The sequence below is a fragment of the Tardiphaga sp. OK246 genome (assembly GCF_900188215.1).
Classification (GTDB): domain Bacteria; phylum Pseudomonadota; class Alphaproteobacteria; order Rhizobiales; family Xanthobacteraceae; genus Tardiphaga; species Tardiphaga robiniae.
In genome coordinates this window covers 168,572-226,242 of record NZ_FZOX01000006.1, presented here as the reverse complement: position 1 = coordinate 226,242, position 57,671 = coordinate 168,572, and the positions used below count along the sequence as shown (strand labels likewise).

The following is a 57,671-nucleotide window of genomic DNA, read 5'->3' as shown; positions in this document are numbered from 1 at the left end:
TTTCAGCCAAGTTTATTCCGGAAGGCCGGCTTTTCGCAGGCCTTCCGATGCAAGTGCGAAGTCCTGCGGTCGCCGCACCAGCAGCCAGTCGTCAATATTGCTGAGCCGTAATGTAGGATCGAGCCGGCGCACATGGCCCATCGCCTCACGCGCCTCTTGCATTCGCCCACCCAGGGCATGCGCAGCGGCCTGGAATGCGGCGACCCGAAGAATGTTCGGCACCTCGCGCGACGCCTCCCGCAAGCAATCGAGCGCGGTATCAAAGCGTCGCGAATAGAGATGCGACATCGCGATTCCCGTATGCATCTGGAATGTCTCGGGATCGAGCGGACTGAGCCGCATGGCGCGTGAAAAATAGGCGATGGCCTCGTCGTGTTCGCCGAGCGAGACGCGTTGATAGCCGCCGAGGTACCAGATCGTCGAGAGATTGGGATTGAGCACCAGCGCACGATCGACATAGGCGACGCAGGCATGCAGGTCGCCGCCGAAATGCGGCCAGGCATGGCCGCCACGTGTCAGCGCTACCGCATCGTTCTTGCCAAGCGTCACAGCGCGCTCGGCAAGCCGCGCCGCCTCACGCCCGTCAGCCACACGATCGGAAAGCCAGCGGTTCATCTTGCGCCAGTAGAAGCATCCCGCAGCCATCCCATAGGCCGCAGCGAAGTCTGGATCGAGCTCGATGGCTTTGTAGAAATTCGCCAATGCCGCATCGATTCCATCGCGCGTCGACACATGAAAATTCGCCAGTCCGCGCAGGTAGTAATCATAGGCGTCGAGGCTTTCAGTCGGCTTCCGTTTGGCGCGTTCGATCTCGGCAAATTCAAGCTGCGGCGCGATGGCGCCCACGACGCTTTCCGTGACCTGGTCCTGCAGATCGAAGATGTCATCAACAACACTCTCGAAGCGCTCGCCCCACAGATGCATGCCCGTGGTGGTATCCACGAGCTGTCCGGTGATGCGCACGCGGTTCGCCACACGGCGCACGCTGCCTTCCAGTACATAGCGCACGCCAAGTTCGCGCCCGACCTCGCGGACGTCCACGGCACGGCCTTTAAACGTGAAACTGGAATTGCGGGCGATGACGAACAGCCAGCGAAGCCGCGAAAGCGCGAGAATGATGTCCTCGACCATGCCATCGACGAAATAGTCCTGCTGCGGATCGCCGCTCAGATTGAGGAACGGCAGCACTGCGATCGAAGGCCGATCGGGCAACGTCAGCGCGGCGTCCGGGTTCACCGTCGATGTGGCGTGATCGGCAACCGCCGCGTCAGACCGCGCCGGCATTGCCGTCTCGGTCACATCGCCGACGAAACGAAATCCCTTGCGCGCCACCGTCTTCAGCAGCCGCTGTTCATCGCCGCTATCGCCCAGCGCCTTGCGTACCGCATTGATGTGACTGGCCAGCGTCGATTCGGACACGATCCGTCCCACCCACACGGCATCGAGAAGGGCATCCTTGCTGACGACGTGGTCGCGGTTCTTCACCAGATGCAGCAGCAGGTCGAAAGCCTGCGGCGTGATCGCCACTTTGTCGCTGCCATGCGACAGCTCTCTGCGGTCGGGATCGAGGACATAGCCTGCGAACAGATACGGCACTCGGCGCTCCATGACTGCCTGCGTTTTCGGCCGGCGGCAATGAACCGTCAAGACCTTCAGGAGGCAACAGAACCGACCCCACAACTGGCCTGTCGCGCGCCATCGGCGGTGACGTGCCAGCCGGCCCTTTCTGAACGAACATCCAAGCGAAACTCAAGAGAAAACGAAGATTGCGGCAAAGTCTTCCTGTGCGCCGCGGCGCATGGTCCGCCCACACGATCGTCACCGTGTGAAAGGGAGAAAATATCATGAAAATCGTCGTCATCGGAGGTAGCGGCCTCATCGGTACGCAGGTCGTGAGCGGCTTGAGGAAGCTGGGCCACAAGGTCCTCGCCGCCTCGCCGTCGACGGGCGTCAACACGCTGACGCGGGAAGGACTGGCCGAGGCCATGTCCGGGACAAACGTCGTCATCGACGTGGCGAATTCACCATCATTCGAGGACGGGCCAGTGATGGAATTCTTCCAGACATCCACCCGCAACCTGCTCGCGGCGGAAAAGGCCGCAGACGTCCAGCATCATCTGGCCCTGTCTGTGGTCGGGACCGAGCGCCTTCAAGCCAGCGGCTATTTCCGTGCCAAGCTGGCCCAGGAGGATCTCATCAAGGCGTCTGGAATGCCCTACACGATCCTGCGGGCGACGCAGTTCTTCGAATTCATCCCCGCCATCGTGCAAGGCGGCGTGGACGGCGACGTGATTCGCCTGGCGCCGGCCCTGATCCAGCCCATCGCATCTGCGGACGTGGCAGCCGCCATGGTGGACCTGGCCCTGGGCACCCCGGTGAACGGCGTCGTCGAGGTGGCCGGGCCCGAACCGCTCCCGCTCGACGCACTCGGGCGCAAATATCTGACGGCAAAGCGGGATCCACGCCAGGTCATCGCCGACATCCACGCGGGTTATTTCGGCACGCCGATCAATGACCGCTCCCTGACGCCCGATGCCGGCGCGCGCATCGGAGCGATAAATCTCGACGACTGGCTCAAGGGCTGATCGACGCAACCTGCTCTCCACCAACCAAGGACCGACCATGACCGACGACGTTCCGCGCTCGACACCCTCCCGCCGCGATCTGCTCGCAGCTGCCGCCATCACCGCGATCACTGCCGGCTTGCCCTCGATCGCCGAGGGCAAGGCCGACGACAAGCCAACCAAACCTCACGCTCACAAAGGACATCGCACCATGAGCACTATCACCACAAAGGACGGCACCGAAATCTATTACAAGGACTGGGGCAAGGGCCCGGTCGTTACCTTCTCCCACGGCTGGCCGCTCAATGCGGACGCGTGGGACGGCCAGATGCTGTTTCTGGCCCAGCATGGCTATCGTGTCGTCGCCCATGACCGCCGCGGTCATGGCCGCTCCAGCCAGGCCTCAAACAACAATGACATGAACGGTTATGCCGACGATCTCGCCGCAGTCATCGAGACGCTCGATCTGAAGGACGCGACGCTGGTCGGCCATTCCACGGGTGGCGGCGAAGTCGCACGCTACATCGGCCGCCACGGCACCAAGCGTGTGAAGAAGGCGGTGCTGATCGCGGCGGTGCCACCGATCATGCTGAAGACACCAGCCAATCCGGAAGGATTGCCGATCGAGGTGTTCGACGGCATCCGCGCCGGCGTGGCCGGAGATCGGTCGCAATATTACAAGGATTTGGCGATCGCCTTCTACGGCGCCAACCGGCCCGGCGCGAAAGTCTCGCAGGGCACGCTGGATCAGTTCTGGCTGTGGAGCATGCAGGCCGGCGCGAAGAATGCCTATGAGAGCGTGAAGGCATTCTCGGAGACGGATTTCACGGAAGACCTGAAGAAGTTCGACATCCCCACCCTCGTCCTGCATGGCGAGGACGATCAGATCGTGCCCGTGAAGGATTCCGCAGTGAAATCAGCCAAGCTGATCAAGGGTGCCAAGGATGTCTATTATCCCGGCGCACCGCACGGCATCACGGCGACCCATGCAGATCAGGTCAATGCCGAGCTGCTGAAATTCCTGAAGAGCTAGCACAGGCAACCTTCACGGTCCGACAGAGCGAGGCGACGAACATGCAACAGATCAATGACAGGCAACTGGCGGGAGTGACCGTCCCCGATACGGCCATCATCGCCAGCGCGATCGACCACGCCCGGAACAGTTGCGAACCATACCTGTTCAACCATGTCGTCAGGTCATGGTTGTTTGCGGTGCGGCTCGCTCAACTGCAGAACATCGAGCACGACGGCGAGGTTCTCGCCGTCGCAGCACTACTGCATGACATCACGCTCAATGAACGCTTCGCCGGACCGCGTCGCTTCGAAGTAGAAGGCGCCGACCTCGCGCGTCTCTTTGCACGGGAGCATGGCTTCGACCGAAGCCGTGCACAGTTGATCTGGGATAGCGTTGCGCTCAATTCCACGCCGTCGATTGGGCTGTTCAAGGAAGCCGAAGTCGCGCTCTGCACCGCCGGCATCTGCTTCGATGTCGTCGGCTTGCAGTATGAGCTTATTCCACCGAGCGACGTTGCGGCAATTGTCGCGGAATTTCCACGTTTGGGAATGAAGCAGAAAATGACTCGCTGCTTCTGCCATATCGCCCGGACCCAACCCGGCACCACTTACGACAACTTCATTCGCGATTTCGGCGAACGTTTCGTGGCGGGCTACAAGGCAAGCTCCGTCGTCGAACTGGTGATCAACGCGCCGTTCGACGAAGAACAGCCATAGATGCGCGACGGGGCCGCCGCTTACTTCATGCCGTCGCGGACCATATAGCCGGCGCCGCGAATCGTGTGCAGCAGCGGACGCTCGAAGCCCTTGTCGATCTTCGAGCGCAGGCGCGAGATATGGACGTCGATCACGTTGGTCTGCGGATCGAAATGATAATCCCAGACGTTTTCCAGCAGCATGGTGCGGGTGACCACCTGCCCGGCATGTTTCATGAGATATTCGAGCAGCCGGAATTCGCGAGGCTGCAGGACCAGCTCCTGGCCGCCGCGCGTCACGCCATGGGACAGCCGGTCGAGTTCGAGATCACCGACGCGATAGGTCGTTTCTTCGGCGGGACCACCCTGGCGGCGCGACAGCACTTCGACGCGCGCGAGCAGCTCCGCGAATGAATAAGGCTTCGGCAGATAGTCGTCACCGCCGGCGCGCAGGCCCTTGATGCGATCGTCGACCTGGCCCAGCGCCGAGAGGATCAGCGCCGGCGTCCGGTTACCCTTGTCGCGCAGGCCGCCGATAACGGAGAGTCCATCGCGCTTCGGCAACATGCGATCGACCACCAGCACGTCGTAATCGCCGGAATCGGCGAGCGCGAAACCTTCCTCGCCATCACTGGCGTGATCGGCGACATGGCCGACCTCACGGAAAGCCTTGACCAGATAGTCGGCGGATTCGCGGTCGTCTTCGATGATGAGCAGACGCATCTGGGGATCGGATTCGCTGTGGATCTTGTGAGTCTCGGTCACCATGGCGCGCACCGGGCTTTCATGCAAGGCGGCGGAATGCCCGCCGGTTATCCTTCGGGGCAGAAAGAAGAATAGGCGGTGAAGCTGGGGGAACTTCACCGCCCATTGGCCTTTCAACGGAGGGGGGCGTTTTCCATCGAAAGGAAGCAGCGGGAGCGAGTTTGTGGCTCGCCCCCTGGAAAGAGCCGTCAGCGGGGGCGACTATGCCGGCGACACTCTCCGTTCATGTGCGGTGATCAGCTCTTCGCGAGGGGAACGGCGACGAACTTCGAGGAGCCGTTCGAGCGAACCCTGATCAGCACGCTGTTCTTGTTGTCGTTGTGCGCGGCGACAATCGCCTCGCGCACATCGCCGGGATTGGTCACACTCTTGCCGGCGACTTCGAGAATGACGTCGCCTTCCTTGAAGCCACGCTCGGCAGCGGCGCTCTTCGGATCGACGCCGGTCACGACCACGCCGTCCTTGCCGGCACCGGCGACACTGCTCGCGGGCGAGACCGTGAGGCCGAGCCGCGGCACGTCGCTGCCGCGCGATGACGATCCCTTGTCACCGCTATCGACATCGGCCTTCGCCTCTATCGTGTTCGGCAACTGGCCGAGGGTCATGGACAGAACCTTGTCCTCGCCCTTGTGCAGCACGTTGATCTTCACCGTGTTGCCCGGCGCGAAGCCGCCAATGGTGCGGGCGAGTTCGCGTGCATCTTTGACCGGCGTGCCATTCACCGCGGTGATGACGTCACCCGACTTGATGCCAGCCTTGGCTGCCGGACCATCGGCCTGGGGCTCGGCGACCAGCGCACCTTCCGCCTTCTTCAGGCCGAGACTGTCGGCGATATCCTGGGTCACCGGCTGAATCTGCACGCCGATCCAGCCACGCGAGACCGAACCCTTGTCCTTGAGCTGCGCCACCACCGTCTTCACGGTCGAGGCCGGGATCGAGAACGCGATACCGACGCTGCCGCCCGAGGGCGAATAGATCGCGGTGTTGACGCCCATCACTTCGCCCGACGTATCGAAAGCCGGACCACCCGAATTGCCCTTGTTCACGGGCGCATCGATCTGGATGAAATCGTCATACGGACCGCTGCCGATGTCACGGCCCGAGGCCGAGACGATACCGGCGGTCACGGTGCCGCCGAGTCCGAACGGGTTGCCGACTGCCAGCACCCAGTCGCCGATCCGCGGCTTGCCGTCAGCAAGCTTGGCGAACGGGAAATCGGTGCGGCCCTCGACCTTGATCAGCGCCAGATCGGTACGCGGATCGGTGCCGATCACCTTGGCCGAATAGGTCTTGCCGTCGTCGGTCGAGACCTCGACCTTGTCGGCGCCATCGACCACGTGATTGTTGGTTACGGCGAAACCGTCAGCCGAGATGAAGAAGCCCGAGCCCTGACCGCTCACGACGCCACGGCCGCCGCCGCGCGGACCACCGCGCATGCCCGGGGGCACGCCGTCCTGGCCGAAGCGCTTGAAGAAGCGCTCCATCGGGGAGCCCGGCTGGAACGGCGAGTCGCCGTTGTTGTCGTCATCCTTCGATGCGACCTTCTCCTTCATGTTGACCTTGACCGAGATCACCGACGGCTTCACGCGCTCAACGATATCGGCGAAGCCGACCGGCTGCGCGGCCTGCGACTTGACCTGCTTGTCAACCTGCGCATGCGCAGTGGTGGTGAAGATGTCGACCGGACCGTTGGAGGGCGACAGGCCATAAGCGGCAACACCAAGGCCCGCAACAACCGACGCCATCAGCGCGAATTTACGCGCAGAGAACAGCGAACGGCGGGACGCCTTGTAGGACGGCAATTCGGAAAAATCGTTGGGGCGGTCGGACATCGAGAAAATCTCCAGAGCAACGGCGCGGGGGCAAGGCGCCTTGTGTGATCTGAAGATGGAGGTTTCCACCTTACCGCGGGCTGGCAGGGGAATTAAGGTTTGGTAATCTGGCGGATACAGGTGTGGCGGGGTGACGCAGGGAAAACCGCGCCTGAATCACCCCGATATCGGCAGATGCAGCGGCGGTATCAACCGCCGGTCTTTTGACCCGTCTCCGGGAACAGACCGGCCAGGATTTCGCCGGCCATGTTGAAGGCTGCAACGCCGCGGAACAGCGCCGCGATTCCGGCGCTTGCGTGCAGTTCCTCAAGCGTGGCCCCGGCCTTGATCGCAGCCTTTGCGTGATTGGCAGCAGCTTCAGACGTCTGGACCAGCAGGATTGCGAACGACATCAATTGCACGGTCTTCTGGTCCAGTGCCGTCGGCGTCAGCGCCGCAATCCGCCAGTCCTCCAGCGCCGTGACCAAAGCGGGATCGACGCGCATGCCGAGTTCGAGCCGCTTGGCGATCTTCGGCGGCGTGAAGCCAATCATGGTCTCGTAGCGGGACTTCAGCTCGTCGAGTTCAGTAATTTTCTTCGTCATATGATTCCCGTTTTCAAATCGATTACCGCCGAGGTCCTACTCGACCTTGGCACCCGCTGTCTTCACCACCTGGCCCCATTTTTCCGACTCGGTGCGCAGAAACGCAGCGAACGCGTCGCCTGACAGTGTGCCGGGCTCGGCGCCGACATCGGCGAGGCGTTTCACCATGTCGGGGTCCTTCAGCACCTTGGTCACCCCGTCGATCAGCACCTTCGTCACATCCGGCGGCATCTTGGCCGGCGCGACGAGGCCAAACCATGACGACGCCTCGAAATTTGCGACACCCGCCTCCGCCATCGTCGGCAGCTCCGGGAACAGAGGCGAGCGCGCTGCGCCGGCCACGGCAATCGCGCGGATCGTGCCGCCCTGAACCTGCGGACGAATGGCGGGCATGTTGTCGAACATCATCGGGATCTGACCGGCGATCAGGTCATTCATCGCCGGCGCCGCGCCGCGATACGGCACATGGACGATATCGATGCCGGCGCGCGCCTTCAGCAGCTCGCCGGCCAGATGATTGGTTGATCCCAGGCCGGACGAGCCGAAATTGAGTTTGCCCGGCGATGCCTTGGCGAGCGCGATCAGCTCCGCCACCGTCGTCGCCTTCACGCCCGGATTGACCGCCAACACGATCGGAACCGACGCGATCAACGCCACCGGCGTGAAATCCTGCGCGGGATTGAAGGGGAGTTGCGCGTAGAGCGACTGATTGACCGCGAGCGGTCCGGGCGCCGTCAGCAGCAACGTATAGCCATCAGCGGGCGAGCGCGCGACTGCATCCGCGCCAATGTTGCCGCCGCCGCCGGCACGGTTGTCGATCACCACCGGCTGTCCCCAGAGCTCCTGCAGCTTGGTGCCAAGCAAGCGGGCAACGACGTCGTTCGATCCGCCGGCGGGAAACGGCACCACGATCTTGATGCCGCGTTCGGGAAACCCTGCATGGGCAACCTGGCCGACCAGCGAAACCATGACCAGAGCCACCAGTGCAGAAACCACGTGCCGCATGCGAACCTCCAAATAATCGATTTTTCTTGCTTCGTCGATTTTATGTTGGCACTACTTAAGGCTGTCGTCAAATCGGCTGATTGCCACCGTTTATTTTCAGCGAACAAAGATCGCTTATTTGAAGGGAGTTGCCACGATGAGTGCGCATACGCATGGCGCCCCACCGAAGCCCTGCCCCGGCCCCGATCGCCATCCAAAGCGGCCGGCATTCGTGATGCCGCGTGGTGCCTGCGATACCCATGTCCACGTCTTCGGCCCGCAGGCCGAATTTCCGTTCAGCGAACAGCGCAGCTACACGCCCGAAGACTGCACCTATGACGACCTGATGCAGCTCCACGAAACGCTCGGGATCGACCGCGCCGTCATCGTGCATGGCGGCGCTCATGGCACCGACAATAGTGCGACCCTCGCGGCCCTCGACCTCAATCCGCGACGACTGCGCGGGGTTGCCGTGATCCCGTCGGGCCTGCCGCAACAGGCGCTCGAAGACATGCACCTCCGCGGCATGCGGGGCTGCCGCATGTCCACCGTCGTCAGCGGCGGCGCATCCTTTGCGCATCTGGCGGGCCTCGCGGACGAGACCTTCGATTTCGGCTGGCACCTCGTGCTGCATTTCAACAGAGCGAGCGAACTGGTCGATGTCGCGCCGCAACTGATGCAGGTCAGCAGTCCGTTCGTGCTGGATCACCTCGCCCGGATCAGCGCTGCAGAAGGCGTCGACTCCGAACCGTTCCAAACCTTGCTGCGATTGCTCGACACCGACCGCTGCTGGGTCAAGCTCGCCAGCCTGTATCGCCTCTCTGCAGAGCCCTATCCGCATCGCGACATGCTGCCGATGATCGCGCGCGTGGTCGAAGCGCGTCCCGACCGCATCCTCTGGGGCAGCAACTGGCCGCATCCGATCTGCCCGGTCGCGATGCCGAACGATGGCGACCTCGTCGATCTCATCCCGCACTGGCTGCCGGATCCCAAAGCGCAGCAATTGGCACTGGTGGATAATCCGGCTTCGCTTTACGGTTTCGAGAGCATCGGACAGGCATCATGAGCACCGCACACACCACTACGGCCGGCGCGATCCCGACCACATTGTCCACCACGCTCGTCGCCCGCTTGCGGGACTCCATCATGCGCGGCGACCTACTGCCGGGCAGCAAACTCAATCTTGATCGCCTGCGCACCGCCTTCGGCGTCAGCCTCAGCCCGCTCCGCGAAGCGCTATGCCGTCTGGAGAATGACGGACTCGTCGCGCTGATCGACCAGCGCGGCTATCGCGTCACGCCGGTTTCTGCGAGCAATCTTGCCGAGATCATCCGGCTGCGCGTCGAACTCGAAGGCCTCGCCGTCAAGGAAGCCATCGAACACGGCGATGTCGCCTGGGAAGGACGCGTGCTCGGCTCGCTGCATCAGCTCAGCCGCTGCAAGCGCGGCTCACGCTCGGCGGCTGAACAGGAAGCCTGGGAGATTGCGCATCGCGCCTTCCATGCCGAACTGATCTCGGCATGCCAGATGCCGCTGCTGCGGCAGTTCTGTGCGACGCTGCACGACCAGAGCGATCGCTATCGCCGCATCTTCCTGAAGAAGCATCAGCCGGATCGCGATGTGCCTGCAGAACACACGGCCATGGCCCATGCGATGATCGAGCGGCGCACGCGCGATGCAACACGGATCCTGCGGGAGCATATCGAACGCACGGGTCGGAATATCCAGGCCGTGCTGGCGGCCGAATAGACGCCGGCCGCGACAACAGCTGCACTAGTGGATTGACGCTTCCCCCGTTTGATAGCGACGAGGACGAGTTTGGGATTGGCCGTCCAGACAAAGGGCTTTGGATCGGCGTTGGTTTCGATAACGAAGCGAGTCCTGAGCCTCAGCGGCCATATGTAAAAATACGGCAACTCGCGTATTTTGTATTAAGATCATCAGGCAAATGAATGCATGGATTCCAATCTTTGATTGGATCTGACTTATATCCTAGCGCCGTTGTAGCGGGGCGATACATGAGCGGACTGGTGAGGACGATCATTGCCGACGATCATGCCTTCATCCGGCAAGGTCTGAAACAGCTTCTATCGACTGTGGACAGGCTTACGGTCAGTGGAGAAGCGGCGGACGGTGAAGCCGTTCACCGGCTGCTGAACGAAAGCTCCGTCGATCTTCTCATACTCGATCTCGGCATGCCGGGTGTGAACGGGTTTCAATTCATAGCTAACCTGAGAACCGAATGGCCGGAGCTGCGAGTTCTTGTCGTCACCGCCAATGTTGAGCCACGTTCCGTTCGCGCAGCTTTTTCCGCGGGCGCGAATGGCTATTTGACCAAGAGCGGCGATCCATCCGAGCTCATCGCTGCAGTCGATGCCATCAGAAAAGGCAACGCCTATGTGGCGGAGGAGGTTCGTTTTGCGGTGGACCAGCATGACGGCCCGAACGACTCCCCGGAGCCCACGGCTGCGATCATATCTCCGGTCACGCTTACACGGCGCGAGCGGCAAATCCTGGGGATGATCCCTCACGGTGCCACCAGCCGCGACATCGCCAGCCGGCTCGGCATTAGTCCGCTGACCGCCCGGAAACATCGCGAGAATCTGATGCGGAAGCTTGATCTGCACAGCGGTGCTGAATTGACAGCCTACGCAATTCGTCTCGGCCTTCCAGCGGGCTAGCGCAACGGCAACTCGCGAACGAAGCCGCCGCACCGACCGGCGCGCGAAGAGGTTTCGATGCAAGAAGAGAAGATACGCGAGGCGCTCGTCGAGCTTTTATATCGCAATTCCTACGGAGTGGTGGTCGCCAACATCCTGATCTCCCTGGCGGCAGCGTACGTACTGAGGAGCGTCGTATCGGCGAGCTGGTTGATCGGATGGCTCGGCGCGTTATATCTGCTCACTGCCATACGCGTTCTGGCGGCGCGCCGGTTCTTCAACCGAGATAGAGAGCCGACGTCCGCGTTGCGATGGGCCTGGCTTGCGGCGGCGTTTTCCTGCGTGTCAGGCCTGCTGTGGGGAATGCTCGGCTGGGTTGGGTTCCTTCCTGAGGCGCCCATTCCTTTTTCATTCACGGTCATCGTTTTGACCGGTCTGATCTGCGGCACCGTTCCGTCGCTCTCGGCCTTTCCGCCTGCTCTCGTCGGCTCGATCATCGCAACGGTGCTGCCGATCACGGTACGCTCTATTACCAATGGAGGTGATATCTCCGGCGCATATCTCTCCCTGCTTGCGGGGCTTGTGGCCATCAATCTCTATTACTGCCGCACAACGTACCACATGCTGCGTGAGACCATCAGGTTGCGTCTGGAAAATGTCGAACTGGTGAGCCACCTGCAGGAAGAACGCGACCGCGCGCAAGCGGCCGATCATGCGAAAACGCGTTTCCTTGCGGCCGCCAGTCATGACCTGCGCCAGCCGATCCATGCCTTGAGTCTACTGATCGCCACGCTCGCGGCGCTGGGTCACCGCGGCGCTGTCGCATCGGGCGATGCTCGCGATCTGGCCGGCAAGGCAAAATCCATTGTCGGCAATCTCAGCGCCCTCCTGAATGGACTGCTCGACATCTCCCGGCTCGATGCCGGCGTCGTCACTGTTGCGAAGGAGACGGTGAATTTGTCGCAACTTTTCAATCAACTCGGCAGCGAATTCGCGCCCGTGGCGAAGGATCGCCGCCTTGATTGGCGTGTTGTTGAAAGCCGTCTGCTGGTGGACAGCGATCCCATGATGCTGAAACGGGTTTTGGACAATTTGCTGTCGAACGCTTTTCGATACACGAGATCCGGCGGCGTTCTGCTCGGCTGCCGTAGGCGCGACGCTTCGGTGGAAATCCAGATATGGGATACCGGCCCCGGCATCCCCGCAGATCAGCAAGCAATGGTCTTCGAGGAATTCGTGCAATTGCAGAACCCGGCGAGGGATCGCGCGCTCGGCCTCGGCCTTGGCCTCGCCATCGTTCGCCGCACCGCCGTACTGCTGCAACATCCGCTAAAGCTGGTCTCCGTCACCGGACGCGGCTCGATGTTTTCCCTTACGGTTCCGATAGCCAGTGCGGTGGAAACGCCCTTGCCCGACAACAAGGCATCACCAGCCGGCATCGCCGTCGGCATCATGGTCGTGGAAGACGAGAGGGATGTTCTCGATATCATGGTGCAGTTGCTCACACTGCAGGGGCATCGCGTCTATGCCGGCCGATCTGCCGCCGAGGTGCAACAGATTCATGCAGAGGCGATCGAGGCCGGCAAGGCACCGGTCGATCTGATCATTGCCGACTACCGCCTCGGAGATGGGGCTACGGGCCTGGACGTAATCGAGGCTCTTTGCGCGCATATCGGCCGCTCGGTCCCTGCCGTTATCGTGACCGGCGATACCTCGCCGTCGCGGATCAAGGAAGCCATCGCCAGCGGTCATCGTATTCTGCACAAGCCGATCACCGGCGAGGAATTGCACGAAGCGATCGTTGCAGCCTGTGTTGACGGCAAGGAATCGATCGATAGCGGTCGCTAAAAATATGTAGCTGCCCCGGATTGGCGATCACCGGGTCACGGTCGAGATAGCGTCTCGGCGCTGATCTCCCACGGCGGCGCCACCTGGCGGCGCAGGGCCTTTCGACATTAGCCTCCTCGCCGACGACGAAATACGACATCTGCCGTATCGCTCGCGCATGAACCCAGCGATATCGTTCACCCCAACTGGACGCGCTTGAACAGCCGATCTTGAATTCGGCAGTTGGAAGCAGGAGCGCGCTTTCAAAGTGACAGTCGAATTTTCCGAACGCGTGCAAGAAGGAAATTGGATATGGCAGTTACCAAGAGCTCCCACGTCCGTCGACCAACGCCTCCTCCGTCTCCTCTCAAAGCGTGGGCAATCGCTGTCCTGGCTGGCTTCGGCATTTTGCACGTTGTCGGAGGATACATGCTGAACCACGTGTCGAGTATCCAACCTATCGAAACGGCAACAACGGCGATCCACGGCGACTAGATGGATTTGTTATTGTCACTTGAGTGAGTTCGGACGCCCCACGCTGTCCCGCTATTGAAGACGATCACCGTTCCAAAGGAAGCGATGCCATGTCAGATATAGCGGCTTATTTGACGCTAAGCGGGGCGGTTTTTGCGGGCGCGTTCGTTTCCGGCCTTTCCGGGTTTGCGTTCTCGGCGGTCGCCGGTGCTGTCCTGCTACACGTTTTTCCGCCTATGGAAGCTGTGCCATTGATGATGGCTTGCAGCATCACTGTACAAGCGGCCACTCTGTTTGCGCTACGCAAGAACATGCAATGGAAAACCAGCCTCGTTTTCATCGCGGGTGGACTGCTAGGCATTCCGATCGCGATCTATCTCCTGCAGAATGTGGGTACTGAAACCTTCAGACTGGGTTTTGGAGCTCTCGTATCCCTTTACGCGACATATGCCTTGTTCCGGCCAACGCCTGCCTGCTCGCGTCAGATGGAGAGCCAGAGCAGAAACGCGCTGGTGGGGTTTGGTGGGGGACTGGTCGGCGGATTGACGGCGATGCCCGGCGCACTTCCTGCGATCTGGTGCGACATCCATGGTCTCCCGAAAAATCAGCAGCGCGGTCTGGTTCAACCCTACATCGGGGTGATGCAGCTTTTCGCCCTTGCTCTCATGCTTTCGCACCACAGCCTTTCGTTAAAGGTCTTGATCAACTTTGGCATGTCTCTACCCGCCTTGGCTGCTGGAACGGCTTTAGGCATCGTCCTGTTCGGACGGGTCAACGAAGCAGCCTTCAAACGAATTATCCTGGGCTTGTTGCTGTTTTCGGGACTTTGCCTTGTGATCTAGATGCGAGCTCTCAATAGTCGGCTGCTGGCCGGGGGCGGCGAACTAAACCGGCTTGTCCTGCACCGTTTCCTTGGCAATTAGCCGCTCGATCCGCGCTTCTTCCTCGGCGGTGAGCTGCATCACGGCATCATCATCGCCTGCAGCCCTGCCCCGTCGCCGGTTGTGCCACCACAAGGCGAAGCCGCCGCCGATCAGCACCAGCGGCGTCAGCAGCCACAGCAGCAGCGTATGCAGGTTGAGGCGCGGCTTCAGCAACACGAATTCGCCATAGCGCGCCACCAGGAAATCCAGCACCTGCTTGTCGCTCTCGCCGGTGGCAATGCGCTCGCGCACCAGCAAACGCAGATCGCGCGCCAGCGGTGCGTCGGAATCGTCAATGGACTGGTTCTGGCAGACCATGCAGCGCAGCTCCTTCGACAGGTTGCGCGCGCGGCCTTCCTGGGCCGGGTCCTTCATGATCTCGTCGGGCTGCACCGCATGCGCGAGCGGCGCAGCGAGCAGGAACATGACGGCGATGAGGCCTGCGACAATGCGTGTCACGCCATCACTCCGCCGGCTGTAGTGCGCGCGCCGCCTTGGCCGGCTTCGGCGCGCCGACGCGTAGCCGCCGGTCGGACAGTGACAGCAGCCCGCCAAAGGCCATCAGCACCGGCCCCCACCAGATCATCAGCACCAGCGGCTTGTGATACATCCGCACGGCGACAGCGCCGCCCGCGGCTTCCTCCCCGAGCGAGATATAGAGCTGGCTGGCGCCGCGCGACAGCAGCGCGGCTTCCGTGGTGGAGGACTGCCGCGCCGCGAAGTTGCGCTTCGATGGCATCATCTCGCCGATCTCATCGCCGCCGCGCGTCACCCTGAAGCGTGCGATGCTCTCACGGAAATTCGGCCCCTGCCGCTGCGTCACGTCCTTGAGCGTGAGCTCATAGCCGGCAAGCTTCGCCACATCATTCGGCTGCATGGTGCCGATATATTCGGTATTCCAGGTGCTCTCGCAAACGATACCGATCAGCGCGACGCCGATGCCAGCATGAGCAAAGGCCGTGCCCCAGGCCGCGCGCGGCAATCCGCGCGCACGGCGGAACGCGGCGCCGAACGGCAAACGAAACAGCATGGTGCGTTCGGCGATATCGACGATCGATCCGGCAATGACGAACACGCCGAGCCCGATCGCCAGCGGCGCCAGCGCCGCGCCGCCGGTCGTCCATGCCCAGACCAATGCCACCGCCAGCAGCGCGGCAATGCCGGCCGCCATCAGCCGCTGCGTGACGCCTCGGAGATCGCCGCGTTTCCACGCCAGCAGCGGCCCGAACGGCATCGCCAGCAGCAACGGCACGAACAGCGGGCCGAATGTGAGGTTGAAGAACGGCGCGCCGACAGAGATTTTCTCGCCGGTCAGCATTTCCAGCGCCAGCGGATACAACGTGCCGATGAACACCGTGGCGCAGGCCGTGGTGAGGAACAGGTTGTTCAGCACCAGCGCGCCTTCGCGCGAGATGGGCGCGAACAATCCGCCCTGCTTCAGCGACGACGCACGCCACATATACAGCGTCAGGCTGCCGCCAATGAACACGCACAGGATCAGCAGGATGAACACGCCGCGCGTCGGGTCGGTCGCAAAGGCATGAACCGAGGTGAGGACGCCGGAGCGCACCAGGAATGTGCCGAGCAGCGACAGCGAGAAGGTAAGGATCGCCAGCAAGATGGTCCAGACCTTCAGCGCGTTGCGTTTCTCCATCACCACCGCGGAGTGCAGCAACGCGGTGCCGGACAGCCATGGCATCAGCGAGGCGTTCTCGACGGGATCCCAGAACCACCAGCCACCCCAGCCGAGTTCGTAATAAGCCCAGTACGAGCCCATCGCGATGCCGAGCGTCAGAAATATCCACGCCACCAGCGTCCATGGCCGCACCCAGCGCGCCCAAGCGGCATCGATGCGGCCTTCGATCAATGCAGCGACGGCGAAGGAGAATGCGATGGAGAAGCCGACATAGCCGAGATAGAGCATCGGCGGATGCACCGCGAGGCCGATATCCTGCAGCACCGGATTGAGATCGCGGCCCTCGAGCGGCGGCTGTGCCAGCCGCAGGAACGGATTCGAGGTCATCAGGATGAACAGATAGAACGCCGCGGCGATCCAGCCCTGCACCGCCAGCACATGCGCGCGCAGCGACAGCGGCAGATTATTGCCGAAGGCGGCGACGAGCCCGCCGAACAGTGCGAGGATCGACACCCACAGCAGCATCGAGCCTTCGTGGTTTCCCCATACGCCGGTGATCTTGTAGAGCAGCGGCTTGGCCGAATGCGAATTCTCGAACACATTGGCGACGGAGAAATCCGACGTGACATAGAGCGTCGTCAGCGCCAGGAACGAGAGTCCGGCGAACAGCAATTGCGCCAGCGCGGTCGAGCGCGCAACATTCATCAAGGCGGGATCGCGCAGCCGCGCACCGATGATCGGCACCGTCGACTGGATCAGCGCCAGCGCGAGCGCCAGCACCAGTGCATAGTGTCCCGCTTCGGCAATCACTGCAAAACACTCTGTTTTGCAGGGGTCACCACAGGCTTGGCAGCGCCCTGCGACATCACCGGCTTGCCGCCCTCGCCTTCCTGCCAGCGCCCCTGTTTCTTGAGCGCGTCAGCGACTTCCTTCGGCATGTAGTTCTCGTCATGCTTCGCCAGCACCGTATCGGCCTTGAACACGCCCGACGCATCCATCGCGCCTTCGGCGACAACGCCCTGCCCCTCGCGGAACAGATCCGGCAGGATGCCCTTGTAGTTCACCGGCAAGGTTGCGCCACCATCGGAGACCTTGAAGCTCACGGCGAGATTATCGCCGCGCACCAGCGAGCCCTGCTCGACCATGCCGCCGAGACGAAAGCGCTTGCCAACGGGGATCTGCTTTTCGGCAACCATCTGCGGCGTCGAGAAGAACACGATGGAGTCGCGCAGCGCGTTCAGCACCAGCCCGGCCGCGATGGCGAGCACCACCAGCGCTCCACCGATCATCGTCAATCGTCGCTGCTTGCGCGTCATTGGAAGTCACCCATCCAGCCCGGAGTCCTTCAGGCCATCGTTCAGCTTGCGCAGCCGCTCGGCATCCGTGCCGACCGCCTCCCGTGCATCCGCCAGCGCGCTCTTTGCCTTGTCGCGCTCACCGAGCACCATATAGGCACGCACCAGCCGCAACCATCCCTCGACATCGCTGCCATCCTGCTTCAGCCGCGTGGCAAGCCGGTCGACCATGCCATGGATCATCGCATTGCGGTCGCCGGCATTCATGCCCTGTACCGACGCGATCGTGTCTTCCGACAGCGCCGGCAGGTTCGGACCTGATTTCGGAGCGCTGCCGCCGACGCGCGCCAGGGCCGCCGTGACCACCGGACGCCACGGCGCATCCGCAGGTCCCTTTGTCAGCATGTCGCGCCAGATCACCGCCGCGTCGCTGCCACGCCCGTCCTGCTCGGCCGCGAGGCCCAGGAAGTAGCGTGCCTTCACCTCACCGGCGTCGAGCGCGACAGCGCGTTCGAATTCGGTCTTGGCATCCGCGGTGATGACACCATTGGCGGCCATCGCCATGGCCTCGCCGAGATCGGCGCGGCGCGCGGCCGTATCGCCGGCATAGGTGATCGCATTGCGGAACGCGCGCACCGCATCGTCGGTGCGGCCGATCTTCGCCAGCACAGGCGCCAGCACGGTCCAGCCACGGCCGTCGGTCGGGTTTTTCTCGAGATGCTGCTCGACCTGTGCGACGAGATTGTCCAGCGGCTGGGTGGGACTCGGCGACTGGTTGCGCGCGGCGAGCGGAAAGTCCGGCATGGCAGGCGAACCGAGCGGCAGATAGAAGCCGACGGCCAGCAGCGGCAGGCCGATCAGCGCCACCAGCGCCACCGCGCGGCGAAAGCCAGGACTGCTGCCCACGGACGCCGCGCCCTCGGCATCGACGGCTGCCAGCAGACGGCGGCTGATCTCGACACGCGCCGCCTCCGCCTCCGTCGGTCCGATCAGACCGGCGGCGGTATCGCGGGTGATTTCAGCGAGCTGATCCCGGTAGACAGTGGCCTCGGTACCCCCGGCATCGGAGCGGGTCCGGCCAAGCGGCCACAACACGGCGAAAGTCGCCGCGGCGGTCATCAAGGCGAACACAAACCATAAGGCCATCAATGGGTTCCGGCGTAGTCTTGAGTCGATCTAAACGACGTCTTTGCCGGGTTACACCATGGCCATCGACGCCGCGCAATTGACTTTTATGCCATCGCGACGTCCAGCCGCTTGTTCTGGATCAAGAATTGCGGCGGCTCCGAGCCCGCTTTCCGAGTAATGCCCCCTCCGCGACGTGGATGCCCTCCGGGAAGACCCATCGACGCGATTGACGAAACCGCTATCGGGCCTGCCGCGCGCCGACAAAGGCCGCGGTTATTTCATCCGGCGCAATGATGAAGTGCGCAGAGCGTGCATTCTCGCGCGCCGGATCATGAAGCAACTTGCATTCGCTGAACGGGAATGGACCCGACCACGAATTCAGGATCACAATCATGAAGCTCTATCACCATCCACTGTCCGGCCACTCTCATCGCGCGCATCTGTTCGCTTCGCTCCTTGGCCTGCCCCACGAACTCATCGAGGTCGACCTGAAGTCGGGCGCGCACAAGACGCCGGATTTCCTTGCGCTCAATCCGTTCGGTCAGGTGCCGGTCCTCGATGACAGTGGCAGCATTGTCTCCGACTCGAACGCCATCCTCGTTTATCTCGCCAAGACGTCCGGCCGAGCCGAGTGGCTGCCCGATGACGCGAAGGGAAGCGCGGCCATCCAGCGCTGGCTGTCTGTCGCTGCCGGCCAACTGGCCTATGGTCCTGCCGCTGCACGGCTGATCACCGTTTTCGGCAGGAACTTCAATCCAGAGGAAGTCATCGAGCGCGCGCACGCCTTGTTGGCACTCGTCGAAGCGCATCTCGCCGATCGCGACTGGCTTGTCGGCAATGGTCCGACCATCGCGGATGTGGCGCTCTACAGCTACATCGCAAGCGCGCCGGAAGGAAATGTCGATCTGTCCGGCTATCCCAAGGTGACCGCCTTCTTGCGCCGCATCGAAGCGCTGCCCGGCTTCGTGCCTTTCGCCAAGACCCCCGTCGGCCTCGCCGCTGCGGCTTAACTGCGTGTGTCGGGCGTATCCAGGCATACGCCCGACACCGCCAACGAGAGCGGACCGATGACCGATACTATGTCGCTATCAAAACTGGACATCTGGCACGCCGGCGAGAAGGCGATTCAGGAAAAGGTCGGCGTTTCGACTCACATGGACGAGCTCGGCAGGCGTATCGTGCGCGACTACATGCCGACGCAACACCGGGATTTCTACGCCCAGATCCCCTTTATCGCGCTCGGCAGCGTCGACGGCGCAGGTGACGCATGGGCCACATTTGTCACCGGCAAGCCCGGCTTCATCTCATCGCCAACAGCGCAATCGCTCGATATCGATGTCGTCAGGGAGCCAAGCGATCCCGCCAGCGAAGGGATGCACGAGGGCGATGCGATCGGCCTGCTCGGCATCGAACTTCATACGCGCCGGCGAAATCGGGTCAACGGCATCATCGGACCGTCGGACAATTACGCCATTCATTTTGACGTCGACCAAAGTTTCGGCAATTGCCCGCGCTACATCCAGCTCCGCGATTACGAGTTCGTGCGCGATCCACGCGAACTGTTTACGGGAAATATCGAAGAGAAAGCCGAGATCGACGCAACGGCACGCCGTGTGATCGAAGCCGCCGACATGTTCTTTGTCGCGTCCTATGTCGAGCGAGAATCCCGTCGACAGGTCGACGTCTCAAGCCGCGGTGGCAATCCCGGTTTCGTTCGCGTTGCCGACGACGGCACGCTCACAATCCCGGATTTCGCAGGCAATCTCTTTTTCGCCACGCTGGGCAACATCCTCATCAACGGCAAAGCCGGACTCTTGTTCGTCGATTTCGAGACCGGCGACGTGCTGCAAATGACCGGCGACGCCCGGGTCATCCTGGACTCCCCGGAGATCGCCGCTTTTCAGGGCGCCGAGCGCCTCTGGCAATTCAACGCGCGGCGTGTCGTTCTTCGGCGCGGTGCCCTGCCCCTGCGCTGGGCGTTCCGGCCGGACGGATGGGCTCCGAGCACGCTCATGACAGGCAGTTGGGAGCAGGCAGCCGGTCGTCTGCGGGCTGCAGAACTTGCGACCAAATGGCGGCCATTCAAGGTCATCAACATCGTCGATGAGAGCGCAACGGTCAGGTCGTTCCATCTGGAGCCGACCGACGGCGCCGGTCTCCTGCCTCATCGCGCCGGGCAGTATCTCCCGATCAGACTATCCATTGACGGAGCGGAGAAGACCGCCATCCGAACCTATACGCTGTCGGTCGCGCCTTCGGATCACGTCTACCGCATCAGCGTCAAACGCGACGGACTCGTATCGCAGCGGCTACACGACGGCATCAATATTGGCGACGTGATCGAAGCAAGGGCGCCCGCCGGTGAATTCACGATCGATGCCGCTGAGGCGCGACCAGCGGTGCTGCTGGCGGGCGGCATCGGCATCACGCCGATGCTCGCGATGCTGCGGCATGTGATTTACGAAGGGCTGCGGACGCTCAAGATTCGAGCGACCGTGCTTTTTCAGGCAGCCCGTTCGAAGAACGAGCGCCCCTTCGGCAACGAATTGGATGAACTTGCGGCCTCCGCTGGAGACGCAGTCCGGGTCATCCGAGTTCTCGGCGACATCACGGATGCCGAAGAAGGCCCCGACTACGACGCTGCGGGGCGTATCGACATGGCCCTGCTGTCACGGTTCATGTCGGTTGGCGACTACGATTACTATCTCTGCGGCCCTTCCGGATTCATGCAGTCGATCTATGACGGTCTTCGTGCACTGAACATCGCCGACAACCGTATCCACGCCGAAGCATTCGGCCCCGCGTCACTGGTACGAACCGTCGACAGCCCAGCGACAGCGCCGGCGCGCCAGCCATCGTCGTCGACATCGGTGCATGTCGTGTTCACAGAGTCATTGAAGGAAGCGCGCTGGACACCAGAGTCGGGATCGTTGCTCGACCTCGCGGAATCGCGCGGCCTGAGCCCCGATTTCGGTTGTCGGGAAGGACATTGCGGCACCTGCCGAACGAAGCTTCTGGCGGGAGTGGTGACCTACGTCAAAGAGCCAGCCGCTGCGGTGGCCGACGATGAAGTCCTGATCTGCTGTGCCGTTCCGGCCGCACAGAACGGCAACGAAGCAAATCGCATTCAATTGGCGCTCTGATCTCGGGATCAGGCGATGCGGATGTCACATCGCCGACGAGCCATTTCGCATCGCCTGGCCTAGCCGGCCCGCTTCGGCTTGCGCTCGACCACGACCATGGCCTGTTCGGCGGCGCGGCTCATCAGCGAAGCATATTCCTGGCCGAATAACACCTGGCAGAAGCGGATAGCGGCCTTGGCCTGCATCTGCCGGTAGCTACGGACGCGGGTATCGCCGGCGCGCAGCGACTGCACCAGCGACTCCGTGGACTTCTCGACATATTGCTGCAGGTCGGAATAGGTCCGCAGCGTCACCTCGTTGATGGCGAGTTCGCTGGCATAGGTCCGGCACACCGCGACGAAATTGATCAGCGCCACGGTCTCCTCGACCTCGGCGAAATCGATCGTCGCCGTCGCGGCAATATCCTTGTCAGGGCGCTGGCGCAGCAGACGCCGCACCCTGCCCGGCACGCTCTCGATCTCCGACTGCAGCGTCGAGGAAATCTCCACCCGGATCGAAGCCATCTGACGACCCCAAGTGGAATCGTTGCGCATGTCGAGTTCGGTGCGCAGGCCGCGCACGCCGTCATGGGCGACCTTGAGATGTTCGGGGGCGCTGTCGAACTTGCCGCGCCTGATATCGGAGCGCAGTTCGGCCGCGACGCGATTGAGATCGGACAGCGCCATGGTCACGGCGACACCATAGGGCGTGGCGGCCACGCGGATTTCATCGTCGGAGGCTGCGATCTTTACCGCCAGACGAATGATCTGCCATGGCGCCGCCAGCCGCTGCATCACCAGCGACAGCGCAAATGGGAGCACTTGCGGCGTGGTCAGTGTCGGCACGTTCAGCGCGCTATTCACCGAGGCGATCTGGCTATCGCCGAAGCTGCGCAGCACGCTCGGCAGCTTGCCCGCAAAGCCGTCGAGTTGCTCGCGCGCCTTCAGCACCGCGCCGATGGACGGCAGGTCCTCGACCGCATGGGTCGGCCCGATGCGGGCCGCGCCGCGATTGCCCGATGTGGCAGTGGTAATGGCGGCTGCTGCCGCCTGCTGGAATTTCTTGACCGCACGTTCGATGTCCGATGCGCCCGGCTCAGGCGACGCAGAGACGGCCGCCTCGAACTCGCGCACGGCGTCCGCGGCGTCGCGCTCCAGCCACTGCCAGATCGGCAGCAGCGAGGCGCGCCGGATCTGTCCGGGCCGGACATTGCCCACACCTTCGACAAGGAACGGCTCGAGCGATTTGAAGACGAGACGGGTGGGATCCTCGACGCGCGGGCGCACTGCATTCTCGTGGCCGCGAACCACGCCGCGCAGCAGGTCGAGCACGAAATTGGCGACCACGACGTCTTCGCCGCGCTCGATCGCGCGCTCATATTCGCGCATCAGCAGCATCTGCGACTGCTCGGGCAGTTGCGCCAAATACTCCCGCAAGCGATCGATCGAGGTTTTGTTCATGCAGCCTAGGAATCCGTGCTTTCCGGTCGATCTACAACCGAAAATCGCCACCGATTTTTGTAGCAGGCGCCCCGTTAAGAAGGCGTTGAGGAACCGGGATCAGGCCGCCGCCCAGGTGCCTTCGGGGCTGCGGCAGGCGGTACCGCGGGCGGTCTTGAGGTCACCATTCACAGTGACCGTGTGGGAAAAGCCGCGGCATTCCCGGCCCTTCTGGTTATAGGCCGGTCCGGCGACAATATTGCCATAGCGTCCCGACGTGGCGTTGCGCCAGGGCACCGGAGCGCCGGGTGCACCGCGGTCGAGGGCGGCGATCTGGGCCTCGTAGGCCAGCCGGCGGTCCTCGTCGTTGAGCTGGGCGCCGAGTTTGGCGCCGATCAGCCCGCCAAAGGCGGCATTGGTCACCGCGACTGCTGCGTTTTCCTCGGACAGGCCAACGGCCGACTTGGTGCTGCTATAGGCCCGGGCGATCGTATCGGTGCCGAGGCCCAGCCCGCCGTCCGACGTCGTCACGTCGCACCCACCCAGCGCCAGCGCGACGGCGGCAACACAGAAGGCGTTGAACTTGACCATGGACCGCAGACCCCGAACGCAAACCGGAACACAGGAAACGTCAAAGACGTTACGAACGGGATAATTCGGGCGACAACGGGGCGCAAGGCGGGCGGGTTTCGGACCTGCTCGATCTCTTCAGAAACGGGGTGGGCTTGCATAGGCTGAGGAGGCCTGTCGCAAATCCATCGATAAAACTGGGCTGCCGGCCCACAGAGCCGAAGACCATATACGGCGCTCCAGCAAACGGGCGAGCGCATTCAAAGCGACGCTCAGCGACGCTTATCCGTAGCTGAATTCCGGCCAATCCGGCTGCTGCCAGCTCCATCCCATGAGCTATCGCGGCCTTTCCTATAGCTCATACGATGGGTCAAAAATGAGTTAGAGAAAGCGCGACTCCGACTCATCCGGGAAGCAGGACAGAAAAGAAGAAGCGAGCCAGGTTAAGGGAAGAACAGACTATCGATGTGTTGTGCGAGCACGAGGCGGGGGCGAAAGCCGCTGATCTCGCGCGCAGGCACGGCGTCTCCAAGGCGACACTGTACAATTGGAAAGGCAAATTCGGCGGAATGGATATCTCGGAGGCCAAACGGCTGCTGGAACCACTGCGCTGATCAAACAGGTCCAGTCACATAACAGGGGTAGCTCTTCTGCTTCTCTTTGACGGAAGCGATATCAAGCTCGATTACCCCGAACGGGTTTTCCGGAGACGTCATGTCGATTAATTCTCCAGTAGGCGCGCACGCGAAACCTTTGCCTCCAAATATCGGCCCACTTGATCCTTGCCCAACGCGGTTCGAGCTTACGACATAACAGCCTGAAACAATCGAGGCCATCGCGCCTGCTGTGCGAAAAACATCCACGGTTCTACCCGTGGCTCTCGGTACAACGATCAACTCGGCGCCTTGTTTACGGTAATGGCGAGCATGTTCGTTGAACATCACTTCCGTGCATAGCAGCACTCCTACGCATACACCGCAAACTACGACCGGCTCGAATTCGCGCGATTGGGTCGTGTACCAATTCGACTCATACCAGCCCAATTCCGCTGGAAAATATTGCTTTGTGTGGAGATGTCTTACTTCTCCACCTTCAAGACAGAAAGCTTCATTTGCAAGCCGCGCCCCCTCCCAAACAGGTCGAGAAGAAATGACCGCTGGGATATTTAGCCTTTCGAGTGCCACGACGCCTGCCCGATGACACTCAATGCTATATTCGGCCAGTTTCGGATCGAAATCCGGGGTTGACGCAATCCAGGGACCGAAAGGCAACTCATTCGTTACCAATATATCGACTGTCGTCTTGGAAAGATCGTCTGCCAAACTAAGCCATTGCTCGCTATCGGCAATTAAGTTTTCCGGCCACTCAACAAATCCTACCCGCATTGCCATCCTCATGACTTCGCCTCGGCGTTATATGAGATGCGTGTCGATAGCGAGAGCAAAAGACGCGGATCTAGCCTATGCGACGCCGTCGAGCCTCTTTGCGTAGGCCGCCAAGCCATCGCGCAGTGCCTCCTGCAATTTCGGCGTGCGCGCGCGGATCGCCTCATTTGCGACCCCGACAGCCTCCGCCTCCATCGCCTTCTCGCGCGACAAGTGATCGTGCTGGAACAGCCATGTCGCCACCGCTGACCAGTCATACAGTGAGGTCTTCGACGTCACGCGTGCAACTGGTGGCGGAAAATTGCCGACACGATTGCCGCTGGCATAGTTGGTGATCGCCGCGCGCGACAGCCCGGTTCGCATGGCAATATCCGAAAGGCTCACCAGCGGGTCGGGCTCGACGCGATCGACCTGCGCGCCCGCCTTCATGACATTCTCGACCGCCGAGCAGATGGCCGCATCTATCGATGTCGCTTCGCGGGCAAAATCAGCAATGATGCGGCCTTTCTGGAACGAAATTGTCGCATCGTCGCAACCCGCGTCGAAAAAGCGATCAGCGAAATCCTCCGCGTCCGGATCGAGACCGGATGCAATGATGCTGAACTCAAATTCTGTCATCACTGTCCTCCTGTTCTCGGTGCGGGCAACGATCGATCTCGCGTCTCAGCTGGCGCGCATGGTTCTGCGGATTTCGGGGTGTCGACCAGACGAATACCGCACACCCTTCGCGATCATGATGCGCGCACAAGAGCTTCGCCCAGGCATGCCCTTTGACCTTCACCCATGACCAGCCATTTTGCTCGGCATAAGCAACCGCAGCTTCGATCTCTTTGTTCGGATGCAAAGGCCGCCTAGCCATCCTCACACCCAATACCTATTCCACTGTTAACAAATGTCAACACCCTTTGATTTCTCCCGAAACCCCAAGCGGCCTGAGACGGCATCTACCGACAGTAACAGCACAACATTAAACTACAGGTTGCATGTTGGGATAGGCATTTCCAGGCGGCGACGGGCAAGCCCTCACACCCCCGGCAACACCAGCTCCGCCCGCAGCCCGCCGATCGGCGCCTTGCCGAGCGTCAGGCTGCCGCCATACAGCGCGGCCAGATCGACCACGATGGACAGACCCAGACCTGACCCCGGCCTGGTCTCGTCGAGCCGCTGGCCGCGGCGCGCGACCTGGGCGCGCTCGGTATCGGACAGCCCGCGTCCGTCGTCATCGACGATGATCCGCAGCTTCGACGCCGGATCAGCGCCGCCGGTGCGCTCGACCTGCACGCCGATGGTGACATGGGAGTCCGCCCATTTGCAGGCGTTGTCGACGAGGTTACCGACCATCTCCTCGATGTCCTGTTTTTCACCACGGAATTTCGCCTCGGCATCGGCCTCAAGGTCGATGGTGATGCCGCGATCCCGGTGAATCTTCTGCATCGTCCGGCACAGCGCCTCCAGCGCCGGCGCGACATCGGTAACGGTGCCGACGATGGTGACACGCGCCGCGATCCGCGCACGCTCCAGATGATGCGTCACCTGATCGCGCATCACATCGGCCTGCTCCAAGACCTTGCTCGCAAAGGGGTCGACACCCCGGCTGTTCGCCTCGTTGACGATCACCGACAGCGGCGTCTTGATGGCGTGGGCGAGATTGCCGACATGGGTGCGCGCGCGCTCGACGATGGCGCGGTTGGCATCGAGCAGCGCGTTCATCTCGCCCGCCAAAGGTGAGATCTCGACAGGGAATGTGCCCTCCAACCGCTCGGCACGGCCAGACCGGATATCGGCGATGGCATCCGACATGCGCTTCAGCGGCGCGAGGCCGAAGCGGACCTGGAAGATCGTGGTGAGCACGAGCACGATCGAGAGGGCAGCGAATGTGCCGCCAAGATAATAGTCGAAGGTGCGGGTTTCCTCGAAAATCTCGGTGGCGTCGCCGGCAACGCTGATGCGGAATTTGCCGTCGGCGCCGAGATCGACGGGACGCTCCACCATGCGCAGGCGCTGGTCTTCCGGCCCATCCACATAGCCCTGGCGGATGCCCGACGCCGTCAGCTCGATGCCTTGATCCTCGAGTTTCGGAAGCTTCTTGTCCCACAGCGAGCGCGAGGCCCGCATCTCGGTCTTCGCGCCTTCGGTGGGCGCGATTTCCCAGTACCAGCCCGACAGCGGCAGTTCGAACAGCGGCTCGCCGAGCGATGGCGTGTCGTGATCCGGCGCGTCCGGCGGATTGGCGACTTCGGCCACCAGGGTGCGGAGATAGAGATTGAGGCGGCGATCGAAGGCGCGCTCGGTCGCGCTGCGATAGACCGAAGACAGGACGATGCCGGTGATCAGGAGGATTACCACCACCCAGGCCGTCGCCGACAGGAACAGCCGCGTTGCGAGCGAGCTGTTGCGCATCAGCGCATGATCCCGGGGACGATCACGGCTGCGGCGGCGTGAGCAGATAACCGAGGCCGCGCACGGTCTGGATGATATCGACGTCGAGCTTCTTGCGGATACGGCCGACGAACACCTCGATGGTGTTGCTGTCACGATCGAAATCCTGATCGTAGAGATGCTCGACCAGTTCGGTGCGCGAGATCACGCGGCCGGTATGGTGCATCAGATAGGACAGCAGCCGGTATTCGTGTGATGTCATCTTGATCGGATTGCCGGAAACGCTGACGCGGCCGGTGCGGGTATCCAGCGACACAGGTCCGCAAGTGAGTTCGGACTGGGCGTGGCCGGTGGAGCGGCGCAATAGCGCGCGGATGCGGGCCAGCACCTCTTCGAGGTGGAACGGTTTAGCGACGTAATCGTCGGCGCCGGCATCGAAGCCCTGGACCTTATCGCTCCAGCGATCGCGCGCCGTCAGGATCAGTACCGGCATGATGCGGTTGTTGCGGCGCCAGGCTTCCAGCACCGAAATGCCGTCCATCTTCGGCAGGCCGATATCGAGCACCACGGCGTCGTAGGGCTCGCTGTCGCCGAGGAAGTGCCCCTCCTCGCCATCGAAGGCGCGATCGACGACATAGCCGGCATCGGTCAGCGCCGTGGTGAGCTGACGGTTGAGATCGGGATCATCTTCGACAACAAGCAGGCGCAAATGACTTCTCCGCGTTCACAATCCGAATTGATGCCCGGACGCGTGAACACTCCATGAATGGCGACGGCGGCCAACCTTACTTTTTCTTCACACCGTCTTTGACCAGAACCGCCTTGACCAGCTTCTCGACCATGCCGGGCGAATCCTGCCCGGTGAGCGCGCTGACCTTTTCGCGGGTGCGGCCGCTGATATAGACGCCTAGCACGCCGAAACGGAACCCCCAATAGGTCACCAGCAGCGCCGTGGCATTGACCAGCGCGTTGATGGTTTGGATATCCCCGGTCCAGAATTCGTGCATCAGCACACACCACAGCGCGGCGCATTCTACCGTCAATTCCAGCGCATAGGCCGGCCGCCACCAGCGCTGCAGCGGATCGTCGCTGGCGATCTCGGCCCGGATCGTCGCCTGGGTCTCTGATATCGCCGCGCGCTGGGTCTCCGCCTCGGCGCGGATCATGTCAGCCCAATGCGCCTCGGCTTCAGCCAGCCTGGTCGGATCGGCCGCGGGGAGCGCCGCCTGCACCGCCGCCGGTGTCAGCGTCACCGAGCCCACCGCCTTGGCGAGGATTTCGCCGGCCACACCACCGAGCGGGCCGCCCAATGCCGTCCCCAGCATCGGCGCCCCCAGCGCAATCACCTGTTTGGCAAGGTCACCCCAGTCCATGGTCATGTCCTCCGGAAGGCCGCGACAACCGCGGCAATGAAAGCGGAAAGATTGATGGGCTTATTGGTGGGTTTGGCTGCCGGCAGTTCGGGCGCCAGCGGCGGCGATGCGATCACGGGCGGTAGCCCCACGGACGGCGCTGGCGCCAGCGACACATCGCGCAGCGCAGCCTTCCATTTCGCCAGCCAGGCCTTGCGCTCGGCGAGACCCACGGTGCCGCCATTGAGCCGCCGGGTGACGCCGACGATGTCATCCGCTCTCGCAAATGGCACGCAGCCGCAATTGATGAAATCCGACACGGCGCAAATGAGGAAGTAACGCGGATCGATCAGGTAGTCGGGATGCTTGACCACATCGATCCCCGTGGCCTTCCTGACCCGCTCATAACCTTCGCGGCCCGTCGTCTGCGATCCGCCCCGGCCGCGGAAATTCCAGCCGTCGTCGGAGCCGACGGCATTGCCCATGCGGCCGTTATAGACCTTGTTGGCCAGCGCCCGCGGATTGGCGGCGTAAGGCTGCGCACTCGCCATGGTCGGAAAGCGCGACGGCCAGACCTGCATCATCCGCCCGGCGCTGTAGTTCAGATTTTCGACGACATCGCGCCCTGCTCCGCATTCGTGCGAGATCTGCGCCATCACATGCGCGGCGAGCAACGGCGTGGTGATGCCGTAGCGCGCAAACACGGCCTCGGACGATTGCACCATACCCGACAGCAATCCGGGCACGCGGCTATCGCCCTGCGGCCAGAGGCGCCGCAAGGTTGTTTCATCGAGCTTCATGATGATGATCCTGTAAGAGAGCGAGATCCTCGCCTTGGCGCAATCAGGCGATGCGGTGGCCGTAGAAGCCGTTCTGCGCGGCGGCGATATAACCGTCATTGGTCTCCATCGCCGCCCAGACCGAAATGGCATCGCCGGCGGCGAGCTTGAGAAGCGCATGGCCGCTCAGCATCGTCCTGTTGCTGACGAGCGCCGACGATGTCTGCACCCGCGTGTCGTCGAGCAGCTCAACGCCGTTCTTGTACATGGCCGCCGTCAGCATGGTCGGCACCGCCGCATTGGCCTTGAACATCACGCGGAATCCGAGCGCATAGATGCCGGCGACCGGCGCGACGAACTGGTTGTTCGCGGCATCGAAAACGCTCTGGTCGTTATGCCGGCTATTGTTGAACTGCACCTTGGTGAAGGTGTTCGCCGCGCAGTACTTGTCGAAGTTCAGATAGGCGAGAAACTTCGGGGACTGCTCGAAACTGACCTGCCCGCTGGTCTTGTCGACTGCCAGCGCGGTCCGATAGGTCACGCCATCGGCGGAGACCTTGATCGAGAGATCGTCGCTACCGAGCAAGCCGATCAACGCGCGCGGCGAATAGTTCGACTGCAATGTGAAGCCGACATCCTTCGTTGCGTTCAGCTTGTTGAACGTCACCCGCAGGTCGCCGCTGCCGGGTGTTACGTCGTCATGCGACAGCAGCACGGCATCGGACTTGACGCTGAAGCGGTTGCTGCTGTCGGCAGCTGTGTTGATGCCGAGATGGTCGATACTGTCGAGCGCAAGATTGCGCAGGTCGCGCCACAGCGCACCATCGAACACCATCATCACGTCATCGGCCACCGACCAGACGCACCAGCCGGCTTTCGGCACGAGGAAAGCCCAGGTACCGTCCTGCCATGTGGCGATGGCCAGCGCATGGCCGCTCCAGGCCCCTGACGCCCCGGCCGCCACGATATGCCGTGCGCCCTCGGCCGGCGATGCCGGCGGAACGGTCCGCGTCACATCGAGTGCCGAGATCTGGATCGCCGCATCGAGAATGCGCAGCGCCTCATTATGGGTGACGTGCTTCTGCGCCTGCCCGCCATCGATGAAGGGCAGCTTGAGATTCGGCGTGTCGGTCATGTCTACGGTCTCGCGCTCTCAGCCGTCATTGCGAGCGCAGCGAAGCAATCCAGAAAACCAAGAGCTGGATTGTTTCGTCGCTATGCTCCTCGCAATGACGATCACAATGAAATTATACCCTCGGTCGCATGCCCGGCGCCGACGGTGCCGGAGAGCTGTGCGACGCGCAGATGCAGGCTCGGCTGCGGCGCGCCGAAATCGGCGACCTCGTCGGCCACCGCATAGAGCGCCTGCGACGTGTTGCAGGCGATACTGCGGACGACAGTGCTACCTGAGAGAATCTCGAGCCGGTACGCCTCGCCGTCTTCGCCAAGGGGCACTTCGGCATTCCAGCCATCGCCATCGAGACGCGTGCGCCTGATCCATGAGATCTGGATGCCATCGAGCTTGCGCACGGCTTTTACATGCACGGGCGCGAGCGGCAGCAGCGCGCTGCGATCGGGCGTCAGCACCAGCGCGACGGCCGAGGCATCGTCATGGCTGCGGCCATTGCCGACGACGCGCAGCGACAATGGTCGTTCGAGTGCGTCCAGTCCCCGTGCGATCGGCACCAGGCTTCTATCAAGCATCACGAACGGCGCGCCGGTCGGCAATAGCGCTGCCATCGCGGATTCCGAAGCCGCCTGCCCGCGCAGCAGCCGCGACAGACGATAGGTGTTGGCCTCGACCAATTCGGCATTGGCAAACTGGATGATCTCCCAGTCGCCCTCCGCATTCCGCACCGCTGCGGAATTGCTGCCGCCGAGCACCCGCGCGTCCGACAGCGACGCCAGCGCGCCGCCATGAAGCCGCACGCGGCATGTACTGGCATTGTCCCATCGTGCTGTCGGCCCGGCCGGCAGCGCATCCAGCGTCTCGCCGATCACCGCAGGCGTTGCCGCGACCGCAGCGACCTGGAAACTCGCGCCGTCCTTCGATTGCCAGATCACCACCGAGCCCGGCCATGGATTGGCGAAGACAGCGAGTCGCGTCAGCACGTCGGTATTGCCACTGTCGATGACAGGCAGATTCAGCGCGAGTACCTGTACCGGCCCGAGCGCCGCCGGCACCGGCGGCAGCTTGATCTCGGGCGCCAGCAGCGGCACGGCAAACACGTCGGGATCGAGACTGCGCGCCGTCACCTGCCGCGCCTGCGTATCGACGAGCCCGCTGATCTCGAACAGCCGTCGCCGGTCATTCAGCGTCAGCGCAATCACATCGCCCGGCGCCAGCGCAAGCGCAATCATGCCGACAGCGAACTCGGCACGCTCGCGCCCGGCCCACAGGTCCTGCAGCCAGACTTCGGCGCGCTGCGTCGCTGCCGTATCGCTGGTGATGACGGCGAGGTCCGCATGCAGCATCCGGCTGGCGCCGCCGGTGAGTTTGCGCGATGTGACTGCCGAGCGCCGATAATCCGTCAGCGCATCGCTGAAGCCGATGCTGACCTGGCGGGGCAATTCGGTCTCCTGCGCGCGGACCAGCCGCGCCAGCGCGCCGTCATCCGGCGCCACCAGATCGTCTTCGGTGAATTCCGCCACCGGCGCGCCCCCACGCGGGATGAAGCGGAGGGTGCCATCGGCCGCCGTCGCGTCGAAGGCATAGGCCACCGACAGCGGCTCGATCATCGCCCGCGGCGCCATTGGCCGGTCCACGACATAACCATCGCAGCCGCCTAACAGCGCCGATGCATCGACCCCCGTTACGCCGGCATCAACAGCAAGCCTGTCGATCAGCGCATCCAGCGGCGCGCCGCCGAGCCTGCCGTTCAGCCAGTGGCCGGTATGCCAGTTGGCGCCGTCGCCCCAGATGTCATCGGCGGCCGGAAAGATCGGATAAGGCCGGGAATCCCAGGTCCAGACATGAATGGCCGATACATCGACCATCCGCCCGCCATAAACAGGTGACACCGGATTCTCCGCATCGCTGGCGCCGAAGGCCGGATCGAACACAGAGAGCAGCGCTTCCAGATGACGCCGCTGCATCAGGTCGTCGCGGGCGCCGCTGGAGAAATACGGCGCAAAATTCTCCGACGATTTCGGATCCGGAAACACGCTCGGCTGATTAGCGCCCTTGTCGACGGCGGGACAGCCGACCTCGGTCAGCCAGATCGGCTTGCTGCGCGGAACCCATGCGGTCGAACTGCCGAGCTCCGCATGGCCGACACGCTCGTGATGCGCATTGCCCCACCAGTTCCAGAGATCCTTGACGCGATGGATCCACGGCTTGCCAAGCCCATCGGTGATCGCGACGCGCGCCTGCGCATCGCGCGCGTTATCATCCGGATAGTACCAGTCATAGGCCTCGCCGCCCGCCACATTGCTGCGCAGATAGGCGCGATCATAGATCGTGTCGGAGAGATCACGATCGAGATGATCGGCTTCATCGCGCCAGTCGGATAGTGGCGCATAGTAATCGATCCCGACTGCGTCGATCGCAGCCGAAGCCCAGAGCGGATCGAGCGGAAACCTGATCTCAGACGCATCCGCGCCAACAACATGCGCGCCATATTCGGTCCAGTCCGCGCCATAGGTCACCACCGTGCCGCCACCGACGATCGCCTTCACGTCGGTTGCGAGCGCGATCAGTTGAGCGACAGCGGGATAGACGCCGAGTCCCGAACGCACGCGCGTCAGCCCCGGCAGTTCCGAGCCGATCAGAAAGCCATCGACGCCGCCGGCAAGCGATACGAGCTGCGCATAATGCAGCACCATACGGCGATAGTTCCAGACACCTCCGGCGAAGAAGTTGTCAATCTGCGCGCCCGCGGTTGCAGTGCCGTCGGGCGAGCCAGGTTGTCCCGGTGCAGGATCGCAGGTGATGCGGCCGCGCCAGGGATAGGCCGGTTGCGCGCCCGCCCCGCTCCACGGATCTGGCAGGCCGTTGCCATCAGGCACATCCATCATCACGAACGGATAGAATGTGATCTTCAGCCCGCGCGCTCTCAGCTCGCCGATCAGATGCACGACGCTGTCATCCGACGGCGTACCGCCGAATGCCGCACGTCCGTCGATTTGCGACACCACATAGGCGGAGGGGCGCGTGACGCCAGCCACCGACCACGTCAGCGGACTGGTCGTCTTGGCGGGGTTGTCGATGCCCGGCCGCACCAGGCAGTAATCGGCGCGCAGATCCGAACCAAACCACGCCACGACAATGGCGACACGCTGCAGGTTCGGGCACAGGCCCTGCAAATCGTCCAGCGCCGCCACCACATCGGACCGCGCCGAACCGTGATGGCGGTTCTCCGGCGCGGATTGTCCGGGGCCGAGCAGCTGCACTACCGTGGACGGTTCATAGCCAAACTCGGTGGTGCCGGGGATCAGCGTCACCGCGCGCACCATCGCTTCGAGCAGGCCGATCGGCCGGATGATCTCAAAGGACAGTTGCGGAATCCGGTTGCCGAAATTCGCCAGCGGCAGCCGCTCGAACACGACATAAGCCAGCCCGCGATAGGCCGGCGCGTTACCCGCGCCTTCCTTCGCGACGATCAGCCCGTCCGGCATCTGGTCTTCGGTGCCGCGATAGACGCGAAAATTGATCCCATCGAGATCGAGCGGCTTGCCGTCGGCCCAGATCCGCCCGACGCGGCCGATCACGCCGTCGCACAGACCCACCGCGAAATTCGCGAAGTAACTATAGGTCGTCGTCGTCGTGATCGGACCGCCGCCGAGGCCCTTGCCGCCATCCGTCGGCACCGTATCCGATGTTGCGACCTCCTCCAGCGGCGTCGCCCAGATCACCTGCCCGCTCAGCCGCGCACGGCCATAGACGCGCGGGATCGGCGCGCCCTCGGTGGACGCCATCACATCGAGATCGGCCAGTTGCGGACCGCTTGTGGTCTGATCGTTTGAGCCGAACAGCGCGCTATCGATCGCACCACCGAGCGCCGCGCCAGCGAGCTGGCCCGCGATTGCACCGATGGGTCCGAACATCCCGCCGATGGCGCCGCCGGCCGTGGAGAGGACAAGTTGCGACATCATATCACTCCGGGAAAGCGAAACGCGTAAGCCAGATGCCGCGCGCACGCGGGTTACTCGCTACAAATTCTCAGGTCTTGTTATCGGAGCGCAAACACGCGCAATTCACCCGTCCGGCGAACTGCTCGCATTCAATCTCCTCAGGGTCGGGCTGGTGAAGGTGCCGCCTCAGCTCCGGGGCTGAACATCGCGGGTCGGCCGCGCATGCTGGAGGTCGAGCCCCATGGCCAATACGCTTCTCACGACGTTGACGGATACGTCTGGCTTGGCGGGACGCTCATCCGGATCGAATGCGATTCCCAGAACGGCATTGCTGTCTCCGGCGGCTTGCACAGGCCAGAAGTCAAAGCGCGAGGCGATGTCCGGGTAGACGCCGCCGCGTACGATACTTCCGGTCGTGAGCGATGCACGCGCCGCCTCCAGTTCAGGCTGCTGGAGTTCTGTGTCACCGACTTTCTCAAGAAGAATGACTTTCTCACCCGACACGAGCATCACCACCACAGGAACATCAAACAGCGCTGCAAGAGCCTGACACGTAAGCGAGACGATCGTTTTCACACTGTCGGCTGCAGCGACGTCACGGCTGTAGCCTTGCAGGACGGCCGCCTGTCGCCTTAACCGGACGACCTCGGCCGCCCTCTGGTGAGAGGTGAAGGCGACGCCGCTCACAACGAGTCCAACGACGAACAGAAGTCCAATCGCCCAGATGTTGGCCGGGTCATCGACGTTGAGGCTGTAGCGAGGTTCCGTGAGAAAGAAATTAAAGGCGAGAGCACCGAGTATTGCGGAAAAGAACGATGGGCCGAGGCCGAAGCTCAGTCCCGCGATGATGACGGGAATGACAAATATCAGAGAGAGGTTGGGTATCGCCACCTTGCTATCAATACCAACCGCCATCGCTGTCGCGAGGGCGGTCATGGCGAATGAAGCGAGATATCGCAACATCCCGGATGCTGCCGGGCTAAAAACAGGATTCGCATCGGCCGCTGGTTCGATGTCCTGGCGCATATTCGCTTCAATACCGGCCATCGGTTCATCTCCCGTTTGGTGTTCGGTAACAACGCGTCGCACAAATGGAATCAGTCGGATTCAAATCTCGGCCCGATCAAAGCCGGTATCCACAGCTCATCGGGCGATACCCGATAAAACACTGATCGTACACCTCGGCCGGCGCGATCTCCCTCAGAGTTGAAGGGGGAACGAGAAACATGGCCATTCCGATATAGGAAATCCAGATGAGAAGGCCGCGGGCGGTATAAGCGAAGAAGCGAATTCGCCTGCATTGTGGCTGCCAGCTTCAGGTCACGCCTCCCACCGCGCCATCCTTCCGAACCGGCAAGGACCGGCGTTCAGCGAATCGGCGAGTGACCGCATGCCATTCAACGGAGGGGACCGTCGTGCGATCCCCTCCATAGGTCAGCCCGGCCATCAAGCAACAAGCAGCGTGGTGGCTCTATCGAGCGATATCGGACCATCGTCGAGCAGCAGATCGATGGCCGCTTCTTCCCACTTCAACGAGGCGATGTTGAGTGGCGCATTGTTCTGCAGTCGATGCTCGAGAACGAAGCGTGCGAGCAGAAGGCGGCGCGCATCGCCGCCTGTCGCTGCAGCGCGCAATCCCTCCTCAGCCAGAAGCACCATGGTGACCGCGTGGTACAACTGACCGGCGGCGAGACGGCAGAACCGTTCGTTATCCGGCTCGGCGGCGACTTCGGCCGCAAAGGCAAACGCCTGTCGCACGCCGTTTTCGAGGCGGGTCCGGAACTGGCCCGGAAGGCCTTCGGCGCGCTTGAGGCGGGTCTCAAGATCCTGCTGAAGGACAAGATGCGCCTGCTCCTTCTTGATCGATCGATGGATGGCATCGAGCGCATTGATGTTGCTCGTGCCGTCCCACAACACGCCGAGATGCGCGTCGCGAACAAGCTTTGCGTTTGGCCAATCCTCGATATAGCCGTTGCCGCCGCGGGCCTCCATTGATCCGGTCGCGACCGTCACATTGTCCCTGCAAGCACGATACTTGCAGATCGGTGTCATGATCCGCAGAATCTTCTGTGCGTCCGGCTGGTCCTCATTGGCCGAGACCGATGCGGTGAACAGCAGTGCTGACAACGCCTGCTCAGTCGGCACCATTAGTTTCAGCAACTGCCGGCGCATCAGGGGATGGTCGATGACGCTCTTGCCGAATGCGTTTCTGTTGCGGGTGGCAACCAGTGCCTCATTGAGGCAGCGCCGCATCATGCCGGCAGCGCGTGCCAGGTGCGAGACCCGGCTCGAATTGACCATCTCGAGCATCTGCTTGAGTCCGCGGTTGAGATCGCCCAGCTGGTAGGCGACCGCACCCTCCAACCGGACTTCACCGCTGGCCATCGACTTGCTGCCGAGCTTGTCCTTGATGCGGACAACCCGGTAGGCGTTACGCGTACCATCCGCGAGATGTTTGGGCATTGCGAACAGGCCAAGGCCCTTGCCGCCAGCCTGAGCCCCTTCGGGCCTTGCCAGTACCACGACCACGTCTCCGCTGACATTGGAGCAGAACCATTTTTCGCCCCACAGCCGCCAGTTTTCGCCGTCCCGGGCGGCCACCAGCTCGGCCGCGCCAACGTCGGAGCCTCCGGCCTTTTCCGTCATGAACTGCGCCGCACGGTACAGCTGGTTCATATCCTGAGACAGCATGCGGTCGACGAAACGGGTACGAACCTCGTCGCTTCCGTAGCGACGAATGAGTTCTGATGAACTGCCGGCGATGTTCACCGGACACATCAATCCGAATTCGGTCTGTGAGAAAATGTACTGGAAGACGTATTTGACGATCGGCGGGAGCTTCGTGGGCCAGCCAAGCACCCCTGGTCGATACGACATGGCGTGGATGCCGTAGCGCGCATAGGCGATTTCTTCCATACGTTGATATGCGGGATGATACTCCACCGTTTCATCGTCGCGCCCGTATCGATCGCGTTGCCGCAACACGGGCGGGTGCCGTTCGGAGGCGTCAGCCAGATCGTGGAGCTCGTTGCCGCACAGTTCACCGAGACTGTCGAGATGCGGACGGATATGATCGAGGAGCGCCCCGTCGATGTATTGCAGCAACAACGCCTGCAGATTGTGGTCCATCTCAAAGAAGTTGCTGCCCGCGCAGTCCGGCGCAAGCTTCTTCGAGCGCTCGGCTGTGGCCTCGCGGCTGGCCAGCTGCTCTGTCGGCATGGTGAATTTGGACGAGGGATGCTGATAGTTCATGTCGATATCTCTTTTCTGAATTCTTCTTACTGCTGTTCGAAGCCGACCTGCGTGAGAACGCTGCGCCAGTGAAGGGTTTCCGATGCCATGAACTCAGCCAGATAAGTGGGGGTGAGCGACTGGGCCGGGATAATGCCCTGCTGATCCATGGCGGCCTTGATGGCGGGATCCTTGATCGCCTCCCGGAATGCCGCGTTGAGCGTGGCAATGACCTCGGGTGGCGTTCCCTTCGGAACGACAATTCCAAAGAAGACACTGACGTCAAAACCCTTGAGGCCAAGTTCGTCGAGCGTGGGAACGTCGGGAAGCAGCGGCGTGCGTTCGCGTGTCGTGACACCGATCGCGCGAATCGCTCCGGACTTGATGTGCGGAGCGGATGAGTAAACGTCCGAGAAACTGAGCGGGACCTGCCCGCCGAGCAGATCGGTCATGGCCGGCGCGGCGCCACGATACGGAACGTGTTGCAGATCAACGCCGGCTTCCGAATTAAACAGAATTCCCGACAGATGTGTCGATGCGCCGACGCCTGAGGACGAATAGTTCAGCTTGTTGCCGGCCTTGGCAAAAGCAATCAGTTCCTTGAGGTCCTTGGCTGGCAATCCCGGGCCCGCAGAAAGCACATTGGGGAGTTTGCCGAGCATGATGACGGGATCGAAACTCTTGATCGGGTCGTAGTTGAGTTTCTTGTAAAGACTGACATTGATGGCCAGAGGTCCTGAGGTTCCGAACATCAAGGTGTAGCCATCGGCCGGCGAATTGGCGGTGTATTCGGCACCGATATTGGCGCCGGCTCCGCCCTTGTTTTCAACAACCACCGTCTGCTTGAGCTGGACGCGCAGGCCTTCAGCGAGATTGCGGGCCAGCGCATCGGTGGGGCCGCCCGCAGCGAAGGGGACAATGAGTTTGACGGGGCGATCGGGATACTCGGCTCTCGCCGCCGAGCTGCAGGCGATTGCGAAGCTGACAGCAGCCACCGCCATGGCCGAACCAGCCATCCTCCGTAGCTTCATTCGATGTCCTCCCGGATTTTTTTTGCTTTCCGGGAGTCAGTTGACCGCGGCTGACCGATAGCGTCCAATACTATTTGGTGTCGATTGATCCACAGAACATATCAATCCACGGAGACGGGGATGGAACTGCGATTGCTGCGGTATTTTCTGGTTCTGGCCGAGGAACGCCATTTCCGACGCGCCGCCCAGCGGCTGTCCATCTCTCAACCGCCTCTCAGCCTGGCCATCAGGCAACTCGAGGAGAGCCTTGGCACCAAGCTCTTTCAACGCAACAGCCGCAATGTCGAGCTGACGGTTGCGGGGCGCGCACTTCAGTCCGAGGCGACTTTTTTGCTTCGTCGCGTCGAAGAAGTCCGCGACTTCGTGAGAACAGTTGACGATGAGAAAGGTGGATTGTTGCGCGTCGGCTTTGGCGGCTCGACCCTTTATCGCGGACTGCCTGCGATCATTCGATCGTTCCGAATGCTGCATCCCGGCATTGAGTTGCGGTTGCAGGAACTCAGTACGGCCGAGCAGATCGTTGCCCTCAAGCGCGACGAGATCGATTTCGGATTTATCAACGGTCTCGAGACGCCCGACGGTCTTGACGGGTTTCGCTTCTGCCGGGAGCCACTTCTTGCCTGCCTCCCGAGCGGTCATCCCTATGCCACCAAGCGCTCCGTCCAACTCGAAAAATTGGCGGCCGAGGAATTCATCCTGTTCGGTCGCTCAGCTTCGCCGGCCTATTTCAATTCCATTCTGGAAGCCTGTCAGTCTGCAGGCTTCTCGCCAACGGTCATTCATGAGGTACGGCATTGGGTCAGCGTGATCTCGGCCGTCGCCCACGGTCTTGGCGTCGCTCTGGTTCCGCGGGCCATGACATCCGCGCATATTGCAGGCGTCGTTCTTCTTCCGTTGAAAGGCGGGAATGTCTTTTCGGAAACGCGATGTGTCTGGAAAGCCGACAGCGACCGACATGACGCACAGAAATCATTCGCGATGCTGGTCCAGGAGCGCGTCGCAATCAACGAAAATGCGCCTGGACGTGAAACTCGCGCGTGATGGATTCAACACAACACACCCTACATCAGCTCACTCCGGGAAAGCGAAACGCATAGGCCAGACGACGATGCCACCAGGGTGTCAGGGCGACCTCGCAGACGGCAGCACCATCATGAGCATGGATCATCGTGCCCTCGCCGCTTGCGATCGCGGCATGTTTGGCGACGAAGCCGTCGCGCCAGCGAAACAGCAACACATCGCCAGCGCCGAAGTCATCCACCGCAACGGTCACGAGATGACGTAGCGCCGCCTGTGCCAGTGCCTCCTCGCCCCGCGCCTCGGCCCAGTCCGGCGCATAAGGCGGCGGTGCTTCCGGCTCGGCGCCGATGCAGTTGCGCCAGACGCCGCGCACGAGGCCGAGGCAATCGCATCCGACATGCTTCACCGACGCCTGATGCTGATAGCGCGTGCCAATCCAGTCGCGCGCGTCGCTGACAATCGCGGCGCGCGTAAGCGTTTCGATCATGTTGTCTGTCCCGCAATCCATGACTGCACTGCGCGCCATGTCACTGTCTGACCGCATTTTCCGACGACACATCTTGTGATCGGCTCTCATTCGATCGAATGACGCTTCGCCTCGCGCGCCGCTGCTAGCAGCATGCCCGGCGCGCCCGCTTCGCGGCGAGGCACGATGCACGAGCAAGAGGAAACGAGAGCAATGACACATATTGGAAAGTGCTTCTGCGGCGCAGTCGAACTGGAAGTGGATGGTGCCCCGGAGGCGATGGGCTATTGCCACTGCAGTTCATGCCGTTCGTGGTCCGGGGGTCCGGTCAATGCCTTCAGCCTGTGGAAGCCGAGTGCCGTCCGGATCACTGCGGGCGCCAAGCATGTTGCAAGCTTCCAGAAGACACCGCTCAGCCAGCGCCAATATTGCAGCAAATGTGGTGGGCACCTGCTGACCAATCATCCGACGTTCGGCCTGGTCGATGTCTTTGCGGCGACTATCCCGACACTTCGTTTCGAACCCGGTGTCCACGTCAATTATGCCGAGACCGTACTGCCGATGAAGGACGGCCTGCCGAAGTTGAAGGACTTTCCGGCGGAGCTCGGCGGCTCCGGCGAGGCCGTCGCTGAATAGACATCACGCGCGAGGTCCCATGAACGATCACATGAATTACAAAGTGAAGTGCAGACTGTTCGGGGCGGCGCTCATCGCCGCCCTCGCCGCGTTGACGCATGCGGTCGCAGCTCAGGTGCCGTCCGAGATTGCCGAGCCGGATGCCACCATCGTCGCAATCTATCACGCGGAGGGCGCGCAGGTGTATGAGTGCATGGCCGCCTCCGACGGCAAGCTTGCCTGGACCTTCCGCGAGCCGATCGCCACGCTGCTGTCCGATGGACTGACCGTCGGCCGCCATTATGCGGGCCCCCATTGGCAACTCACCGATGGCAGCACGCTGGGCGGCAAAGCGGTTGGCCGCGCACCAGGTAAAACCGCGAGCGATATCCCATGGCTCAAATTGACGGTGACTGACCGGCATGGCGACGGCAAGCTCGCAATGGTCGACGTGATCCAGCGCATCAACACCAAAGGCGGCGTTGCCGCCGGTTCATGCGATGATGCCGGCCAGTTTCTCAGCGTGCCCTATTCGGCAGACTACGCGTTCCTGCACAAGGATTGAGTGTTCCGCATCGGTTGAATTTGGTTCAAATGACGGCGCCGCAAGCGCCGTCATTTTGCTATCAAAGACCGATCGGCGCACGTCCGCGATTTTCGATTTATTCCGCGTATCATCCGAAAAATATTTCGCATGCCGAAAAACAGCTTCTGCGCATTCGGCAACGACATCGCCGCCGGAACCACATAGCTTTCCAATCACGCATCGTCGGCGTGCCGGCATAGGCACGCATGCAAAGGTGCATGCTCACCTTCCCGAGAGATAGTTGCAAATGACGTCAGTGACTCCGCTCTGGCCGATGGCCGCCCGGCTCGCATCGCCTGATCTCGCAGAAGGCGCAGAACAGCTCAGCGACTTGATCGGCTGCATCTACGACACCGTCCTCGACTCGTCGTCCTGGACGAATGCGATCGAGCGCGCGATGCAATTCGTCGGCGGTGTCGGCGCCAGCCTCTATACCAAGAATGCCGCCATGCCGTCGGGGCATATTATTCACGTGGTCGGCATTTCCGCGGACTATCAAAGCTCCTATTTCGACAAATATGTTGCGCTCGATCCCACCACGACCGTGCAGTTCTTCGCGGAGCTCGATGAACCGATCGGGATCGAGGACATCCTGCCTTACGCGGAGTTCAGGGAAACCCGCTTCTACAAGGAATGGGTGCAGCCGCAGGGACTGGCGGATTGCATCAATTCGGTGCTCGACAAGTCCATCACCAATGTCGCCATGTTCGGCGTGTTCCGGCATGAGCGTGACGGCGTGGCCGATGAGCGCGCACGTCACCGTATGCGACTGATCGCGCCGCATATCCGCCGCGCGGTGATGATCGGACGCATGTTCGATCTGAAAGCCGCCGAGGCCGCGACGCTGGCGGATACGCTCGACGGGCTGAGCGTCGGCCTGTTCCTCGTCGATTCGGCTGCGCGCATCGTTCATGCCAACTTTGCCGGCCATGCCATGCTCGACACAGCGGACGTCCTGCGCGCCTCCTCCGGCCGACTCAGTGCTCGCGACAGCCAGGCCGATCGCGCCTTGCGGGAGGCCCTCGCCGTCGCCGGTGAAGGCGACAGCGCGCTCGGCACCCGCGGAATCGCCATGCCGCTCATCGGCAGCACTGGCGAACGATACGTCGCGCATCTCCTGCCGCTGACATCGGGAGCACGGCGACAGGCCGGTCTGGTCTATTCGGCCACGGCGGCCTTGTTCGTGCGCAAGGCGGATATCGACGCCACATCGCCGCCCGAACTCATCGGCAAGACATTCCAGCTCACACCGTCAGAGCTTCGCGTCCTGCTGGCGATCGTCCAGGTCGGCGGCGTGCCGGAGGTCGCTGCAGCGCTCGGCGTCGCCGAAACGACGATCAAGACGCATCTCAGCCGCCTGTTCTACAAAACCGGAACCCGGCGGCAGGCGGATCTGGTCAAGCTGTTCGCCGGCTATGCGACGCGCGTGATCGGGTAGACGCCAGATAATTTGCCGCGAGTATGTCGCATCTCGTCGCTCACCAGACGATGCGGAAGCCGCCAGTGCCCTTGTAGCTGCGGTTCGCCGCCGCGTCCTCAAGACTCGCGCTATAGGAGACCTCGCCGAACACGGCGTAGCGACCGTTGGCCCAGCTATAGGTGCCGCCGCCGCCGATGCTGCCCCACAGCCGGTCTTGCGCGCTGGCGAAGCCGGTGCCGGCGACATCGACACGGGTGCCGTCGAGGAACTCGTAGCGCAGGTTGCCGATGCCGTAGATATCCGAGCGCACGATGCCTGCGCCGTCGTTCCAGGTCTTCTGGTGGTTGAGCGCAAGGCCGACGCGGCCAAGCAGGCTGTCGCCGTCGCGCAGCGACACCGGCGCGCCGAACCGATCGGTGAAGCGATCGAACTCGGCCTTCGAATAGGACAGCTGCGCCTGCGGCGTCAGCGACCAGCCGTTGCCGACAAAGAACCGCTTGCCGGTTTCAGCGCTGAAGGCATAGCCCACCCCTTCGTTGCCGTGGGTCATGCTGCCGGCCAGCACCGAGGAGAGATCGCTGCGGTAGAACATCGATTGCGCCTGGCCGTCGACATAGAAGCCGTTGTCGCCGAACCATGTCAGCGTGCCGCCGACACCCGAACCTTCGACGCGGATCCGGCCATTGCCGAAGGCCGATGCGATATTGGCGGTTGTCAGGCCATATTGCCCGGTGAGACCGACGATCAGCCTTCCGCGCTCGTTCTCCATCAGCAGACCGTCGAGGCCCGCCTGCACTTTCAGCTGGTCGGCCTTATAGGTGGAGCCTGTCGTGGTCGAGGGCTGCAAATTGGATTGGCCGCCTTCGATGCGGCCCCAGAACGCCGTTGGCGTCGGCGACGCCTCGCCTGGCGCCAGTGCGACACCGGCGCGCGCCATGGCGTCGCTGCCGCCCCAATAGCGATTGCCGACGCGCTGCTGCATGGTCGGCAGTTCGTTCATGCCGAGTAGCACCTGCGCATAGTTTTCGTAAAGCGGAACGCCGGGCTGATAGAGCGGACCGGGAGGCGCCGAGACCGGCGGATTGATCAGGCTCGAACGCAGATACCAGTCGCCATCGGTCGGCGTGCTGACGCCGTTCTTCTGCAGCGTATAGGCATAGGCGCCGCCGACCACCGCCTGCTGGCCCTGGATCACATAATCGCCGAGCAGCGAGAACGCGCCGTTCGATGCGCCGCCGACATCGATGATCTTGATGCCTTCGACGGTTTGAGCGCCGCTGCCGCCGAGATTGATCACCCGCACATTGGTGCTGCCCGCGGTGTTGCCGGTGACGACAAGCCGATCGGTCGGCGAGGCATCGCCACCGAGCACGGATTCGATCTGCAGCGTTCCGCCGTTGCCGGTGTAGTTGCCGGCGACAGTGAGCGTTCCGATGGAATTGCCGGGCGCGACGATGCCTGCGTTCGACGTGTCGCAGACCGTGCCGGTGCCTTGCAGCGTGCCGCCGGCCAACACAGTCATGGCGCCGCAGACGCTGCCGTTGACGCTGAGCGTGCCGCCGCTCACCGTGGTGCCACCGGTATAGGTGTTGACACCGGAAAGGGTCTGCATGCCGCCGCTGAGCGTTAGTCCGCCGGTGCCGGAGATGACGCCGGAGAACAGATCGTTCGCATTCGTGATGGTCAGGTTCTTTGCGCCAAGCGTGACGGCGCCGCTTCCCGCCAGGCTCTGAATGTTTGTGCCCGCCGCAGTAATGGCCGAGATATTGAAGGTTCCGTCCGCAATGACTTTGCTCGAATTGGCAATGTCGCCGGCGCCCTGAAGGAAGAGCGTGCTGCCGGCCTGGACCCACGTCTGGCCGGAATAAAGGCTGTTCGCCAGCAAGTTGAAAACGCCGCCGCCCGTCACGATCAAGCCACCGGCGCCAGTGAACCCGGACGTCGCGTCGGTCCCCACATTGAAGCCGTTGGTATCGATGGTCAGTCCGCCCGCGAGAAGGTTCAGCTCGGTGCCGGAAAATGCGACGATGAAGGCAATGGGAGCGCTACTCTTGGCACGCAAAATGGCATTGTCGAAATTGACCTGCGAGGGGCCGACGCCGCTGCCGGTCAGGGTGCGGGTCTCCAGCGTGCCGCCGCTATTGATGTTGAGCGTGCCGGAAGACCCGGTGCCGCTGCCCACTCTAGTGCCGGAGGATGCTGATGCGGATACTTTCGCCCCGTTTTCAATGTTGAGCGTGCCATTTCCCGCAAAGCCAAGAACAAGTTGTCCGTTGGTAACCAGCCATTGCGATCCAGGCCCGGTGACAGTCACTATGCCGTTGCTTCCGCCCCCTTGTCCGAGCCGCACGTTGGCGCCGGTGCTGGTCAGCGTGCTGCCGTTCTGAATGGTCAGATTGCCCGTCACGCCGATCACACCGACGGAGATATTTCCGGTCGTTCCGGCCGCCGCGCCGCCGACACCGAGCACCGTCGGATTTGGCGACGTCGTGCCGATGTTGACGGCAACGCCGACGGGGACCGCGCCCCCCTGCCAGTTGCTCCCGACCATCCAGTCGTTGTTTGTGCTTCCGGTCCAGTTGACTTGAGCCGCGGCCGATCCGGCAGAGAGAACCGTGAGCGCCATCGCCGACGCGCTCGCCAGCAGCAGGCGAAGCAATCGCGTTCGGGCGCTGCTGGATCGAGATCGCCGGGTGCGATCTGGACTCTCGTGGCGCATGTCATCCGACTGTCGTCTAATCGTCGCAACCCCGATGCATTCGCGCATGAGCTATTCCAGTTTCGCCTGAGTCCACACCGTTCGAGGATGCAGACGTTTCGTGCAGTCCGCGAAGGACACTTGCGAAGCTAAATGAGCCGCAACAATCGGACAATAATCGAAGCGTGTTCACGCTGAACAAACGCGCGGCCTGTGCCGTTTGCGCAACGAAAGACGCTTAACAAAGTCTTTCGAGATCGAATCCGGTTGGCATATCGCAAGCTCGATCTATCAGTGCGTGCGCTGGTTCGATGTCTCTCGCGTCGGCACGTGGCAACGCACGCAACAGACGAATGTGAACGCGTATCGGTCGTTCGTAGGACGCTTGATATCACTGCTCCATCGATGATGAGCCACGACAAGCGCATCTCTCATTCGGATGGACCATCGATGGCATTACTCGAACGTCTGCTCTACGCCGCCGCGATCGCGTGCTTCGTGATCGTTCACTACATCGCCCTGCAACGAATCGATGCCGTCGCATCACATGCGACCCACACGCCATCCGTCACGCTGCAGGGGACCGATTGATCGCGATCATCCCCCACCCGTCCCCGGCGTCGGATAGCTCATGACGAAGTCGTTGCCGGGGATATCGGGAAAGCCGCGGACATTATCGACATTGCCGATACACCAGGAAGCTGTTCGGGGCCGGAGAGCGACCGACGAGGCCCTGATCGGCGTCGCCGCTCGCGCCTTGCCCCAGCGGTTCATGGAAGCGACGGTGTTATCGACGCTAGCTCCGGACGAGATCGCGGCCTTGTTGCTCGAGCCAGTCGCAGAACACGGCGATATGTGGATCGGTCCGTCGCGCTTCCGGCAGATAGGCGAAGTAGCTTCGCGCCGAGAGACTGATGTCCGGAAACGGCGTCATCAATCGCCCGGCCGCGAGATCATCGGCGACCAGTGCGGTCGGGCCCATCGCCACGCCGAGTCCGTCGATCGCCGCCTGTATGGTCAGATAGAAATGATCGAAGGTCAGGGATGCCTCGGGGCGAAGGGCGGGCTCTCCGGCCTCAGCCAGCCAGTCGCGCCACAGCCGCGCCATCGAGGAGACGTGAAGCAGCGTATGATGCGACAGATCGCGGATATCGGTCAGCGGCGCCCGATCCAGGATGGTCGGACTACACACTGGCAGCCGCCGCTCCCCGAACAGGAAACGCGAGGTGTAACCGGGAAAAGTGTCCGGGCCACCTCTGATCACGACATCGAACGGCTCTGCCAGAGCGTCGATCGTCTCGTTCGACGTGCTCAAGCGTACCTCGATGTCGGGATGCTCCGCACGAAAAGCGCCCATGCGTCGCAACAGCCATCGCAGACTGAAAGTTGCGAGAGCGTTCACATGCAGCACGATGGATGGCGCGTCATGCCGTCTGGTTCGATGCTGCTGCACGGCAGCCGAAATACGATCGAGCGCCGGTCCGAATTCGGTGAGCAGCGCTGCGCCGGCAGGCGTCAGCACGACCCGTCGGACCGAACGCCGAAACAGCGCCGGAGCACCCAGCCAGTCTTCCAGTAGCCGGATCTGCTGACTGACGGCGCCGTGGGTCACGCTGAGTTCAACGGCCGCCTCCTTCAGACTGCCGAGGCGGGCGGCGGCTTCGAAGGCGCGGACCGCATTCAGCGGCGGCAGACTACGGCGCGGGACAAAGGTGGACATGCTTGAGAATTTCTAACCCATGACCTGAGTATTACTGATTTGTGACAGCCTGAAGTCTAGTTCAGAGTGACTTTAGCAGCGCTTTGCACGCCAGACACCAGCTCTAGCGCACCAACCTTCAGATTTTCTGCGATTGCAGCGCGTGCGCCGGAAGACCCAAGAAACAGCACATGACCCACCACGAGACCACGACCACTAAGGCTCCTGCGAACCGGACACGCGCCGCACGAACGCTTGCGCTGACCGGGCTCAACCACGCTTTGCACGACGGCTTCACGGACGCGATCTATGTATTGCTGCCGATCTGGCAGACCGAGTTTGCGCTGAGCTATAGCGTCCTTGCGGTCTTTCGCGGTCTTTATTCCGGCACCATGGCATGTCTGCAGATTCCGGCAGGGCATCTGGCGGAGCGGATCGATGCCAGACTCATTCTCTGCTGCGGCACGGCGCTGTCGGCGTTGGGCTACGCTCTCGCGGGCATCTCCGGTGGCATCGTCGGACTGAGCTTTGCGCTCGCATTGGCAGGCGCAGGCTCGAGCACCCAACACCCTTTGGCGTCCGCCGCCGTTTCACGGGCTTATGGGCGTGCTGCGCGCAGGCCGCTCGGCATCTACAATTTCACAGGCGATCTCGGAAAGGCGGCCATCCCGGCGCTGATGTCTCTGCTGCTTGTCACCATCGCCTGGCGCCATGCCGTATTTGCGCTCGCTATCGCCGGCATCGCCGTGTCTGTCGCCATGGCGATGTGGATGCCGGCCGTGGGCATGGGGCATGCAGCAGATGCGAAGGAACGATCCAGCAAGACCGGTCGAAGTCGGGGCGGATTCTATTGGCTCCTGGCGATCGGAATGCTCGATAGCGCCGTCAGAATGGGCTTTCTCACCTTTCTGCCATTTCTCCTGATTGAAAAAGGAGCCTCGCTTCCCACCAGCGGTTTCGCTCTGGCACTTCTCTTCATCGGTGGGGCCGCCGGCAAGTTCGCTTGCGGCTGGCTTGGCGACAGGATCGGCACCCGGCGCACCGTTCTCTTCACCGAAGCTGCCACTGCGCTGCTGATCCTCGGCGTTCTGGTGCTGCCGCTCATCCCGGTTATCGTCGTTCTGCCGGCGCTGGGTGTGATGCTCAACGGCACGTCATCGGTGCTGTATGGAACGGTCCCCGAAATAACTCCAGCCGATCGCACGGAGCGTGCATTCGCTTTGTTTTATACCGGCACCATCGGCGCGGGCGCCAGTGCCCCGGTTCTCTATGGCTTTCTGGGCGACGCGTTCGGACCTGCAATGGCAACGGCCGCGACCGCAATGACGGCGCTGGCGATCTGCCCGTTCATGATCGCACTCTCAAGGCATCTGAGCGATGACGTCGAAATCAATTTGGCATCGCACTCACCCGGACAGCCCTAGATTATTACTTCACCATCACATGAAGGTTCGTTAGATGGATACAGTCTCGCAGACGCCGCTCATTCTGGTAACGGGTGGAAGTCGTGGCGTAGGCGCCGCGACTGCGCGGCTTGCTGCCACGCAAGGTTACGATGTGGCGATCAGCTTCGTCTCCAACGAGTCTGCCGCCCTTTCGGTGGCGGCTGATGTCGAAGCTGCAGGGCGCCGGGCTTTGACGGTCCGCGCCGATAGTGCGGAGCCAGAGCAGGTCGCCCAGCTATTCGCCGCGATCGACCGAAAGTTCGGCCGGATCGACGTGCTGGTCAACAACGCCGCGATGCTCGCGCGGCAGTCCCGGCTGGAGGATCTCGGATTCGAGCGGATGCAGCGCATCTTCGCGGTAAACGCGATCGGTCCTATCCTTTGCGCACAGCAAGCCGCGAAGCGGATGTCGTATCGCCACAACGGGCGGGGCGGTTCCGTGATCAACATCTCGTCGGCTTCGGCCCGGCTCGGCAGCCCTGGCGAATATGTCGACTACGCTGCGTCGAAGGGTGCCGTCGAGACATTCACGACCGGCTTCGCCAAGGAAGTCGCGCGGGATGGCATACGCGTCAACTGCATTCGCCCCGGGCACATCTACACTGACATGCATGCCAGCGGCGGAGAACCCGGACGGGTGGATCGCGTCAAAGACTCGATCCCGATGGGCAGAGGCGGTCAGCCTGAAGAGGTTGCGCGGGCGATCCTGTGGCTGGCAAGCGCCGACGCTTCCTTCGTCACCGGCACATTCCTCGATGTCACTGGCGGCAAGTGAGCAACAGGTTGTGGCGCCGCGCCTTCCAGCAGCGCCTTCCTGATCGAAACCTAAGCTTCCTCCGCGATGACTGCAGGCGACATGTGCGGTGAGCTCCCGCATATCGGCCACTCGCTCACCCGCTCATCCCACCCCTACCCGGCGTTGGACAAACGGATCGCCGCCATAGCCTCCGACGCAATTATGAAACAACCGGAGCCCTGCTGTACGCCGACTGAGGCCCATCGGGTCGGGTTGCAATCGTCCGCCCATTATCAGGAACTATGTCGCGAACTCAATTCAGGGTAGTCGGTGGACGTCCGCTTTGGTGCGCATTCCGGAATCAAGTCGGACATTACGGCACTTCCGAAAAGTGCCAAGACCGGAAGTCGTCACCTCACCACGCATACCGCACCACGCCCTTGCCGGCGTAGCTCTTGGTGAGCTGAGAGAACTCGCCTTCGAAGGTGCTGGCGACGGACCAGCCGCTCAGCCATTTCTTTTCGACGGAGGCGGTGACGAGTGCAGAGTCGCTGGCCTGCGCGGCGCCGCCAACGACAAAGGATGCACCCGGCAGCGTCTGGAACGTCGCACCGATATTGCGGCCGGGGTTGAAACCATGCGCCCATGCCAGGCGCCCCCGCAGCGTGACGATTCCGTCCGGCATCGCATATGATTTGTCGCTGCGCAGGCCGAGTTCGCTGCGCGTATCGGTGACACTCCTTGATGCGTAGGCCAGCGCAAAGGTGTTGACGCCGGTGACCGCCTGCTCGGCATAGGCCGGCAGATCGAAGGTGGTGAACTGTCCTGCTGCGTAGGGCGTGATGCCGATGCCGATGCCGCCCATCCACGGGCTGACAAAGCGATAGCCGCCTTCGACGCGACCCGAGAAGGCATTGGCGTTGAACTGCGCGCGCAACTGATCGATACCGGCCACCGTCACGGTGCGGTTGGTGGTGATGTCCTGCCAGCCATAGGCCAGCGCGCCGGAGAGATACGCCGCACCCGCATTGTGCCGGATGAAGGCGCCGGCCTGGAACATATCGGATCGGCCAGAGCCGCCATTGACGGTGCTGAAGGTCGTACCACCGCCCGCCAGCGCAAAGCCTGCCAGCGTATTCGGCGAGATACGGTAGTCGGCGCCGACCGCGATGCCTGCGATGCGGCTGGTCGTGTTGTTGGAGCCGAGTGTCGTGTTGCCGTTCGTGGTCTGCGAGCCGCCATAGCCTGCCGCCCACACGCTCCAGTGCTGCGCGAACGGATCGGCCATAACGGGCGCCTTGGTGAACATCGCATAGGCGTCGCGCGCTGTGGCGGAGCGCGGCTTGTCTGGCGAGGCATATGCCGATGTGCCCACGGACGATCCCGCTGAAACCGGATCGCCGCGACCGTCGATAAAGGGATCAGTCATCACGCCCATGAACTGGTTCATCGCACTGAAGGTCGTCTGCTGCGAGCCGGTGGCGGTCTCACCCGATACCTGTGACAGCGCGGATGAGAGATTGCTGCCGGTGAGACCAAACAGCGCGACAAAGGCTGGCGGCAGCGCGCCGCCATTGTTGAAGAAGTTGTTGAGCGTGGATGCGACGGTCTGCGGATTGCCCGGCAGCGAGTTGCCGGCGCCGAGCGACGCCAAGAGGTTTAACACCACGTCGGTCGACGTGTAGCTCAGGCCGACGTTGAAGGCGGGCATGCTGCCGCTCACGCCGCTGAAGGTGGTGCCGCCGAGGCCGCCGGCCGCCGACAGGATGGTGTAGCTCTTGCTGACATAGCTGCCCGGCTGGAAGACCGCCTGCACGATGCCGCCGGTCAGGCTCGCGATGCCCGTGACATTGGCGCGATCGGCGGCCGATGGCGAGACCTCGACGCGGTAGAGGCCGCCGGCGCCGAACGCCAGATTGCCCCCGACCGTCAGCGTGCCGATCGAATTGCCGGGCGCGAGCACGCCGCCGCCGTTGATGGTAACACCGCCGACGGTGCCGTTGCCGCCGAGCGTGCCGCCATTGTTCACCGTCACCGCCGAACTGGCGATGGAGCCATTGACCGCCAGCGTGCCGCCATTGACCGTGGTGGCCCCGCTATAGGTGTTGGTCGTGGTCAGGATCGTGGTGCCGTTCTCCACCGTCACCGCCCCCGCGCCGGAGATAATCGGGGCGAAGTTGTAGTTCGAGGCGGTGTGGTTGAAGACGATGCGGCCGGTGCCTGCCCCGAACGCGACCGAGGGTACGGTCAGCGTGCCGGGCGCGGCTGCGGCCAGACCGGAGGCGGCGCCGATATTGAGCGTGCCGGTCGAGCCGGCCAAAGCGGCGATCTGCATGCCCGAAGCCGTCGAGACGGTGCCGCCATTGGCGATCGTCAGTGTGCCGGTGCCGGAATTGCCAACAAAGAGCGTGCCGGAATTGGTCCAGGACGACCCGGCGCCATCAACCGTCACGGTGCCGGTCGAGCCGGCATTGACGCCGATCCAGCCGATGACGTTGCTCACCGCGCCGCCGTTCTCGATCGTCAGCGTGCCGGCGCGGGAATTGCCGACCGAGAGGTTGCCGGAATTGGTCCAGGACGACCCGGCGCCGTTAACCGTCGTGGTGCCGGTGTTGATATAACTGGTGTAGGTGTTCGCCTTGCCGCCGTTCTGGATCGTCAGCGTGCCGGTGCCGAAAGAGCCGACAACGAGGCCGGAATTGGTGAAGGACGACCCGGCGCCATCCACCGTTACGGTGCCGGTCGAGCCGGGAGTACCGGTTGCAATGACATCGCCCGGCAGAAGCGTCATAAAGCGGCTCACATAGCTGACGATTTCGGCGCAGTTGAAGATCATCGTGCGTGTATTACCCGTCTGCATGCGACGGTCATTCACGTCGAGCCAAAGATCGAGCGCCTGCGCGTCGCCAACCTCATCTTTGGTGACCAGCCACGGGCCGATGGGACCAAAGGTATCGCACCCCTTACCTTTGTCCCAGGTACCGCCACGCTCCATCTGGTATTCGCGCTCGCTGACATCATTCACGACGCAGTATCCGGCGACGTGGGACAGTGCATTCTCGACTGCGACATAAGTCGCCTTAGTACCAATGACGATGCCGAGTTCGACCTCCCAATCAGATTTCTGGGAGGACTGCGGCAGCATTACATCGTCATTCGGTCCGGAAAGCCAGGTGATCGCCTTCTGAAAGACGATCGGCTCCGACGGGATCGGAAGATTGGCCTCGGCGGCATGGTCCGAATAGTTCAGGCCAATCGCCACGAACTTCCCGATTCCAGAAATCGGCACGCCTAAACGTTGGTGCCCCGTCACGGCGGGCAAGTTTGAGGGGGAGACTTCGGAGATCGCCTTCAGTGATGCCGGGGACAAAGTATCGGGACCGATGTCCTTTACGACCGATGACAGGTCGCGAAGCACACCGTCATCACCGACAAGGCCAGGCTTTTCCGCGCCCGGCTGTCCAAATCTTACGAGTTTCATGTGGTTCTCTTCTGTTATTCGATCAGGCGAAGCGTGCGCCTACAGATCCGAGGCCGCTGATAGTGGCTTCGAAGACGTCCCCCGACTTGGCTGGGACCATCGGTCCAAGCGCCCCGGAAAGGACGATGTCACCGGCGCGCAGCGGGCGCCCGCGCTTGCCCAGTTCCGCGGCGAGCCACGCCACCGCGTTGAGCGGATTATCGAGGCAAGCAGCGCCCTTTCCTTCCGATGCGACCTCGCCGTTGCGCGTCATCTTCATCGTCACCTCGCGGAGATCGAGATCCCCGAGCGGCCGCTTGTCCTGTCCCAAGACGAACAGCGCCGACGAGGCATTGTCCGCGATCGTATCGTAGATCGAGATCTCCCAATTCCGGATGCGGCTGCCGACGATTTCGAGCGCAGGCATGACAAACGCTGTCGCCTCGGCGATGTCCGCAGCCGTTGGATGAGCGGAGACGATATCCCGCGCCATCTCGAAGGCGACTTCAGCCTCGATCTTCGGTTGAAGGACGCGCCCCTTGGCGACTGGCTTATCGCTTTGGACCTGCATGTCCCCGAATAGGATGCCAAAATCCGGCTGATCGACGCCCAACTGCTTCTGGACCGCGGGCGAAGTCAGTCCGATCTTGCAACCGACGATCCGTCTTCCCTCCGCTAGCCAGTGGGATGTGTTTGCCTCCTGGATGGCGTAAGCGTTATCGATTTCCTGAAAGATCAACTGGGTCCTGATCGGCGGGATCGGGTTTCCGGAATAGGCTTCACGGATCGCCTTCGCGATCCCGTCGAGGTTTTCTGCAACGTTTGCCATATCAACCTTGCCCCTTCAGGAATTCGATGTGGATGCGGTTGAAGAGATCGGCGTCCTCGAATTGAGGCCAGTGGCCGCACTCGTTCATGACGACATACTGGGCGCCGGGGATCATATCCGCGATCTGCTTGCCCTCTTCCGGCGTCGCGGTGGGATCATGCGAGGTCCAGACCACCAAGGTCAGAGCCTTGATCGACTTGTACTGATCGGCGGTGATCATGTTGGGCCTGCGGATTTCCATCTCCTGCAGGCACATGATGCGCTTCATGGTCTCGGAGAATCCGGGCTGGGAATAAATCGCCCGACGCGTCTCGATGAGATCGTCTGAAACCATGCTCTTGTCGCACATCAAGAACTCAAGGCGCGTCTTGATACGCTCCCAGCTCGGATCTGATGCAGCCTCGTTGGAAAGTGTCTTCAAACGCTCCATGACGTGCGGATGCGCGGTCCAGCCCCCTGCGGTGTTCAGCACGAGCTTTTCGACGACCTGCGGATGGTGAACGGCAAGATAGGTCGAGACCCAGCCGCCAAGGGATTCGCCGGTCAGCATCGCGCGGTCCCGGCCGAGGCTCTTCAGGACAGCCAGGATGTGTTCGGCGTAATCCTTGACCTGATAATTGATCGGCGGCTGATCGGTCCAACCATGACCGAGCATATCGATGGCGACGAACCAGAAGTCGGCGTTGGCGTGCGGACCGAAGTTGCGCGAATACGCCTCCGCATGGCCGCCAACGCCGTGGAGCGCGAGGACCAGCGGCTTGGACGGATCGCCGGACTCCATGCACCGGGTTCGGATGCCGCCTGCGTCGATGAAGTGCTGTTTGAAGGAGACGCCCTTCAGATCGGCCCAGACGCTAGAGAAGTTGTTCGGTCGTGTATTGCTCATAGGATTATCCGGTTGTCTTCGAGAGGTTAGGCAAACATCGGGGCGTCCGTCTGCTCGCGATATGGAGGAGCTTCGTCAGCTTCGACATTGTTGAAGTCATTGCGAGCCAGGACCTTGCGCAGCGCGTTCGAGAGCATGTCGTGTGCGTCGCTTTCATCGCTCACGGCTTCCGATTGGCGCCACGCAACGACGCCGTCCGGCCTCACAAGCACAGCACCGGCCTCGTCGATCTCTCTAATACGCTGCCATTCGCAGTAGAGATCCTGCTGGTCGGACGTTCCGATAACCACCACCCGGAGGAAGGGTAGATGCATCTTCTCGACCGCCTTCTTCCAGTTCTCACCCGCAAGCCCGGTCACGACCGTGAAAGATCCCTTCCCGGTGACGTCCAACGTCGATTTACGTTTGCCGTCGGCGCCGACGATCCAAGCATGCGGGATCTTGGCACCCGGTCGCGTCGTCGCTTGATTGTAGAGACCTCGATCTCTACGCCATACCTCGGGCTCGGCATTGGCATCCGGAAGGACAGCGCCGCTCTCGTAGCGCTGGTTCATCTCGGTACCCTGCGCGTTGAATTCCGTCTGTTTGAGATCTAGTGCATCCTGAACTGCGCGACGGGCCGCGACGCCATCCGGGCCCGGGTTCTGGAAACGCGCGATGCCTGCAGCCACAGGATTCTCAGCTTCTGGAACGCGGAAGCACGCATTCAGCGGCGCATAGTCCATGCGAGACTGGTTGGCGCGCTTTACGATCTGCTCTCCGACCGGAGCGCGTTCTGCCGAATAGCTTTGCAGCAGCTCAGGCCCGGCGTACCCCTTAATGACGTATGCAAGCTTCCAAGCGAGGTTATGCCCGTCCTGAACGCAGGTGTTCATCCCGAGGCCGCTCGACGGCGGATGGCGATGTACCGCATCGCCGCCGCACAGTACCCTGCCCTTCGAGTATTCTGTCGCGTATGCCTGGTTGACGTACCAGAGCGATGTCCGAACGATATCGATGTCGATCTTCGGATCACCGATCAAAATGCGGATTTTCGATATGATCGTTTCCGGCGACAGATCCGGCTCGCCCTTGTTGATGTCGAAGCCCCAACCCGCGATCCAACGCGTCCACGGACGAACGGCACGCAATAGGCCCATCCCGATCTCACCGAAACTGGCATCCGGCGTCACGATCCAGTTGAGGATGCTTGGTCGATGGGCGCTGTACTTCGACAAGTCGGCATCGAAGATCGTATAGACCGTGCCAGCGCGCGCCATTTGCCCGGTGATAGGAAGATCGAGGTGCTCGGCCACAGATGATCGTGCGCCATCCGCTCCGACCATGTATTTCGCCCGGATCGTGTATTCGCGCCCATCGAGACGATCCCGCATCCGAGCGGTAACGCCGGTATCGTCCTGCTCATGGCCGAGATATTCGGTATTGAAGGCGAAGTTCGCGCCTCGCTCCGCCGCTTTCTGAAGCAGGATTGGTTCGAGCAAAGGTTGGATAATATCGACCATGCCGCAAGGGCTGGCCCTGAGATAATCGCCCTTGCGATCGTCGCCTGTCCCCCAGGTGCGCATCCGGATCAGCTCCGGACCCGCCAAGCTGGTTGCAAAGGTGGTGTCTCCCATCACATCCCAGTGGCTCGCAAAGCGAGCGATCTCGTCATCGATGCCGAGATCACGAAACACTTCGTTTGCGCGCTGGTTGGTAATGTGTGCCCGCGGACTATCCGCGAGCCACGCAGAACGCGACACCATGTGCGCGCGCACGCCGTAAGTGGCGAGCCCGAGAGCCGTGGTGGCACCCATAGGACCTGAACCTATGATCAACACGTCCGTGTTGAAATCCGCACTCATTGGAGACCTCCTTCGATTTTTATTGATTTGCGGAGACACCCGTCAGTGGGCGGCCGTCTCCGATCCGCGCGCGGCGATCATCGCCATGCCAGCGATCCAACCGGGGATCGCCTCGTAGAACTCACGCTCGACCTTGTACTCGCCGGCAGCGGACAAGGCGCCAAATGCCGCGATCCAGGAAAGCACTTCGTTGGCTCCGCGCCCCGCCGCCTTGCGAACCTCGTCCGTGTCCAGCTTGTCGGCGGATGAGAAATCACCCGAGCGAAGGATGCGCATGAATTCTGCGTCCCACTCCGGATTGAGCGGTGCGCACGGGCCCTTCCCCGCCTCAGCGAGTACACCCGCTTCAAAGACCCGGTCCTCACGGGCCTTCTGAGCCTCAGGGGTTTGATGGCGGTTGTTGATCAACCTCTCACGGACTTCGGGCGTAGCGGTGCGGATGTCCGGAAGCGGAGGATCATGCGACAACCCGCCGGAAGCTGCGAACAGCACGCGTTTGCCGGATTGTGCGGCAAACCGGCCGACGGCTTCGCCGAGCATGCGTGTGCGGCGATACGTCGGGAGCGGAGGAGCCGCGCCGTTCACGAAGATCGGCAAAAGAGGAATGGAGCGGAAATTGCCGAACATTGCCTCCCACATCTGAACGAAGCCGTGATCGACAGGCATCCGATACGAGAGCGCAACGTCGAAATCCGCGGCGCGGAGGTGATCGACGAGTTCAAGGGCGGTGTCTTCCGGAACAGGAAGCGGACCAAGGCCGCCCCCCCAATCTCCGAGGGACTCCGCTCCCGCACCAACACAGAATGCTGGCATAAGGTCGTAGAAGAACCCGTTGAAGTGATCCGGCGCGAACTGGATGATGTAGTCCGGATTGTAATCGCGGAGCCACGCCCCGAGATCCGCGAAGGCGTCCTTGACGCGCTGCTCGGTCTCGGTGGTCGCCGGACCGCGATACATCAACGGTGTGTGCGAAGCGCAAACAACAGCCAAAGACATTAATTATCTCCTTGCATTGAAGTTCTCATCGGCCGCTTGCTCACTTTTGAACGAGCGGGCACTCGCTCTCGGCGAGCGGGCGTGCCAGGGACTCACCCGGCAAGGTCTGAAGGACGTTGTAGAGATCCCACTCGCCCGTCGGTTCGCCGGGCTTCTTGACCTGCAGCAGGTACATGTCGTGGATCATCTTGCGATCGGCGCGGATGTATCCGTCCTTGGCGAAGAAGTC

The 57,671-nt window shown here is 62.2% G+C and carries 48 protein-coding genes and 1 pseudogene (1 of these 49 cut by a window edge); 18 read left to right on the top strand and 31 right to left on the bottom strand.

The features are described from left to right. Positions 1 to 12 precede the first annotated feature (12 nt). Positions 13 to 1,596, bottom strand: a complete 1,584-nt coding sequence (locus tag CHC01_RS25160) for a winged helix-turn-helix domain-containing tetratricopeptide repeat protein (RefSeq protein ID WP_089267311.1) — start codon at positions 1,594 to 1,596, stop codon at positions 13 to 15. Positions 1,597 to 1,844: 248 nt separating this feature from the next. Between CHC01_RS25160 and CHC01_RS25155 the strand changes: the two genes are divergently transcribed. Genes CHC01_RS25155 through CHC01_RS25145 form a run of 3 tightly spaced genes read left to right on the top strand, consistent with a single transcriptional unit; the run spans position 1,845 to position 4,295 of the window. Further along, complete coding sequence (locus tag CHC01_RS25155; protein ID WP_089267100.1) at positions 1,845 to 2,585, top strand: SDR family oxidoreductase; 741 nt, start codon at positions 1,845 to 1,847, stop codon at positions 2,583 to 2,585. A 37-nt stretch (positions 2,586 to 2,622) separates the two neighbouring features. Continuing rightward, positions 2,623 to 3,597, top strand: a complete 975-nt coding sequence (locus CHC01_RS25150; RefSeq protein ID WP_502695684.1) for an alpha/beta fold hydrolase — start codon at positions 2,623 to 2,625, stop codon at positions 3,595 to 3,597. 41 nt (positions 3,598 to 3,638) lie between these two features. Next, positions 3,639 to 4,295, top strand: coding sequence for an HD domain-containing protein (locus CHC01_RS25145; protein ID WP_089267099.1), 657 nt, complete (start codon positions 3,639 to 3,641; stop codon positions 4,293 to 4,295). A gap of 20 nt (positions 4,296 to 4,315) precedes the next feature. Here CHC01_RS25145 and CHC01_RS25140 read toward each other — a convergent pair whose 3' ends face one another. From CHC01_RS25140 to CHC01_RS25125, 4 genes are all read right to left on the bottom strand, one after another. Beyond that, a complete protein-coding gene (locus tag CHC01_RS25140; protein ID WP_089267309.1) occupies positions 4,316 to 4,996 on the bottom strand; it encodes a response regulator transcription factor in 681 nt (226 codons plus the stop codon). A 278-nt stretch (positions 4,997 to 5,274) separates the two neighbouring features. Next, complete coding sequence (locus CHC01_RS25135; protein WP_089267098.1) at positions 5,275 to 6,870, bottom strand: Do family serine endopeptidase; 1,596 nt, start codon at positions 6,868 to 6,870, stop codon at positions 5,275 to 5,277. A 188-nt stretch (positions 6,871 to 7,058) separates the two neighbouring features. Further along, positions 7,059 to 7,454 carry a carboxymuconolactone decarboxylase family protein gene (locus CHC01_RS25130; protein ID WP_089267097.1) on the bottom strand — a complete coding sequence of 132 codons (396 nt, stop codon included), beginning with the start codon at positions 7,452 to 7,454 and terminating at the stop codon, positions 7,059 to 7,061. A 36-nt stretch (positions 7,455 to 7,490) separates the two neighbouring features. Then, positions 7,491 to 8,459: a Bug family tripartite tricarboxylate transporter substrate binding protein gene (locus CHC01_RS25125; protein WP_089267096.1), complete on the bottom strand. Its 969-nt coding sequence runs from the start codon at positions 8,457 to 8,459 to the stop codon at positions 7,491 to 7,493. A gap of 136 nt (positions 8,460 to 8,595) precedes the next feature. Between CHC01_RS25125 and CHC01_RS25120 the strand changes: the two genes are divergently transcribed. The 5 genes from CHC01_RS25120 (at position 8,596) to CHC01_RS25100 (ending at position 14,241) form a co-directional block, all read left to right on the top strand. After that, entirely contained in the window at positions 8,596 to 9,504 is a 909-nt protein-coding gene (locus CHC01_RS25120; protein WP_089267095.1) for an amidohydrolase family protein, read from the top strand. Continuing rightward, entirely contained in the window at positions 9,501 to 10,187 is a 687-nt protein-coding gene (locus tag CHC01_RS25115; RefSeq protein WP_089267094.1) for a GntR family transcriptional regulator, read from the top strand. The genes CHC01_RS25120 and CHC01_RS25115 overlap by 4 nt, the downstream gene beginning before the upstream one ends. A gap of 269 nt (positions 10,188 to 10,456) precedes the next feature. Then, on the top strand, positions 10,457 to 11,119 hold the full coding sequence (locus CHC01_RS25110) for a response regulator (protein WP_089267093.1): 663 nt from the start codon (positions 10,457 to 10,459) through the stop codon (positions 11,117 to 11,119). Positions 11,120 to 11,176: 57 nt separating this feature from the next. Beyond that, entirely contained in the window at positions 11,177 to 12,946 is a 1,770-nt protein-coding gene (locus CHC01_RS25105) for a hybrid sensor histidine kinase/response regulator (protein WP_089267092.1), read from the top strand. Between the two features lie 563 nt (positions 12,947 to 13,509). After that, positions 13,510 to 14,241, top strand: a complete 732-nt coding sequence (locus tag CHC01_RS25100) for a sulfite exporter TauE/SafE family protein (RefSeq protein WP_089267091.1) — start codon at positions 13,510 to 13,512, stop codon at positions 14,239 to 14,241. Positions 14,242 to 14,283: 42 nt separating this feature from the next. Here the strand turns inward: CHC01_RS25100 and CHC01_RS25095 are convergent, their stop codons facing one another. Genes CHC01_RS25095 through ccmI form a run of 4 tightly spaced genes read right to left on the bottom strand, consistent with a single transcriptional unit; the run spans position 14,284 to position 18,399 of the window. Continuing rightward, a complete protein-coding gene (locus CHC01_RS25095; RefSeq protein WP_089267090.1) occupies positions 14,284 to 14,781 on the bottom strand; it encodes a cytochrome c-type biogenesis protein in 498 nt (165 codons plus the stop codon). Between the two features lie 4 nt (positions 14,782 to 14,785). Beyond that, the gene (locus CHC01_RS25090; RefSeq protein WP_089267089.1) at positions 14,786 to 16,768 is read right to left on the bottom strand and encodes a heme lyase CcmF/NrfE family subunit; all 1,983 of its coding nucleotides are present in this window, start codon (positions 16,766 to 16,768) and stop codon (positions 14,786 to 14,788) included. Beyond that, positions 16,765 to 17,274, bottom strand: coding sequence for a cytochrome c maturation protein CcmE (gene ccmE / locus CHC01_RS25085; protein WP_089267088.1), 510 nt, complete (start codon positions 17,272 to 17,274; stop codon positions 16,765 to 16,767). The genes CHC01_RS25090 and ccmE overlap by 4 nt, the downstream gene beginning before the upstream one ends. Positions 17,275 to 17,280: 6 nt before the next feature. Next, complete coding sequence (gene ccmI / locus CHC01_RS25080; protein ID WP_089267087.1) at positions 17,281 to 18,399, bottom strand: c-type cytochrome biogenesis protein CcmI; 1,119 nt, start codon at positions 18,397 to 18,399, stop codon at positions 17,281 to 17,283. 374 nt (positions 18,400 to 18,773) lie between these two features. Between ccmI and CHC01_RS25075 the strand changes: the two genes are divergently transcribed. Further along, positions 18,774 to 19,391, top strand: a complete 618-nt coding sequence (locus tag CHC01_RS25075; RefSeq protein WP_089267086.1) for a glutathione S-transferase family protein — start codon at positions 18,774 to 18,776, stop codon at positions 19,389 to 19,391. A 57-nt stretch (positions 19,392 to 19,448) separates the two neighbouring features. Beyond that, positions 19,449 to 21,524 (top strand): 2Fe-2S iron-sulfur cluster-binding protein, encoded by a 2,076-nt coding sequence (locus CHC01_RS25070; RefSeq protein ID WP_089267085.1) that lies wholly within the window; start codon positions 19,449 to 19,451, stop codon positions 21,522 to 21,524. A 59-nt stretch (positions 21,525 to 21,583) separates the two neighbouring features. Here CHC01_RS25070 and CHC01_RS25065 read toward each other — a convergent pair whose 3' ends face one another. Then, positions 21,584 to 22,963 (bottom strand): hypothetical protein, encoded by a 1,380-nt coding sequence (locus CHC01_RS25065; protein ID WP_089267084.1) that lies wholly within the window; start codon positions 22,961 to 22,963, stop codon positions 21,584 to 21,586. 99 nt (positions 22,964 to 23,062) lie between these two features. After that, positions 23,063 to 23,533 (bottom strand): RT0821/Lpp0805 family surface protein, encoded by a 471-nt coding sequence (locus CHC01_RS25060; protein ID WP_089267083.1) that lies wholly within the window; start codon positions 23,531 to 23,533, stop codon positions 23,063 to 23,065. 410 nt (positions 23,534 to 23,943) lie between these two features. Here CHC01_RS25060 and CHC01_RS25055 point away from each other — a divergent pair. Further along, positions 23,944 to 24,108: pseudogene (locus CHC01_RS25055) on the top strand (transposase); the annotation flags it as partial. Positions 24,109 to 24,126: 18 nt separating this feature from the next. Here the strand turns inward: CHC01_RS25055 and CHC01_RS25050 are convergent. The 11 genes from CHC01_RS25050 to CHC01_RS24995 all read right to left on the bottom strand — a co-directional run bounded on the left by CHC01_RS25050 (position 24,127) and on the right by CHC01_RS24995 (position 38,742). Further along, positions 24,127 to 24,909: a carbon-nitrogen hydrolase family protein gene (locus CHC01_RS25050; RefSeq protein ID WP_244558516.1), complete on the bottom strand. Its 783-nt coding sequence runs from the start codon at positions 24,907 to 24,909 to the stop codon at positions 24,127 to 24,129. A 63-nt stretch (positions 24,910 to 24,972) separates the two neighbouring features. Beyond that, complete coding sequence (locus tag CHC01_RS25045) at positions 24,973 to 25,515, bottom strand: helix-turn-helix transcriptional regulator (RefSeq protein WP_089267081.1); 543 nt, start codon at positions 25,513 to 25,515, stop codon at positions 24,973 to 24,975. A 405-nt stretch (positions 25,516 to 25,920) separates the two neighbouring features. After that, on the bottom strand, positions 25,921 to 27,297 hold the full coding sequence (locus CHC01_RS25035; RefSeq protein WP_089267079.1) for a sensor histidine kinase: 1,377 nt from the start codon (positions 27,295 to 27,297) through the stop codon (positions 25,921 to 25,923). Between the two features lie 22 nt (positions 27,298 to 27,319). Further along, positions 27,320 to 27,985 (bottom strand): response regulator transcription factor, encoded by a 666-nt coding sequence (locus CHC01_RS25030; RefSeq protein WP_089267078.1) that lies wholly within the window; start codon positions 27,983 to 27,985, stop codon positions 27,320 to 27,322. A 76-nt stretch (positions 27,986 to 28,061) separates the two neighbouring features. Continuing rightward, the gene (locus tag CHC01_RS25025) at positions 28,062 to 28,649 is read right to left on the bottom strand and encodes a 3TM-type holin (protein WP_089267077.1); all 588 of its coding nucleotides are present in this window, start codon (positions 28,647 to 28,649) and stop codon (positions 28,062 to 28,064) included. 2 nt (positions 28,650 to 28,651) lie between these two features. After that, a complete protein-coding gene (locus tag CHC01_RS25020; RefSeq protein WP_089267076.1) occupies positions 28,652 to 29,428 on the bottom strand; it encodes a glycoside hydrolase family 19 protein in 777 nt (258 codons plus the stop codon). Between the two features lie 43 nt (positions 29,429 to 29,471). Further along, on the bottom strand, positions 29,472 to 30,542 hold the full coding sequence (locus CHC01_RS25015; protein WP_089267075.1) for a DUF2793 domain-containing protein: 1,071 nt from the start codon (positions 30,540 to 30,542) through the stop codon (positions 29,472 to 29,474). Between the two features lie 101 nt (positions 30,543 to 30,643). After that, positions 30,644 to 34,498 carry a baseplate multidomain protein megatron gene (locus CHC01_RS25010; protein ID WP_089267307.1) on the bottom strand — a complete coding sequence of 1,285 codons (3,855 nt, stop codon included), beginning with the start codon at positions 34,496 to 34,498 and terminating at the stop codon, positions 30,644 to 30,646. A gap of 168 nt (positions 34,499 to 34,666) precedes the next feature. After that, positions 34,667 to 35,527 carry a DUF4118 domain-containing protein gene (locus CHC01_RS25005; protein ID WP_089267074.1) on the bottom strand — a complete coding sequence of 287 codons (861 nt, stop codon included), beginning with the start codon at positions 35,525 to 35,527 and terminating at the stop codon, positions 34,667 to 34,669. A 399-nt stretch (positions 35,528 to 35,926) separates the two neighbouring features. Continuing rightward, positions 35,927 to 37,732 (bottom strand): acyl-CoA dehydrogenase family protein, encoded by a 1,806-nt coding sequence (locus CHC01_RS25000; protein WP_244558515.1) that lies wholly within the window; start codon positions 37,730 to 37,732, stop codon positions 35,927 to 35,929. 26 nt (positions 37,733 to 37,758) lie between these two features. Further along, positions 37,759 to 38,742 (bottom strand): Bug family tripartite tricarboxylate transporter substrate binding protein, encoded by a 984-nt coding sequence (locus tag CHC01_RS24995; protein ID WP_089267073.1) that lies wholly within the window; start codon positions 38,740 to 38,742, stop codon positions 37,759 to 37,761. A 120-nt stretch (positions 38,743 to 38,862) separates the two neighbouring features. Here CHC01_RS24995 and CHC01_RS24990 point away from each other — a divergent pair, with 120 nt between their 5' ends. Beyond that, positions 38,863 to 39,783 carry a LysR family transcriptional regulator gene (locus CHC01_RS24990; protein WP_089267072.1) on the top strand — a complete coding sequence of 307 codons (921 nt, stop codon included), beginning with the start codon at positions 38,863 to 38,865 and terminating at the stop codon, positions 39,781 to 39,783. Positions 39,784 to 39,808: 25 nt separating this feature from the next. On the opposite strand, the gene CHC01_RS24985 is transcribed toward CHC01_RS24990, so the two are convergent. Beyond that, a complete protein-coding gene (locus tag CHC01_RS24985; protein ID WP_089267305.1) occupies positions 39,809 to 40,249 on the bottom strand; it encodes an NlpC/P60 family protein in 441 nt (146 codons plus the stop codon). Between the two features lie 192 nt (positions 40,250 to 40,441). On the opposite strand from CHC01_RS24985, the gene CHC01_RS24980 reads away from it, so the two are divergent. The 3 genes from CHC01_RS24980 (at position 40,442) to CHC01_RS24970 (ending at position 42,867) form a co-directional block, all read left to right on the top strand. After that, positions 40,442 to 40,864, top strand: a complete 423-nt coding sequence (locus tag CHC01_RS24980; RefSeq protein ID WP_089267071.1) for a GFA family protein — start codon at positions 40,442 to 40,444, stop codon at positions 40,862 to 40,864. 19 nt (positions 40,865 to 40,883) lie between these two features. Beyond that, complete coding sequence (locus tag CHC01_RS24975) at positions 40,884 to 41,408, top strand: DUF3455 domain-containing protein (RefSeq protein WP_244558514.1); 525 nt, start codon at positions 40,884 to 40,886, stop codon at positions 41,406 to 41,408. A 268-nt stretch (positions 41,409 to 41,676) separates the two neighbouring features. Beyond that, on the top strand, positions 41,677 to 42,867 hold the full coding sequence (locus CHC01_RS24970; protein WP_244558513.1) for a helix-turn-helix transcriptional regulator: 1,191 nt from the start codon (positions 41,677 to 41,679) through the stop codon (positions 42,865 to 42,867). Between the two features lie 40 nt (positions 42,868 to 42,907). Here the strand turns inward: CHC01_RS24970 and CHC01_RS24965 are convergent, their stop codons facing one another. After that, on the bottom strand, positions 42,908 to 45,400 hold the full coding sequence (locus tag CHC01_RS24965; protein ID WP_089267302.1) for an autotransporter outer membrane beta-barrel domain-containing protein: 2,493 nt from the start codon (positions 45,398 to 45,400) through the stop codon (positions 42,908 to 42,910). A 597-nt stretch (positions 45,401 to 45,997) separates the two neighbouring features. Here CHC01_RS24965 and CHC01_RS32750 point away from each other — a divergent pair. Continuing rightward, positions 45,998 to 46,138: a hypothetical protein gene (locus CHC01_RS32750; RefSeq protein ID WP_176454705.1), complete on the top strand. Its 141-nt coding sequence runs from the start codon at positions 45,998 to 46,000 to the stop codon at positions 46,136 to 46,138. A gap of 205 nt (positions 46,139 to 46,343) precedes the next feature. Here the strand turns inward: CHC01_RS32750 and CHC01_RS24955 are convergent, their stop codons facing one another. Further along, positions 46,344 to 47,267, bottom strand: a complete 924-nt coding sequence (locus tag CHC01_RS24955) for a LysR substrate-binding domain-containing protein (RefSeq protein ID WP_089267069.1) — start codon at positions 47,265 to 47,267, stop codon at positions 46,344 to 46,346. A 170-nt stretch (positions 47,268 to 47,437) separates the two neighbouring features. On the opposite strand from CHC01_RS24955, the gene CHC01_RS24950 reads away from it, so the two are divergent. Then, on the top strand, positions 47,438 to 48,670 hold the full coding sequence (locus CHC01_RS24950; RefSeq protein ID WP_089267068.1) for an MFS transporter: 1,233 nt from the start codon (positions 47,438 to 47,440) through the stop codon (positions 48,668 to 48,670). A gap of 34 nt (positions 48,671 to 48,704) precedes the next feature. Next, positions 48,705 to 49,466, top strand: coding sequence for an SDR family oxidoreductase (locus CHC01_RS24945; RefSeq protein WP_089267067.1), 762 nt, complete (start codon positions 48,705 to 48,707; stop codon positions 49,464 to 49,466). Between the two features lie 376 nt (positions 49,467 to 49,842). Here CHC01_RS24945 and CHC01_RS24940 read toward each other — a convergent pair whose 3' ends face one another. The 6 genes in view from CHC01_RS24940 to CHC01_RS24905 are tightly spaced (at most 40 nt apart) and all read right to left on the bottom strand, a layout consistent with a single transcriptional unit that may run on beyond the window. Further along, a complete protein-coding gene (locus CHC01_RS24940) occupies positions 49,843 to 52,908 on the bottom strand; it encodes a fumarylacetoacetate hydrolase family protein (protein ID WP_502695683.1) in 3,066 nt (1,021 codons plus the stop codon). Between the two features lie 22 nt (positions 52,909 to 52,930). Beyond that, positions 52,931 to 53,716 carry a 2-keto-4-pentenoate hydratase gene (locus tag CHC01_RS24925; RefSeq protein WP_089267066.1) on the bottom strand — a complete coding sequence of 262 codons (786 nt, stop codon included), beginning with the start codon at positions 53,714 to 53,716 and terminating at the stop codon, positions 52,931 to 52,933. 1 nt (position 53,717) lies between these two features. Beyond that, entirely contained in the window at positions 53,718 to 54,602 is an 885-nt protein-coding gene (locus CHC01_RS24920; protein WP_089267065.1) for an alpha/beta fold hydrolase, read from the bottom strand. A 26-nt stretch (positions 54,603 to 54,628) separates the two neighbouring features. Next, positions 54,629 to 56,485, bottom strand: a complete 1,857-nt coding sequence (locus CHC01_RS24915; RefSeq protein WP_244558511.1) for an FAD-dependent monooxygenase — start codon at positions 56,483 to 56,485, stop codon at positions 54,629 to 54,631. Positions 56,486 to 56,488: 3 nt separating this feature from the next. Continuing rightward, positions 56,489 to 57,442, bottom strand: a complete 954-nt coding sequence (locus CHC01_RS24910; RefSeq protein WP_089267063.1) for a 3-carboxyethylcatechol 2,3-dioxygenase — start codon at positions 57,440 to 57,442, stop codon at positions 56,489 to 56,491. Positions 57,443 to 57,482: 40 nt separating this feature from the next. After that, positions 57,483 to 57,671: the 3' portion of an ABC transporter substrate-binding protein gene (locus CHC01_RS24905; RefSeq protein WP_089267062.1), read on the bottom strand. It continues 1,035 nt past the right edge of the window; only the last 189 of its 1,224 coding nucleotides appear in the window; its start codon lies beyond the right edge, outside the window; its stop codon occupies positions 57,483 to 57,485.

Bases quoted from the DNA above. Each gene is read 5' to 3' on its own strand.
- CHC01_RS25155 (WP_089267100.1), top strand. From the start codon at position 1,845: ATGAAAATCGTCGTCATCGGAGGTAGCGGCCTCATCGGTACGCAGGTC.
- CHC01_RS25150 (WP_502695684.1), top strand. From the start codon at position 2,623: ATGACCGACGACGTTCCGCGCTCGACACCCTCCCGCCGCGATCTGCTC.
- CHC01_RS25145 (WP_089267099.1), top strand. From the start codon at position 3,639: ATGCAACAGATCAATGACAGGCAACTGGCGGGAGTGACCGTCCCCGAT.
- CHC01_RS25140 (WP_089267309.1), bottom strand. From the start codon at position 4,996: ATGCGTCTGCTCATCATCGAAGACGACCGCGAATCCGCCGACTATCTG.
- CHC01_RS25135 (WP_089267098.1), bottom strand. From the start codon at position 6,870: ATGTCCGACCGCCCCAACGATTTTTCCGAATTGCCGTCCTACAAGGCG.
- CHC01_RS25130 (WP_089267097.1), bottom strand. From the start codon at position 7,454: ATGACGAAGAAAATTACTGAACTCGACGAGCTGAAGTCCCGCTACGAG.
- CHC01_RS25125 (WP_089267096.1), bottom strand. From the start codon at position 8,459: ATGCGGCACGTGGTTTCTGCACTGGTGGCTCTGGTCATGGTTTCGCTG.
- CHC01_RS25120 (WP_089267095.1), top strand. From the start codon at position 8,596: ATGAGTGCGCATACGCATGGCGCCCCACCGAAGCCCTGCCCCGGCCCC.
- CHC01_RS25115 (WP_089267094.1), top strand. From the start codon at position 9,501: ATGAGCACCGCACACACCACTACGGCCGGCGCGATCCCGACCACATTG.
- CHC01_RS25110 (WP_089267093.1), top strand. From the start codon at position 10,457: ATGAGCGGACTGGTGAGGACGATCATTGCCGACGATCATGCCTTCATC.
- CHC01_RS25105 (WP_089267092.1), top strand. From the start codon at position 11,177: ATGCAAGAAGAGAAGATACGCGAGGCGCTCGTCGAGCTTTTATATCGC.
- CHC01_RS25100 (WP_089267091.1), top strand. From the start codon at position 13,510: ATGTCAGATATAGCGGCTTATTTGACGCTAAGCGGGGCGGTTTTTGCG.
- ccmE (WP_089267088.1), bottom strand. From the start codon at position 17,274: ATGACGCGCAAGCAGCGACGATTGACGATGATCGGTGGAGCGCTGGTG.
- ccmI (WP_089267087.1), bottom strand. From the start codon at position 18,399: ATGGCCTTATGGTTTGTGTTCGCCTTGATGACCGCCGCGGCGACTTTC.
- CHC01_RS25075 (WP_089267086.1), top strand. From the start codon at position 18,774: ATGAAGCTCTATCACCATCCACTGTCCGGCCACTCTCATCGCGCGCAT.
- CHC01_RS25070 (WP_089267085.1), top strand. From the start codon at position 19,449: ATGACCGATACTATGTCGCTATCAAAACTGGACATCTGGCACGCCGGC.
- CHC01_RS25065 (WP_089267084.1), bottom strand. From the start codon at position 22,963: ATGAACAAAACCTCGATCGATCGCTTGCGGGAGTATTTGGCGCAACTG.
- CHC01_RS25060 (WP_089267083.1), bottom strand. From the start codon at position 23,533: ATGGTCAAGTTCAACGCCTTCTGTGTTGCCGCCGTCGCGCTGGCGCTG.
- CHC01_RS25050 (WP_244558516.1), bottom strand. From the start codon at position 24,909: ATGAGGATGGCAATGCGGGTAGGATTTGTTGAGTGGCCGGAAAACTTA.
- CHC01_RS25045 (WP_089267081.1), bottom strand. From the start codon at position 25,515: ATGACAGAATTTGAGTTCAGCATCATTGCATCCGGTCTCGATCCGGAC.
- CHC01_RS25035 (WP_089267079.1), bottom strand. From the start codon at position 27,297: ATGCGCAACAGCTCGCTCGCAACGCGGCTGTTCCTGTCGGCGACGGCC.
- CHC01_RS25025 (WP_089267077.1), bottom strand. From the start codon at position 28,649: ATGGACTGGGGTGACCTTGCCAAACAGGTGATTGCGCTGGGGGCGCCG.
- CHC01_RS25020 (WP_089267076.1), bottom strand. From the start codon at position 29,428: ATGAAGCTCGATGAAACAACCTTGCGGCGCCTCTGGCCGCAGGGCGAT.
- CHC01_RS25015 (WP_089267075.1), bottom strand. From the start codon at position 30,542: ATGACCGACACGCCGAATCTCAAGCTGCCCTTCATCGATGGCGGGCAG.
- CHC01_RS25010 (WP_089267307.1), bottom strand. From the start codon at position 34,498: ATGTCGCAACTTGTCCTCTCCACGGCCGGCGGCGCCATCGGCGGGATG.
- CHC01_RS25005 (WP_089267074.1), bottom strand. From the start codon at position 35,527: ATGGCCGGTATTGAAGCGAATATGCGCCAGGACATCGAACCAGCGGCC.
- CHC01_RS25000 (WP_244558515.1), bottom strand. From the start codon at position 37,732: ATGAACTATCAGCATCCCTCGTCCAAATTCACCATGCCGACAGAGCAG.
- CHC01_RS24995 (WP_089267073.1), bottom strand. From the start codon at position 38,742: ATGAAGCTACGGAGGATGGCTGGTTCGGCCATGGCGGTGGCTGCTGTC.
- CHC01_RS24990 (WP_089267072.1), top strand. From the start codon at position 38,863: ATGGAACTGCGATTGCTGCGGTATTTTCTGGTTCTGGCCGAGGAACGC.
- CHC01_RS24985 (WP_089267305.1), bottom strand. From the start codon at position 40,249: ATGATCGAAACGCTTACGCGCGCCGCGATTGTCAGCGACGCGCGCGAC.
- CHC01_RS24980 (WP_089267071.1), top strand. From the start codon at position 40,442: ATGACACATATTGGAAAGTGCTTCTGCGGCGCAGTCGAACTGGAAGTG.
- CHC01_RS24975 (WP_244558514.1), top strand. From the start codon at position 40,884: ATGAACGATCACATGAATTACAAAGTGAAGTGCAGACTGTTCGGGGCG.
- CHC01_RS24970 (WP_244558513.1), top strand. From the start codon at position 41,677: ATGACGTCAGTGACTCCGCTCTGGCCGATGGCCGCCCGGCTCGCATCG.
- CHC01_RS24965 (WP_089267302.1), bottom strand. From the start codon at position 45,400: ATGGTCGGGAGCAACTGGCAGGGGGGCGCGGTCCCCGTCGGCGTTGCC.
- CHC01_RS32750 (WP_176454705.1), top strand. From the start codon at position 45,998: ATGGCATTACTCGAACGTCTGCTCTACGCCGCCGCGATCGCGTGCTTC.
- CHC01_RS24955 (WP_089267069.1), bottom strand. From the start codon at position 47,267: ATGTCCACCTTTGTCCCGCGCCGTAGTCTGCCGCCGCTGAATGCGGTC.
- CHC01_RS24950 (WP_089267068.1), top strand. From the start codon at position 47,438: ATGACCCACCACGAGACCACGACCACTAAGGCTCCTGCGAACCGGACA.
- CHC01_RS24945 (WP_089267067.1), top strand. From the start codon at position 48,705: ATGGATACAGTCTCGCAGACGCCGCTCATTCTGGTAACGGGTGGAAGT.
- CHC01_RS24940 (WP_502695683.1), bottom strand. From the start codon at position 52,908: ATGAAACTCGTAAGATTTGGACAGCCGGGCGCGGAAAAGCCTGGCCTT.
- CHC01_RS24925 (WP_089267066.1), bottom strand. From the start codon at position 53,716: ATGGCAAACGTTGCAGAAAACCTCGACGGGATCGCGAAGGCGATCCGT.
- CHC01_RS24920 (WP_089267065.1), bottom strand. From the start codon at position 54,602: ATGAGCAATACACGACCGAACAACTTCTCTAGCGTCTGGGCCGATCTG.
- CHC01_RS24910 (WP_089267063.1), bottom strand. From the start codon at position 57,442: ATGTCTTTGGCTGTTGTTTGCGCTTCGCACACACCGTTGATGTATCGC.